Here is a 57,336-nt window from a genome sequence, read left to right as displayed (position 1 = left end):
CGCTGGAAGTTTCTGAAGGCACCGAAGTTAACGTGCAGAAAAATGCCGTTGCTGCCGTACTGCCTAAAGGCACTATTAAGTCCATCTAACGCCTGCATCTCCCCCCTGCCGACCCAGTGCCAGCCACCCCGGCAGGGGTGACATGGTAGCCACGATGGTGAACTTTGCTGTGCGCGGTCTGTCCGTGCACAGCAATTCCGTTTGTAATTGAAGGCAGGGCTTGCATGCTCAACCGTTACCCCCTGTGGAAGTATCTGCTGATACTGGTCGTCCTGGTGGTTGGCCTTATCTATTCGCTTCCCAATTTATTCCCCGCAGATCCCGCCATCCAGGTTAGCGATGCCCAGGGCGATTCGCTGGATGAACGGCAAATATCCCGCGTTGAAGAAGCGCTCATTGATAGCGATATCAGCATTAAGGCCATTGAAGAAACGAATGGCCAATGGTTGATTCGCCTTCAGAGTGATGATGATCAGCTAGACGCCCGCGATATTGCCGCAGATGTATTGGGTAGTGACGCGACTGTCGCACTCAACCTCGCTGACGCCACCCCTGGTTGGCTGCAAGCCTTTTCCGCATCTCCCATGACACTGGGCCTCGATTTACGTGGAGGCGTGCACTTCTTACTCGAAGTAGACATGGATGCCGCCCTTACCCAGCGCTTGGAAGTGAATGCCAGCGCCATGCGTGAACTGCTACGCGGAGAGCGCATTCGCTATCGCAACACCACCATCGACGAGCGTTCGCTGTCAATCAGCTTTGGTAGCGCTGAAGACCGCGATACTGCTCGGCGCTTGATTAGCCGCGACTTCCCTAATTTTGAGTACAGCAATGAAGGCGATGGTCGTGCTTCCAACCTAGTCATGACGCTCAGCGACCAAACGGTTAACGAGATTCAGGACTATGCGATCAATCAAAACTTAACCACGCTGCGTAACCGCGTTAACGAGCTGGGCGTCGCTGAGCCGATGGTTCAACGCCAAGGTCCTAGTCAAATCGTGGTTGAACTGCCCGGCGTTCAAGATACCGTGGCTGCAAAGCGTATTGTGGGTGCAACGGCAAACCTAGAGTTTCGCCTGGAAGCTCGCAACGATACGCCTGACACGGAAACCGAACGTCTAGAGTTCCGTAACGACCCAACACGCTCGGCAGAGCTGATGCGCGATGTCATCATTACCGGTGATAGCGTATCCAGTGCCAGCAATAGCTTTGATGAAAATGGTCGCCCCCAGGTCAACATTAACTTGGACGGCACCGGCGGCACGTTAATGAACCGCGCCACGCGAACCAACATCGGTCGCAATATGGCGGTATTGTTCATTGAACATAAAAGCGAAGATCGCGTAGAAATCGACCCTGAAACGGGCGAAGAAACGATTATTCGAGAGCCCTACGTCGAACGCGGCTTAATCAGCCTTGCCACCATCCAAAGTGCTCTGGGCAATAGCTTCCGCATTACCGGTTTAGACTCACCAACGGAAGCTGCTGAGCTTGCCCTTCTGCTCCGCTCTGGTTCACTGGCCGCTCCTATCTACTTTGTCCAAGAACGCACTATTGGGCCAAGCTTAGGTGCCGAAAACATTGAGCGTGGCCTGCTGTCGGTACAAATCGGCCTATTACTGGTCGTGCTGTTTATGCTGGTGCGCTACAAAGTGTTCGGGGTATTTGCCAACATTGCCCTAGCGCTAAACCTAACGCTGCTCGTCGCGGTTATGTCGATGCTAGGCGCTACGTTAACACTACCAGGCATCGCCGGGATTGTGCTGACGCTAGGCATGGCAGTTGATGCCAACGTGCTGATATTCGAGCGCATACGCGAAGAATTGCGCAACGGCATGTCAATTCAGCAAGCAATCTATGCGGGCTACGAGCGCGCTTTCACCTCTATCGTGGATGCCAACATCACCACGCTGCTGGTAGCGGTGATTCTGTTCTCGATCGGCACCGGCCCAGTGAAAGGGTTTGCCGTTACGCTCTCCATTGGCATTTTGACATCCATGTTCACGGCACTACTGGTAACGCGCGCCATGGTCAACCTGACCTACGGCGGCAAACCCGTCAAAAAGCTGTGGATTTAAACACATGGATCTCAATGGCATAGATTTGAAAAGCATGGATCTGAACCACGTGCTTAGCCCAGAATTTAAGAGGTGGTAATGAAACCCCTATCACAACTGCGAATCGACTTTATGGGGCGGCGCAACCTTGCGTTTATCGTCTCTGCCTTGATGCTAATCATCTCGATTGGCGCGATTATTTTTCAGCAGCTAAATCTCGGACTGGACTTCACCGGCGGCACCCTGGTGGAAGTGCGCTACGGCGCAGTCCCTTCCTTAGACGCGATTCGCCAATTGCTCGAAGACAGTGGTTTCCAAGACGTGTCGGTGCAAACATTTGGCGCATCAACAGAAATACTTATCCGCATTCAGCAAGCGTTCGATGCGGATGTCGGTAACGATGTTGTCAGTCTGCTACGTGCCAATGGCGATAGCGTTAATCTTGTGCGGGCCGAGTTTGTCGGTGCGCAGGTAGGCGACCAACTTCGCGACCAAAGCGGCTTAGGCCTTCTAGTGGCATTAGGCGTGGTGATGCTTTACGTTGCCTTTCGCTTTCAATACAAGTTCGCTATTGGTGCCCTGCTAGCCTTGCTGCACGATGTCATCATTGTTGTAGGCGTCTTCGCGCTGTTCAAGCTTGAGTTCGATCTAACGGTTCTGGCAGCGATTTTGGCCGTTATCGGCTACTCGCTAAACGATACGATCGTTGTTTATGACCGTATTCGCGAGACTATTCGAACATCGCGTATTGATGATATGCCGCAAATCTTCAACGAAGCGATCAATGCCACCCTGTCCCGCACGCTCGCCACTTCTGGTACTACGGTACTGGTGTTGCTGGCGCTGCTGCTATTAGGCGGCGACATGATCGAGAACTTCGCTATTGCGCTGTTAATTGGCATCGTGGTGGGTACGTTCTCATCAATTTATATCTCAGGTGCGTTACTGATTCCGCTCAAGCTTTCACGGGAAGACCTTATTCCCACCAAGAAAGAGACGGATGAAGAGGAAGAAGAGCTGCCCTAATCGCGGGGTTGCCGCCAACGAAAAGGCCCTGCCGGTCACCCGGCAGGGCCTTTTCTTTCATCATTTTACGCGCCTAGCTAATAGGTACGATTTTGCCCGCCAAGCCACTAGGTTGCATGGTCTCCTTGGGCTGGAAGTGAATCACCGAACGGATCGACTCACCCGCATGGAGCAGGTCGAAGGCCGTGTTGATCTGATCGTGGGTCATGTTGTGCGTGATGTAAGGATCGACATCGAAATCTCCCCGCAACCACTCATCGACCATGCCCGGCAACTGGCTACGTCCCAACACGCCACCGAACGCTGACCCCCGCCACACGCGCCCGGTGACCAGCTGGAAGGGACGCGTTGCAATCTCCTCCCCGGCACCGGCTACACCGATCACCGTACACTCCCCCCACCCTTTGTGACAGCACTCGAGCGCAGCACGCATGACGTTGACGTTGCCGATGCACTCGAAGGAGAAATCCACTCCGCCGTTGGTCATCTCGACGATCACTTCCTGGATGGGCTGATTGAAATCCGCGGGGTTAACACACTCCGTCACCCCCATGTCCCGCGCCAGGGCAAACTTGTTGGGATTGGTGTCGATGCCGATGATACGTCCGGCGCCCACCATCTTGGCACCCTGGATCACCGCCATGCCCACCGCTCCCAAACCGAACACCGCCACCGTCGCCCCCGGCGTCACCTTGGCGGTATTGCGCACGGCGCCCATACCGGTCGGCACAGCGCACCCCATGACGCTCGCCTTGGCCAGAGGCGCCTCTTTGGCAATTTTGGCCACGGCAATCTCGGGCAGTACCGTATACTCGCTAAAGGTGCTGGTTCCCATGTAGTGATGGATCATCTTCCCTTTATAGGAGAAGCGCGAGGTGCCGTCCGGCATGACGCCACGGCCTTGGGTTTCGCGAATGGTCTGGCACAGGTTGGTCTTGCCCGACTGGATATAGGGGCAGTTGGGGTCCTCCGGGGTGTACAGCGGAATCACATGATCCCCGGGCTTCACCGAGGTGACACCGCGGCCGACTTCTTCAACGATGCCTACCCCTTCGTGGCCCAGTACGGCAGGAAACAGCCCTTCCGGATCGCGGCCCGACAGCGTGAACATATCGGTGTGGCAGAGGCTAGTGGTGACAATGCGCACCAGCACTTCGCCCTGCTTGGGCCCCTCCAAATCGATCTCTTCGATCTCCAGTGGGCGGTTGGGCTCCCAGGCAATCGCTGCACGTGTTTTCATCTCGTCTCTCCTCGGGTGAACGTGATAGATATGATATAACATCACTAAAAAAGTCGTTGACTGAGTATCGGCCGAATCAGGACAACGTACCCCTGGATCGAGCCATCGAACGTCCAGCTGGGAAGGCATGAGGTGGTATTGGGAGGAGGTATTGGGAGGAGGTATTGGGAGGAGATATTGGGAGGAGATATTGGGAGGCCGTATGAAAAACAGCGAGACAAACGAGTGTTTAGACGTGGCGAGCGACAACGTCCACCGCGTACACCTGATCGTTTATCCGGGGTTCAAATTCATGGAGGCGGCCGGCGCGCTGAGCGTCTTCAGCTACGCCAACGAGCGCCTCGCTGCCCGCGGTGAGACGTTTCATTACCACGTATCGCTGGTCGCGCCACGGCCAGGTCCAGTGGCCTCGGACATCCATATCTGCCTGGAGGCCGAAGGCACGCTGCCCGAAACGGAAGCGCTAGAGACGGTGGTGGTGGTCGGTGCAGTCAATATCGAACGCGCGCTGGAGCATGAGCGCTCCCTGGTCGCCTGGTGTCGGCAGCGCAGCGGCGATGCCCAGCGTTTTGCCGCGCTGTGCACAGGCTCGTTCTTCCTCGCCGAGGCGGGGTTGCTCGACCAACGTCAGACGGCCACCCACTGGCGCTTTGCACCGCTGCTTCAAGCGCGCTACCCCACCCTAAAGGTGGATGCCGATGCCATTTTCGTGCAGGACGGCCACTTCTGGACCTCGGCGGGAGTCACCGCCGCCATCGATCTAGCGCTTGCCTTTGTCGAGCAGGATCTCGGCCGTGACCTCGCGCTGGACGTGGCCAGGGACCTCGTGGTGTATCTCAAGCGTCCCGGCGGTCAATCGCAGTTCAGCGCGGCCCTGACCAGCCAAATGACCGGCTCTCCCAGCATGCGCGCGCTGCAGCACTGGATCGGTGAGCGGCTCGACCAGCCGCTCACGCTGGCCGACATGGCCAACAAAGCGGGGATGAGCCCACGCCATTTCAGTCGCACCTTCATGGCGGAACTCGGCATGACCCCTACCACCTGGCTGGAGAACGCTCGCTGCGAAAGGGCCAAGGCGCTGCTACTCGACACCGAGCTGCCGATGAAAAGCATCGCCTGGCGCACGGGGTTCAGCTCCAGCGAGCGCATGCGCAAGGTGTTTTCCCGGCGCTACACGCTAACTCCCACCGCCTACCGAGCCCGCTTCAAAACCACCCGTGACGAACCGCAGGCTGACGCCTAACCAGTTTTCTACGACAACGCCCTACCCGGGTCTCGGCAGAGCGTTGTTCGTATCAAACGCAGCAAGGCTCGATCAGAAGTGTGGCGCCAACTGCTTGATGAGCGCCTTGTACAGACGCGGCCCAGCAGCCATCAGTTGACCTTCAGCGGCCACCGTCGGCTTGCCGTCAGGCGTACCCATCAATGCACCGGCTTCTTTCAGCAATAGCGTTCCCACCTGCATATCTTGCTCTTCAAGTCCCAGAACAAAGACGCTGTCCACACGCCCACAGGCAAGCTCACAAATATCCAGCAGGCCGCTACCAGATGCCAACATGGCGTCTACTTGGGGGGCTAACTGCTGAGTAATAGTCAGGTAAGCTGGCAAATGGCTGGGGCGCAGCCAGGTTTCGGGCAGGCTCATCGCTATCCGCGTACCGCTAATGGCAGTAGGCTTACTAACACGCATGCGTTTATCGTTGTGCTGGGCACCGCGACCACGGCTGGCGATATACTCATCGTCAGAAAACGGACAGATAATTACCGCGTGTTCGGGGCGATCTTTAACGAGACACACCACTGAGAGAGCAAAGCCCTTACCTGCCACTGCTAAATTGGAATAGCCGTGCATTGGTTCAATTTTCCAGACGATATCAGCGCCTTCGCCTTCACCCGCTTTATGGGGCGTATAGCGACCACTGAAGCCGTGCAGGGGATACCCACGCTGCAGCTGTTGAACAATGGTGGCCTCTGCTTTGCGAGCGGTGTCTTCTAGCAAGCGGTCGAGGTTAAATTCATCGTGAGCATTTTCAATACGTTCACGAACACGTAAAAAGTGTTCAACAGCGCCACGCGCAGCGCGCAGCGTAAATTGGACCATAGGATTCATGATCGGGCCTTGTCACAGTGATGTTAAAGAACGGAGGCAGTGGCAGGACTGCTTTGGCGGGCAATTCTAACAGAGCCCTCTCGGGCATGCTATCGACTCATGCTAAACTGCGCGTTTTCCGCACTTGATTACCGAGCCCATTATGCTTGAGCGCATCCGTATTGTTCTTATTGGCACTAGCCATCCTGGTAATATTGGCGGCGTCGCCCGCGCCATGCACAACATGGGCTTAGCCGATTTAGCCCTAGTGGCGCCGCGCTGTGAGGTGATTACCCAAGACAGCATTTCACGCGCGTCGGGAGCCGACCATCTGCTTCATCAGGCAAACGTTCATACCTCTCTTGAAGACGCCGTTGCTGACTGCACGCTCGCCGTGGGCGCTAGCGCCCGTTCGCGCACGCTACCCTGGCCAATGATTTCCCCACGCGCGCTGGCCGAGCGCCTGCCCAGCGAGTGCCAGCCCGACAATGCACGTGTCGCTCTGGTATTTGGCCGCGAGGACAGTGGCTTAACCAATGCCGAGCTGCAGCGTTGCCATGCCCATGTGCATATTCCCACCAATGCGGATTTCAGTTCACTAAACCTGGCCGCCGCCGTTCAGGTGATTGCCTATGAGTGCCGCATGGCATGGCTAAGCCAACAGGATAGCGTTAGCGCCGCTGAAGAACCGGATGATGCGCTAGCCACCCATGCCGAACTAGAGCGCTACTTTGAGCATTTGGAGCGCACGCTGATAGCCATTGAATTTCATGACCCTGCACAGCCGCGCCAACTGATGGCAAGATTGCGTCGTCTATACCTACGCGCTCGCCCTGAAAAAATGGAGATGAATATTCTGCGTGGCATTCTTTCGGCAACCGAAAAAGCGACCGACAAACATCGTCCATAGCGCTGACCACCGCTGCGGCTTGGGCAACCGAAGCTTGAAGTCGCATCGACGCGCCCCAACATCATTTTTTTGGCGCCGCGCTGCATTGAACTAACTATATTTTAAGTACCATATTCCCAGCCCCATATTCCAAGAGCTTATAACTGCCGCCCTTTAACGCCCAAGGATCACCCATGTTTCAACGCCTGCGTGAAGACATTAACAGCGTATTCGACCGCGACCCAGCGGCACGTAACTTTCTTGAGGTGCTGACCAACTATCCCGGCCTGCACGCCCTTCTGCTTCACCGCTGTGGCCACTGGCTGTGGAAGAAAAATTTTAAATGGTTGGCGCGAACGCTATCGACGTTTTCCCGCTGGCTGACCGGCATTGAGATCCACCCTGGCGCCACTATTGGCCGCCGCTTCTTTATTGATCACGGCATGGGCGTAGTGATTGGCGAAACAGCGTTAGTCGGCGATAACGTGACCCTTTATCAAGGCGTTACCTTAGGCGGCACCAGTTGGAATAAGGGTAAACGTCATCCTACGCTCGAAGATGGTGTGATTGTTGGTGCTGGCGCTAAGATCCTTGGCCCGTTCACCGTAGGCGCGGGAGCTAAAATTGGCTCTAATGCGGTGGTCACCAAAGAAGTACCTTCCGGCGCAACGGTGGTGGGTATTCCCGGTAAGATCGTTAAGCGCGCCGACCCCGATGTGGAGGAAGCGTTAGATGTTGACCCGGCTCGCCGCGAAGCGATTTGCCAAAAATTTGGCTTCGATGCTTACGGTGTTAGTCAGGACATGCCCGACCCTGTGGCACGCTCGATGCAGGCGATGCTTGATCACATGCACGCCGTGGATGAGCGCATTGAACGTATGTGCTCGACACTGCGTAAATTAGATGCCAGCTATCGCGACGGCCAACTCCCGGCCCTGCGTGATGAAGATTTCGCCGACATTCTTGATGAAAACGACACAGGCTGCCCAGGGGTTGGCAAACACAGTTCCGAGCCAAAAGCCAACGCCGAGGCGACCGAGACAGCCGCCGCCAGTACGCAGCAAACCGCTCCTGATTCAACGGCTAAATCACCATCTGACGCAGCAGCTGACTCAACCTCTGATTCAACGACATCGCGCAATAGTTGACCAAAGCACTCAGGATTTCCATAATGGCGCTACATTTGCCGTAAGTGCGCTGAGGTTCAGCGTCGAGGTGCCTGTCATGCGCTTGACCACTAAAGGCCGTTACGCCGTTACCGCCATGCTTGATTTGGCGATAAATACCCCTCAAGGCCCGACCAGCTTGGGGGATATTTCTCAGCGTCAGGAAATTTCGCTCTCATATCTTGAGCAACTATTTGCGCGCCTGCGCCGAGCGGGCCTCGTTAGCAGCGTACGCGGTCCTGGTGGTGGCTATCTACTGGCTAAACCAGCCGAAGACATCAGCGTTTCTCAAGTGATTGATGCCGTTAATGAGACCGTGGATGCAACACGTTGCCAGGGGCTTTCAGACTGCCAACAAGGCGACACCTGCCTAACCCATCACCTGTGGTGTGACCTATCAGGGCAGATTCGTAACTTCCTTGATGACACCAGCCTTGCACAACTGATGCAGCGCCCCGATGTTATACGCATTGCCTCCCGGCAAAAGCAACGCGTTGAAGCAGGCATTCTCGCCTCATCCCCTTAACGGCTTTCACCGCACGTTGGACTCTATGACGATGACTTCCTCCCCTTCGCTGCCGATTTATTTGGATTATGCCGCAACCACACCGGTAGATCCCTGTGTGGCCGACGTCATGCAGCGCTATTTAACCGCTGATCAGCTGTTTGCCAACCCTGCCTCGCGCAGCCACATGTTAGGCTGGCAGGCGGAACAAGTGGTAGAGCAAGCTCGCCGTCAAGTCGCCGACACCATTGGCGCGGACCCACGTGAAGTGGTTTGGACCAGCGGTGCCACTGAGGCCAACAATCTAGCGCTAATTGGCTATATGCGCGCCAATCGTGAGCGCGGCATGCATCTGGTGACGTCTACCATTGAGCATAAAGCAATCGTGGATACCGCCAACGCCCTGGAAAGCGAAGGTTTTGAAGTGACCTGGCTGACGCCTGGGCAGGACGGGCGTACCTCGCCAGAACAGTTGCGTGCCGCTATGCGAGACGACACGGCACTCGTGTCATTAATGGCGGTCAATAACGAACTGGGTAGCATTAATGATATAGCGGCGCTGGCAGAGGTTGCCCATGAATTTGGGGCTGTTTTTCATACTGATGCAGCCCAAGCAGTGGGACGCATTCCATTAGATGTGGTGGCGCAACAAATTGATTTAATGTCGCTATCTGGACATAAAGCTTATGGCCCCAAGGGCATTGGCGCGCTTTACGTTAAACGCCATCCAGATATACGCATAGAAGCACTAATCCATGGCGGCGGCCACGAACGAGGCATGCGCTCTGGCACGCTTCCGACTCATCAAATTGCCGGTATGGGTGAAGCGTTTGCGCTAATGCAAAGCCATCACCAGGAAGATCGAGCTCACATTGCCCAGCTACACGCGCGCTTCCTAAAAGGGCTAGAAGATATTGAGGGTGTGGTTGCCAACTCGCCGCTGGAAAATGCCGTTCCCAATATTATCAACCTGGCATTTAAAGGGGTAGACGGTGAATCTCTATTGATGGCGCTGCGCGACGTTGCTGTGTCAACCGGATCTGCCTGCAACTCTGCTAGCGTCGACCCTTCTTACGTTTTATTGGCAATCGGCACATCGCGCGCCCTGGCACTCTCATCGCTACGCTTTAGCTTTGGGCGTTTCACCACTGACGACGACATTGATCATGCGCTGACACTACTGCGCCACGCGTTAAGCGGACTCCGCTCAACGCGTTAAACGGCTGATGCCACACTTGGCAATCAACCTACCGACTTTTTGAAGGAGGACGCCCGATGGCAACTCTCAACATCACCCCCGCTGCTGCTCAGCAAATCCGTCACGTTCTCGATGAGCGTGGCCAAGGGCTTGGGCTGCGCGTTTCTGTAAAGCCTAGTGGCTGCTCAGGCTATAGCTACGTACTCGACTTTGCCGATGAGGTAAGCGATGACGAAATTCACGTTGAGGAGCACGGCGCTAGCGTGTATATCGCTCCAGACGCGCTAGAAATACTCAACGGTAGTGAAGTTGACTACGTAAGCGAAGGGCTGAATCGCTTTTTCCGTTTCAACAATCCTAACGTTAAAGATGAGTGCGGCTGTGGCGAAAGCTTCACGGTCTAAGCGTTTAGCGCTGCATCACCGGTATTCATCACCCCCTTGAGGCGCTATAATCGCGGCCACTCGGCAATCGGTAATGCACCACAGCCCTGCCGACTCTTTTTTCCTGCGCCGCCTCGGCTTTCCGGGGCGGCACTTCTGCTTTATGCCTCTTAAGGAGATTCCACCATGGCAATTGAACGTACTCTTTCTATCATCAAGCCTGATGCCGTTGCTAAAAATGCGATTGGCGACATCATTTCTCGCTTTGAAAAAGCAGGCTTGAAAGTTGTTGCTGCGAAGATGGTTCATCTTTCTGAAGAAAAAGCAGGCGGTTTCTACGCCGAGCATAAAGAGCGTCCTTTCTTTAAAGACCTGGTTGGCTTCATGACCTCTGGCCCGGTTGTTGTTCAGGTACTGGAAGGCGAAGGCGCTATTGCTAAAAACCGCGATCTGATGGGAGCTACTAACCCGAAAGAAGCGGCACCTGGCACTATCCGCGCTGACTTTGCGGAAACAATCGACGCCAACGCTGTCCATGGTTCTGATTCTCCGGAAAGCGCTGAGCGCGAAATTAGCTACTTCTTCGGTAACGACGAAATTTGCCCGCGCTAAACCAAGCGTGCCGCCGATTCAACATCCGTTGCCGGCCATTTTCGCGGGGGCTATGCCCCCGCCTTTTCTCTGAACGCTGACCGCCATGACCACTACCGTAGCTCAACATACGCCTGCCTCTTTTTCCTCGACCGAAAGCGAACCTGCCGCCACTAATGCGCCAGAGCGCCAGAACCTGCTGGGCATGTCTCGCGAGCAGATGGAAGACTTCTTTTTGTCGATTGGCGAAAAGAAGTTTCGCGCTGCTCAGCTAATGAAGTGGATTCACCAGGAAGGTAGCGATGATTTTGCTGCCATGACGAATCTATCCAAACCGCTGCGTGAAAAACTGGCTCGGCTAGCGGAGATTCGTGGTCCTAGCGTTGTCTATGAAGGCACGTCCAACGACGGCACACGCAAGTGGGTTCTGGAAGTAGAAGATGGCAGCTACGTGGAAACGGTGCTGATTCCGGCGGAAAACGGTAAACGCCGGACGCTATGCGTCTCTTCCCAGGTAGGCTGTTCATTAGACTGCAGCTTTTGCTCAACGGGCAAACAAGGCTTTCAGCGCAACCTAACCGCTGCCGAAATTATCGGCCAAGTTTGGGTCGCCCAGCGTAGCGTAGGCCCGCGTCGCGATACTGCTAATCGCCCGGTGACTAACGTAGTCATGATGGGGATGGGTGAGCCACTGCTTAACTTTGATAACGTCGTGCCAGCGATGAAGCTGATGCTCGACGACAACGGCTACGGACTTTCCAAACGCCGCGTCACGCTTTCCACGTCTGGCGTTGTGCCGATGATAGATAAGCTTGGCGATGAGATCGACGTAAGCTTAGCCATTTCGTTGCACGCTTCTACTGATGAACTACGCAACGAGCTGGTACCGATCAACCGTAAATATAATATTCGCGCGCTGCTGGATGCCTGTCACCGTTACCTATCCAAATGCCCGGATAACCGTCAGGTTACCATCGAATATACGCTCATTAGAGATGTCAATGATCAGCAGGAGCATGCCGAGCAACTGGCGGCGCTGTTAAAAGAACTGCCCTGCAAAATCAACCTAATACCGTTCAACCCGTTTCCTAACTCAGGCTACGAAAAGCCCTCACGCAACCAAGTGATGCGCTTTCAGCAGTGGTTATACGACCTGGGCTATAACGCCACTGTACGCATTACCCGGGGCGACGATATCGACGCTGCTTGCGGCCAGCTGGTAGGAAAGGTGAAAGACCGCACTAAGCGAAGTGCGCGCTATATTCAGTCTGTACAGCTTGATGCGGACTAAACCACCGCTATCTTGACTTCCGTCGAGTGCGGCGCTTTGATGGACACGTTTTCAAACGGCCACAAGCGCCCAAGTTTGTCGGCTAACGACGCGTCTAATGGTCACTGCAAGATGGCTCTTGGAAGATAGTACTTTGAAGACGGTTCGTGGAAGATGGCTCTTTGAAGACGGTTCTTTGAAGACGATTACTACAAGAGGGTGTACATGATCGGTCACCGCTGGCGGCTTTACCCATCCCGGGGTCACATGCTGTGTGTGCTAGTAAGCAGCATGTTGTTAGCTGGCTGTGCCACTTCAGATAGCACGTCTTCGCAGGCAGGCGATGGCGCTGCAGACGCTTACACCCAGCTAGGCGTTGCTTACTTAGAACGCGACAACTTAACCCGCGCGCTCAGCGCGCTTGATCGTGCGCTTGAAATTAATCCACGCAACGCCGAGGCACTTCAGGCGCTTGCGCTGGTCTATCAACAGCAGAGTGAAAATGAGCTTGCAAATCGCTATTTTCAGCAAGCGATTAACATAGCTCCCTCTTTAACACGTGCGCGTAATAATTACGCAGCGTTTTTATATCAGCAGGGGCAGTTCAACGCCGCTTGCGAACAGTTAGAAATAGCATCTCATGATGCCCAATATGCCAATCGTGCCCAGCTATTTACTAATTTAGGGCAGTGTTATTTGGCAGCCGACAATATTGATGAAGCACGCAAACGCCTATTGCGTGCCGTGAGCATTGATCCACGTAGCCCGCGTGGATATTTATTATTAGCCGAACTTGAAGTTTCACAGGGCAATGATGGTCAAGCCTGGGAGCCGCTGCAGCGTTACTTGCAGCTGGCCGGGCAAGATCCAGTCGCGTTGGAAATGGCGATCGACATCGCCCACGCCCGTGGTGATCACGCTGCGGCTGCGAACTACCAACGCTTATTGAATATTGACTAACGGTGCCCTGGCCACCTAATTATTGAAGGATGCTCAGCTATGAGCGATACACAATCATACGATAATGTTACGACCTCTAGCCCAACTGCCTCACCCGGCGAGCTTCTCTCACGTCAACGCGAAGCACTCGGCGTACCGCTTACCGATGCCGCACGGGCGCTTAATTTACGCCCGGCGGTTGTCGACGGTTTAGAACAAGATAACTACGAAGAAATCCCTGTTGCCGCTTATCGCCGGGGCTATTTACGTGCTTACGCCAAGTACCTAGGCATGGATGATCGTTTAGTGCTTGAGGCCTACCAAGCTAGCCATGGGAATACAGAGACAGATCGCCGAGTGACCCCTGTTTCAGTCACTCGGCCACCATCGCGTATTGGCGCATGGTTATTTAAGCTAGTCACCCTACTCGTCATTGTTGCCTTAATTGCCGTCACGGTAATGTGGTGGCAAAGCCGTGGCGGCAGTGAGCCCCCCAGCATGGGGAGCAACCCTTCTCTAGAAGAAGGTGGTTCCAGCGACATGCCAGCCGACAATGCAACACCAGCGACGGAACAAGCGCTGGTTGCCACACCTCAGCTATCTAACAGTGCCCCCGCACAACAAACCGGCACAGCCGAGGGAGTCGATGAGGGAGCGGCTAACGCCGCAACGGCTGCCATTGAGTCAGCCTCTGAGTCGCCTACATCTGCCGAAGAGACACAAGCTGCTGAGCTAACCTCTACCGATACCGCTGAACAAACAGATACCGCCGCTGATAGTGAAGACACCACGACCGAAACAGCGCCAGCCACAAACCCGAACCTGCTTGAACTTACGTTTAACGAGCAGTCGTGGACTGAAATCTTTGATGCCAATAACCAACGGGTGTTCGTTGGTCTGCAAACGCCTGGCACCACAGCAAGTGTTGAGGGCGAACCGCCTTTTCGTTTAACTATCGGCAATGCCACCGGCGTAGAGCTGCGCTATGAAGGCGAGGACGTTAACCTTGTCCAGCGCGCCGGTGCCAATAACGTTGCCCGCTTTACATTGGGAGAGTGACCCGTCTTATGCACGCCCCTTCTCCGATTAAACGCCGCTTCTCGCGTCAAATTCACGTTGGCAATGTGGCCGTAGGTGGTAATGCACCTATTGCTGTTCAGAGTATGACCAACACCAATACGCTGGACGTTGATGCCACCGTGGCACAAATTCAGCAGTTAGAAACCGCGGGAGCCGATATCGTCCGCGTTTCAGTACCCGATATGGACGCCGCTGAAAGTTTTGGCAAAATTAAGCAGCGGGTCGATGTCCCACTGGTGGCAGACATTCATTTTGACTACAAAATTGCCCTGCGCGTCGCCGAATTAGGTGTCGACTGCTTGCGTATTAACCCAGGTAACATTGGCCGCGAAGATCGCGTACGTGCGGTTGTTAATGCTGCCCGCGATAACGGCATACCGATTCGTATTGGTGTCAATGCCGGGTCGCTAGAGAAAGATCTTCAGAAAAAGTATGGCGAGCCCACTCCCGCAGCGTTAGTGGAGTCGGCCATGCGCCATATTGATTACCTGGACCGGCTTGATTTTCAAGAATTTAAAGTCAGCGTCAAAGCCTCAGATGTGTTTATGGCGGTAGCAGCGTACCGCGATCTGGCTACCCGTATCGAGCAGCCACTCCATCTAGGCATTACCGAAGCTGGCGGCCTGCGTTCGGGTACGGTGAAGTCGTCGATTGGCCTTGGCATGCTGCTAATGGATGGCATTGGTGACACGATTCGCGTATCGCTCGCCGCCGACCCGGTAGAAGAAATCAAAGTCGGCTTTGACATGCTTAAAAGCCTAAGACTGCGAGCCAAAGGCATTAATTTTATTGCCTGCCCCAGTTGCTCACGGCAAAATTTTGATGTTATCAGCACCATGAACCAGCTAGAAGAGCGGCTTGAAGACGTCATGACCCCACTGGACGTGTCGGTGATTGGATGCGTCGTTAATGGCCCGGGTGAAGCAAAAGAAACCGATATTGGCCTAACCGGTGGCTCTCCTGCCAATTTGGTTTACATCGATGGCAAGCCCGCTAGCAAGCTGCGTAACGACCACCTGGTGGATGACCTGGAAAAGCTAATCCGCGAGAAAGTTCGCCAAAAACAGCAGCAAGAAGACGACATGATTGCTCGTAGCATTTAAAAAGCCGAGCAAGTGATACCCAATCTGGGCGGGCATAAGCTTTCTTCTCCCGCCTCAGCGTTGTCTCCCATACAAGGAGTTTTCATTGAGCAAGTCCGCCGCAAAAAAAATTCAAGCTATCCGTGGTATGAATGACTTATTGCCCAGCGAAAGCCCCCGCTGGCAATTTTTTGAAGCCAAAGTGCGTCAGCTGATGCATCGCTATGGCTTTGATGAAATCCGTACGCCCATTGTTGAACAGACGGCGCTATTTGCTCGCTCTATTGGTGAAGTCACCGACATTGTCGAAAAAGAGATGTACACCTTCGATGACCGCAACGGTGACAGCCTCACGCTGAGGCCCGAAGGTACGGCTAGCTGTGTACGGGCAGCGATGGAACATGGCCTGCTGCATAACCAAACGCAACGGTTATGGTATCAAGGCCCGATGTTCCGCCACGAACGTCCGCAAAAAGGCCGCTATCGCCAATTTCATCAGGTAGGCGTAGAAACGTACGGCTTTGATGGACCGGATATCGACGCGGAAGTCATTCTGCTTTCAGCGCGCCTATGGCAAGAGCTAGGCTTACTGGAACATGTAACGCTAGAGCTTAACTCCCTAGGCTCCGCAGAGGCGCGCGCGGCCTATCGCGATAAACTCGTCGCTTATTTTGACCAGCATCACGACGTCCTTGATGATGACTCCAAGCGTCGCCTCACCAGCAACCCACTGCGCATATTGGACTCCAAGAATCCAGCGATGGCGGAAATGCTCAACGGTGCGCCGCAGTTGATGGATCATTTGGACGATGAGTCGCGGACACATTTTGAACAACTCAAAGCAATGCTGGATGCAGCAGGCATTAATTACGTTGTTAACCCACGTTTGGTACGCGGTCTTGATTACTACTGCCGTACGGTATTTGAGTGGACAACCACGGCCCTAGGCAGCCAAGGCACGGTATGTGCAGGCGGTCGCTACGATGGCCTAGTTGAACAGCTAGGCGGAAAGCCCACGCCAGCGGTCGGTTTTGCCATGGGTATCGAGCGCTTAATATTGCTGCTGGAAACATTAGAGCTGATTCCAGAAGAAGCGCTAGGTGGCTGCGATGTTTATCTGCTACCCATGGATGACAACGCTACTATTGTCGCCCTCACCCTGGCTGAAAAACTACGTAGTGAGCTGCCAACCCTTAGGTTGCAGTTACACTGTGGTGGCGGCAGTTTTAAAAGCCGTATGAAAAAAGCGGACAAAAGCAACGCACCGATTGCCGTCTTATTGGGCGAAGATGAGCTAGCAGAGCAAGCCGTAACGCTTAAGTTCCTGCGTGATGATCGCGAACAGTTGCGCGTGTCTCAGGCTGAGCTCAGCGCGACACTGCAAAACCTAGTGCCCCACTAACTTAACTGCCTACTCTCTGGCAGACGAACACTCGCCAGCCGCCCCTGCGGCTGGGCTAAAGAACAGGAGGCCGCCCGTGGCGGAGCTGAGAAGCGAAGAAGAACAGCTAGAGGTAATTAAACGCTGGTGGAAAGAGAACGGAACCTCTCTCATAGCAGGGGCTGTTCTTGCTGCGGCGGGTGTGTTTGGCTGGAATGCATGGCAAAACTATCAAGAAGGCCAGGCAGAAGCCGCCTCCGTGCGTTATCAGCAACTCGTCAATATGACCGCGGGTAACACGTTGGCGGATGATCAGTTAGCCAATGCCCGTGAGCTCATTGTTGACATCACCAGTGACCATGGCGATACCCTCTACGCTGAGCTAGCACAGCTGCTAGGAGCACGTTTAGCCGTTCAACAAGGTGATCTTGAAGCCGCGAAAAGTGCCCTTGAGAACGTGGCTGGCGACTCCTCTCGGCGCTATGTGAAAAGTCTCGCATGGTTGAGATTAGCGCGTATTGAAATTGCCAACGGTGATCCACAAGCCGCCTTGAGCTTGTTAGATGAGTCGATTAGCGATGCCCTGGCAGCTCAGCGGGCCAATGTTCGCGGCGATGCTTACGCGGCGCTAGACCAAACAAAACAAGCGCGAGATGCTTGGCAAACTGCGCTTGAACTGGCCCAAACCCAGAATCAGGCGCTTTACGGCGTACAGCTCAAGCTTGACGATCTCGGCGTCGAAGAGGTGACACAATGATCATGACCAGTCTTCCCAAATCGCTACTTTCAAAGCCGTCTGTGCGCATTACCGTTGGCGCTGTTGCACTCGCCTTGCTAGCAGGCTGTGCCAGTAAAGGCGAACCGGCTGACTCGCCTAAAGAGCTGCGTAGTTTTACAGCAACCTCAACGCTTGATGAGGTATGGGACAGAGACGTAGGCGATGGTCTTGGTCGTGCCCGCTACCCCATTGCTCCGGCTCGCGAAGGCGACAGCGTATTTGCTGCGGATGCCAATGGATTGGTCGCCGCCTTTAACGCCAATAACGGCAACCGTGAGTGGGAAATCGAGCTGGATACGCCTATCTCAAGCGCGCTTAACGCTATTGCAGGTCAGGTTTATTTAGGCACTCGTAACGGCGAGGTTATTTCCCTGGATCAGCGCGACGGCAGTGTCAATTGGCGCTCACGGGTTTCCAGTGAAGTGCTGGCAGCACCTCAAGCGAATCAGCAGCTACTACTGGTGCAGAGCGTTGACGGCCAAATTACCGCGCTCGATCGCGTCACTGGCGAAGAGCGTTGGGTATACGCTAGCCCCCAACCGGCGCTCACCCTTCGGGGTACCGGCACGCCAATGGTCATTGATCCTGTAAGCTTTGTTGGCTTTGCTAACGGACGACTAGCAACATTAGATAACCGCAATGGTCAGCCACTGTGGGAATTACAAATTGCGACTCCCCGCGGACGTAGCGACGTCGACAGGTTGGTTGATCTTGCCGGCCAGCCGGTAGTAACTCCCGACGGTCGACTCTTCGTTACTAGCTATAACGGTAGCGTTGTCGCTTTGGAAGCAACCCGCGGTGGCGTTCTATGGGAAAGCAACATATCTAGCCGCCATACGCCTATTTTGGTAGGTAATATTCTGCTAGTCGTCACTGATGATAGCCACGTCGTAGGCCTGAATGCCGACAATGGACAGGAAGTGTGGCGTAACGATGATCTGGAAGACCGTCGTTTAACCGCCCCTGCGTTTGCAAATGGCCGCGTGGTGGTCGGTGACTTCGAAGGCTACGTTCATCTACTTGATGCCCGCGAAGGCACCATAGTAGGCCGTACGCGCGTGCATAAATCTGGCATTAGCGTGCGTCCTGCCACTGAAGGCAGCACCATTCATGTCCAGGCCAATAATGGTCGCCTGGAAACCCTGGAAGTAACTCCATGACACCCGTCATTGCTTTAGTCGGTCGGCCCAATGTGGGCAAATCGACGTTGTTTAACCGCCTAACCCGCTCACGCGATGCGCTCGTAGCGGACTTTCCTGGCCTTACCCGCGACCGTAAATACGGAAACGGAATGCTCGGCGGCAAAGCGTATACGGTGATTGATACCGGCGGTATCAGCGGTGATGAAGAAGGGATTGATGCGGCAATGGCCGAGCAGTCCCTGGCCGCCATTGATGAAGCCGATATTGTACTGTTCTTAGTAGATGCTCGCGCGGGGCTTAACGTGGCAGATGAAGCCATTGCGAATCACCTGCGCGTTAATCAGAAAAAAACCTGGCTGGTGGTCAACAAGACCGATGGGCTGGAAGAGCATTCGGCCATGGCCGACTTCTGGACCTTAGGGCTTGGCGACCCATGGCCTATTGCTGCCGCCCATGGCCGCAATGTCTCACTGCTTATTGACACAGTGCTGGAGCCGTTTCCCGAACGCGATCCTAGCATTCCTGGGGATACGGGCACCAAAGGCATTCGCATTGGCGTTATTGGCCGTCCCAATGTGGGCAAATCCACACTGGTTAATCGGCTGTTGGGTGAAGAGCGCGTTGTGGTATTTGATGAGGCAGGCACGACCCGCGATGCGATTGAAATCCCGTTCGAGCGTCGTGGCAAGCCTTACGTATTGGTTGATACTGCAGGCATTCGGCGACGCAAAAACGTGCGCGAGATTGCTGAAAAGTTTTCCATTATCAAAACCCTTGATGCAATCAAAGAGTGTCACGTCGCGGTCATGGTACTGGATGCGCGCAGCGGTTTAGTTGAGCAAGATCTCCACCTGCTAGATTACGTGCTAACCACTGGCCGCGCGTTAGTACTGGCCGTCAATAAGTGGGACGGACTGGAAAGCGAAGCGAAAGAGAAAATGCGCGCAGAAATTAAGCGCCGCTTGGGCTTTGCCGAGTATGCCGAGATGCATTTTATCTCCGCCCTACACGGCACCGCTGTGGGTGATCTTTATCCTTCGATCGAACGAGCCTTCAATGCTGCGAACGCTCACTGGTCGACTAACCGATTGACCACGCTGCTCCAAGATGCGGTCAGCCAGCACCCGCCGCCCATGGTTAACGGCCGGCGCATCAAACTGCGCATGGCACACCAAGGTGGTAGCAATCCGCCTATCATCGTCGTGCATGGCAACCAGACTGAATCATTGCCGGAAGCCTATCGCCGCTATCTAACCAACACCTTCCGTAAAGTGTTGAAGGTTCGCGGCACACCAATGCGCTTTGAGTTCCGCTCGGGTAGCAACCCGTTTGACCACATGGCCGGGGCAAGCGATAAAGAGAAAGCCAAAAAACGCGAGCTCAACCGTACTAAAGAAGCACGTAAAAGCCGCCGCTGAAGCTAACTCATTGATCTATCAAACGCCTGCTGACTCTGATCAGCAGGCGTTTTGGTTGATAGCCCCCATTATCGAGTAAATTTGCTTGACGGCTATCCGCACTAGCCCTCAAATAGCCGCGTTTTTCGGCAATCGCCACTCATACCTATTGCCCTTCTTAGGAGGGATATTAATGCACTACGCAATTAAACGCGGGCGCGGCTTGCTCTTGCTGCTAATGGCAAGCTTGCTAGCAGGTTGCCTTGCCCTGCCCCAAACAGGCTTATTTGCCTTTCGCTTGGCAGTAACATCGCTGGGCATTGAAGAGGTGCGTATTGGCCCTTATAACGTGCAAGCAGGGCTTGATACTAGCGATCTGACAAGTTTGCTTGCGTCTAGCCTTGGCGCTGGCAGCTTGCCTGTTCAGGCCACCTTAGCGATGGGCCTTGGCTTACCTACCGGTATGCCCGCTGTTGAGATGTCAGGTTTCCGTTGGATGCTCGATATGCCGGGGGTCGACCCAGTGCAAGGCCAATATCAAGAGAATGTAACACTAACCTCAGGGGAAGACTCAACGTTACGTCTACCGGTATCGTTTGACATCCTGGCTACCGACACCCAGCGTATGATGCCAATGCTAGAACTCGCCAGTCAGTTAGCCACCCAGGGCTCACTACCGCCTGGCAGTGAGCTTGCTATCACGCCAGGAGACCTGCGTGGACTGGGTATGACATTACCTGCAGGGCTTTTAACGCCGACCATTCGCCTGAACGTAGGCGCCGACGGCCAGTTAACACCTGTGCGTTAAGCCTGACGACTTCCTCCATGAAGCCGTTTGCGACCCACCCACTGGGCTGCAAACTGCCAAGCCGTTCGGCCACTACGCCCTCCTCTTAGCGTGGCAAAACGAACCGCTTCTGCGCGTGCAGCATCACTCCAATCCTGCTTATCACCAATACGAGTTACCCAGTGCTCACAGACCTCTAAGTAAGTCGCCTGGCTGAAAGGATGAAAACCTAACCATAAGCCGAAGCGATCCGACAACGAGATTTTTTCCTCAACAGCGTCACCGTGATGCAGCTCTTCACCGACAAGACGCGTACCGCTATTGTCATCCATGGATTCCGGCAATAAATGGCGGCGGTTAGAAGTGGCATACAACAAAACGTTTTCCGGCGGCCCCGTTAAAGCGCCGTCTAAGACGCTTTTTAGCGCCTTGTAAGCATCATCATTACCTTCAAACGAAAGATCGTCGCAATACACCACGAAACGATGTGGCGTATCGCGCAGCTGCTCTACCAATATCGGCAGACTACCCAAATCGTGGCGGTCCACTTGAATCAAGCGCAGCCCGTCATCCGCCAGTGAGTTAAGCAGCGCGCGGACTACCGATGACTTCCCGCTGCCACGTGATCCCCACAGTAAGCCATGGTTAGCAGGTAGCCCCTGCAAAAACGCACGAGTGTTATCGACTAAAGCTAATTTTTGACGCTCGATGCCGAGCAGGTCATCCAGTGTCATCGTGTCGCGCGGTGGCACGGGTACCAAGCGACCACCTAACGGATGGCGCTGCCAAATAGCCGCCACATGCTTATCCCAATCCACTTGGGTCGGCGCAGGCGGCAACCAATGTTCTACGTGGTCCAGCAACCGCGTTAAGCGGTGGCTCAATTCAGCATCCATGATTGTCCTCAGAGTGCGTTATGATATGAGTTGATTTACCACTGACAGTGGTTATCTTGTGTGCAAAGATCCCTACTCGTCTATAAGGAAACTGCCTATGCGCTGGCTTCGTCCCTTGGCTGTTACTGCGCTGTGTGCTGCTGTCGCAGCATGCTCCACCTCACCTACCGGTCGTTCTCAGTTACTGCTGCTTTCAGATGATCAGCTCAATCAAATGGGTCGGCAAGCCTTTGCACAATATCAACGAGATATTCCCACCGCAGGTCAGGCAAGCCATCGCTATGTTCAGTGCATTACCGATGCCATTGTAGAAGTATTGCCAGCCGAACAGCGTAATCTTGATTGGCAAATTCGTGTCTTTGAATCTGAACAGCCCAACGCCTTTGCGCTGCCCGGTGGCTACATGGGCGTGAATACGGGCATGCTCAATATCGCTACCAATCAAAACCAGCTAGCCTCGGTCGTCGGCCACGAAATTGGCCACGTCATTGCGAATCATGCCAACGAGCGTGCCTCAACGAAAAGCGCAACGTCACTTGGTTTATCGGTACTTGCTAGCACCTCCGGCATGCAAACCCCGGGTGGCCAACAGCTAATGGGGGTACTGGGGATGGGAGCGGAATACGGTATTGCGTTGCCGTTCTCCCGTAGTCATGAAAGTGAAGCCGATGTTATCGGCCTTCAGTTAATGGCCCAAGCCGGTTTTGATCCACGGGAAAGCGTTACCGTTTGGGAAAACATGCAGGCAGCCTCTGGCGGTGGTGCTCCACCCGCCTGGATGTCGACGCACCCAAGTGAAGGCCAGCGTATTGAAGGGCTTCAAGCCAACATGAATAACGCGTTGGCAAGCTACGAGCAGGCGCGCAATAGCGGCCGCACCCCCAACTGCCCTCGCCCCTAGGCACCTTAATATTGAGGTTTGAATGATTCGACTTGGTTTATTGCTGCTTGTCTTGCCGATTTTAGTGTTGCTCGGCGTCTATTTCTGGGAGCTTGGTGACGTACGCGCTTGTCAGCTCGACGGTGGGCATTGGGACTACCTGGCAAATGTGTGCCGTGACACGCCGCAGCCCTTTGTATCGTGGCTTGAGCGCTCACCGCTGCTGGTTAACGGCGGTATGCTGGTCTCTGTGGCTGGTCTCGTTATGTGCATGATTGGCTTTTACACCAAATCTCGCTAAACATGCGAGAACAACCAGCATTAACCAATAAAGGCAGCCGCAATGGCTGCCTTTTGTTTGTTGAACACTCGCAAGCTAGCTAGTCACTGGCGACGTTCAACGATTGCCTTAACAGCGTGCGCACCGGGGCTGTTGCGGGTCGCAGGTTACGCCATAAAAAGAAAGATTCAGCAGCTTGCTCAACCAGCATACCCAAGCCATCAAGCAACTTGGCGCCGCGAGGCCCTGCCCACTGCAAAAACACCGTGGGTTCTGAGCCATACATCATGTCGTAGGCCCAAGCCCCCTGGTTAAATAGGCTATCCGGTAACGGCGGCAAATCACCCGTAAGGCTAGCGCTGGTGCCATTGATCACCAGATCAAACTGGCCTTCTAACGTCTCGAACCCACCGCCATGAAGGGTGCCTAAGTCAGCAAAGGCATCGGCTAATTGGGCGGCTTTTGCCGCCGTTCGATTGACGATAACAACGTCACTGGGTTGTTCGGCAAGTAGCGGTTCAAGTATGCCACGCACTGCACCACCGGCACCGATCACCAGCACGCGTTTATCCTTGATGGGTACGTGGTGGTATCCAAGGTCACGCACCAGCCCAACGCCATCAGTGGTGTCGCCATAAGTGCGGCCATTGCCGCCGACAATCAACGTATTCACCGCCTGAGCGCGCTTGGCGCGGTGGCTCAGGGTGTCGCACAGCGCAAAAGCATCGCCTTTGAACGGGACAGTCACATTCGCCCCTCGACCACCCGCTGCCACAAATTCTCGCCAGGCAGTGGCAAAACCTTCTACCGGCGCAAGTTCGGCGGTATAGGTCATCGGTTGCTGAGTCTGGTTAGCAAACTCTCCGTGAATTAATGGCGACTTAGAGTGCTTAATCGGGTTTCCAAACACACAGTAACGGTCGGTCATACAGGCTCCTTACACTTTACCCAGCTGGGTGGCTTCGGCTAGCCAATCGCGTGGCACCAAGTACTCATGCAATTTAGCCTCTCGACTGCCCACGGGTGGTGTAAATGCGTACTCCCAACGGGCTAGCGGCGGCATCGACATCAAGATGGATTCGGTGCGCCCACCACTTTGCAAGCCAAACAGAGTGCCCCTATCCCACACTAAGTTAAATTCTACATAGCGGCCGCGGCGATAAAGCTGAAAATCACGCTCTTTTTCACCCCATGCATCCCCCTTACGGCGCTCTACAATCGGTACGTAGGCATCCAGAAAGCTATCGCCCACTGCACGCTGAAAAGCAAAACAGTCGTCGAAACTGCCTTCATTTAAATCATCGAAAAACAGCCCGCCAACACCGCGTGTCTCATCGCGATGCTTAAGATAGAAGTATTCATCGCACCACGCTTTGTAGCGCGGGTACACCTCTTCGCCAAATGGCACGCAGGCAGCCTGGGCAACCCGGTGCCAGTGCACAACATCTTCAAACACCGGGTAGTAAGGCGTTAGATCAAAGCCACCGCCAAACCACCATACCGGCGCTTCCCCCTGTTTTTCAGCGATAAAGAAGCGCACGTTTCCATGACTTGTTGGCACATTAGGATTTTCAGGATGGAGCACCCAGGAAACACCCACCGCATGAAAGCTGCGCCCGGCTAGTTCCGGTCGTGCCGCCGTCGCTGAGGGGGGCAACTGAGCACCGTAAACATGCGAAAAATTAACCCCCCCCTTCTCGAAAACAGCGCCTTCTTCGATGACCCTTGAACGTCCGCCGCCGCCTTCTTCACGCTGCCAGCTATCTTCTTTAAATGTTGCTTTTCCATCAGCAGCGGCAAGCCCTGCGCACAACCGCTCCTGCAGATCCAGAAGGTAATGTTTAACGTCGTCTAGGTGCTCGTGAGCCACAGTAACTCCAAAGAGGTTGAGGATAAGTGTGATTGGTAAGTAGTCAACGACAGAGACAGCTCAAGGCGCTTCGCTATGAACGCATGACTTTGCCCGACACCAGGTCTCTGATGGTGCTGGGCTTTGCGTTACCCCCAAGCTCACCCGCAACAATCGCGGCGACCTCCTCACCGAAAATGGTCGCGACTTCATCAGCGCTCATGGCGGGGGGATCGCCCGCGCGATTAGCGGAGGTCGAGACGAGTGGGCCACCAAAGGCCTCACAGAGCGCTTTCATTAGCGGATGGTCGGTCACCCGCAGAGCCACACTCTGATGGGCACCGCGTACCAAACCATGACTACGGCCATTGTCAGGCACTAGCCAAGTATTGGGGCCAGGCCAACTGGCTGCTAAGGGCGCATGCAGTGCAACTGGCAGTTGGTTTAGCCAAGGCTGAAATTGCTGAATATTCGCAGCAACTAGAATCACCCCTTTGGCAGGGTCACGCTCTTTCATACGCATCAAATGCGCTAACGCTTCATCGTTATCTGGGTCACAGCTCAGCCCCCAGACTGCTTCGGTAGGGCAAGCGATAACGCCCCCCTCTTTCAATGCTCGTACCGCTTCTTTAACCTCAACAGCCGATTTCATAGATGCTCCTCGTTACAAACGCGGCCCCTCATCACCTGAGATTATTACATCTTCAGTAGATGAAAAACGGTTACTTACATCCTACCATGGCCGCGTTAAACGCACCCAGCCACCCGCTTGTTGCGCCACTTTGCCATCAAGCTCCAGCATCAATAAACGTTGTTGGCATTCACTAACCGTAAGGCCCGCGCTCTGAACCAGTACATCAATTGGCGTTGGCGTTGCGCCCAGTGCGCTTAGCAGATTGTCCTTGGACTCATCGCTTTCAATAGGCAAATCAAGGCTTGCGTTGTCAGCGATAGTACGTGAACCGGTTGGCATATAGCGTTCAGCCCAGTGCTGCAACTCTTCTAAAATATCGTCCACATGACGCACCAGCGTGGCCCCACTACGTAATAACTGCAGGCAACCGCGAGCCTGCACGTTATGTAGCGACCCGGGCAGTGCAAACAACTCACGGTCTTGCTCAAGGGCTAATCGTGCGCTGACCAAGGAACCGCTTTTCTCAGTCGCTTCGACCACTAACGTACCTAATGAAAGGCCGGTCACAATTCGGTTACGTCGAGGAAAGAAGGCTGGCCGAGCAACGGTTCCCGGCGGATGCTCAGATAATAACAAGCCTCCTGGCACGCTACTTAGCTGCTCATGTAAATCACGGTGACGGGGCGGATAAATGACATCAACGCCACAGCCAAGCACCGCAATCGACTGCCCACCTGCTGCTAACGCGGCGCGCTGTGCCACCCCATCAACACCGAGTGCCATGCCGCTGACGATACACCAGCCACGATTAACAAGCTCTCTGGCAAACGCCTGGGCATTACCACTTCCTTCAGAGGTGGGACGCCGAGTGCCCACCATAGCCAGTTTTGGGCCATCTAGTGCGCTAAGATCGCCTTGTGCCCACAGCACCACGGGGGGATCTGGCAATTGGTCGAGCAACTCAGGCCACGCGGGATGATTGCGATGGAGCAAATGGCGATTAGGCGCGGCCTCTAGCCATGCGAAGGTATGATCGATTGCCTGCTGCAACGGGCTTCGCTCTGGCTGCGCTAGCCAAAGCCGCAGTGCGCTCGCAGCGTTGCTGGGCAACCCAGCAAGCCAGCCATGGGGCCATTGCAGCTGCTTCTCAGCCAGCGCTGCGGTGCGAAGCGCTCCCATACCCGGTAGCTCATTCACCACAAGCCACTCCTTGGCATCCATACCTATCCCCTGTTAGTTGTATGGTGTTTAGCGTATCGGCGTGTGTACCCGGTCTCCAACCGCTAAAACGTTCGATGCCTGCATCACCAACGCATAGCTCATCAGACTATATGGCTTTACCACCATGACCCTTCCCGCTTCAGTGGCGGGCAGTTGCAGAAGCTCTTGGCTACGCGGGTCATTAACAAGTTCCCCCTGCTGGCCAACATGTAATACATGGCCAGGCTGCAAGCCATCCTGAGTTCCAATATCCAGTGCCACTATTTGTAAGCGTCCAATAAAGCGCACTCCGCCAGGTACCGCAATAATCTGGCCTGCAACATCGTTCAACGGTAAACGAGGCTGAAAACTATTTTCTGACGACTGAGATGCAAACAGCGGGGCGTCAAGCGGCAGCAAAATATCGTTATTACGCACCTCCTGGTAGGCGCTAAGTACTTCTAGGCGGGCAATCTCTCCCTCTCTGCTGAGCTGGCGCGCTTCGCCAATATTGATTAACTCCGTCCCTAACGGAGTACCCTCAGCGGAAACATAACGCTCGCCCGGGCGATAAATACCTAAACGCGCTCTGGGCGGTAGCACGCCGCGGGCGTACAGCGTATCGCCCGCGCCACTCATCAAGCGTTGATTCTCGCCGCCCACGACGTAGGCCAGCTCCCGTATAAGCTCGCCTGGTTCTACGACGCGATGCTCTCGCAAAAACGCCTGAATCGTTTCCATCGGCAGCGGCGCCATTGCCTGTTGCTGAGGAATGGCACGCATCTGGGGAGAAAGCCTTACCACCTGCTGCGGAGATTCCCATGCCAATGCGGCGGTCGTCATAAGCGTCAAACATGCCAACGACACGCTATAATAAAGAAACCTTTTCGCCACTGCCCTTTTCACCGCTACCCTTTTCACCACCATCCTGTGCTCTCTTGTCAGTTATTGGTGACGCCGTTGTGGGAAGCTGCATGGCGTTGTACGTGCCCAGGAACGCTTACAGCATGATATAGTGGCCGATAGTAAAGCACTTAGGCCTGCCAACACAGATGGCAAAGCCTGCTCATATTAAAGACTCAGCATAACGGTGATTGTAACGCCATGGCCAAACTTCCTATTCTCGAATTCCCCGACGAGCGCCTGCGCACCAAGGCTGCACCGGTGGAAACCGTTGACGATGAGGTCCGCCAGCTCGTCGACGATATGTTGGAGACTATGTACGACGCGCGCGGCATCGGCCTTGCAGCGACACAAATCGATGTTCATCGACGTGTCGTAGTAATGGATGTCAGCGACGATAACTCGCAGCCGCTCGTACTTATTAATCCGCGCTACGAGCCGATTGGTGACGAAAAAGAGCCGCTTTCTGAAGGCTGTCTATCGATTCCCGAATACTACGCTGAAGTCCCGCGCTATTTAAAAGTAAAGCTGAACGCGCTAGACCGCAGTGGTGAGCCCTACGAGCTAGAAGCCGATGGCCTATTAGCCCACTGCATTCAGCATGAGTATGACCATTTAGAAGGCGTGCTTTTTGTTGACTATTTATCACCCCTAAAGCGTGACCGAGTGATGAAAAAGATGCAGAAACGCCACAAGCTATTAAACGACGCATAAACCAACCTACGCCGTGTTACTGCTGGCCGAGCTGACACGCTGCAAGCGCACAGAATGTTATTGCTGGTGCGTTGTAGCGTTGCTTCTCGGCCTTTATTTGTTTCCCCCACGGCACACGATTACTTTCCCCCTTTAATGCTAGGTAGTCATCATCATGTCACAGTTGCGCGTTGTTTTTGCTGGCACACCTGATTTCGCCGCTTCAAGCCTTGCTGCCGTGCTCGAAAGTCAGCATCAAGTGGTAGCGGTCTATACTCAACCTGACCGCCCAGCAGGCCGCGGGCGCAAGCTCACTCCCAGCCCCGTCAAGCAGCTCGCTGTTGAGCATGGGCTACCTGTCTACCAGCCTGCCAGTTTAAAAGGCACTGATGCCCAAGCAGAGCTGGCGGCATTGAACGCCGACGTAATGGTTGTCGTTGCTTACGGGCTACTTCTGCCACAGGCCGTGCTCGACATTCCCCGCTTAGGCTGTATCAACGTGCACGCTTCTCTGCTACCCCGCTGGCGAGGTGCCGCCCCTATTCAACGCGCGATTGAAGCGGGTGATAGCGCATCAGGCGTCACCATTATGCAGATGGATGCGGGCCTGGATACTGGTGAGATGCTGTATGAAGTTCGTACACCAATCACCTCGCGCACCACGGGTGGTGACTTACATGATCGGCTGGCCATTCAAGGAGCGAATGCGCTGATTAACGTTCTGGATGCGCTGGACAGCAACGGCTTAGAGCCAACACCGCAGCCTGACGAGGGCGTCACCTATGCCGCCAAGCTCAGCAAAGCGGAAGCCGAGCTGGACTTTCATCAACCCGCTGAACAGCTGGCACGCAAAATACGTGCGTTTAATCCGTGGCCAGTGGCTTGGTGCACGTTAGGCAATGATCGCTTACGTTTGTTGATGGCCAGTGTTGAGCCTGGCGAACAGCCTCCCAGTGCGCCCGGCACACTACTCGAACATGGCGAGGATCACCTGCGCATTGCTTGTGGCGAGCAAGGTCAAGAAGTACTGTGCGTTAGCCACGCCCAGTTACCTGGCGGTAAAGCGATGGCCGTGCGCGACCTGCTTAACGCCCGCCAAACCCCGCTTACTGTCGGCGCACGCCTTGGGCACGCCGCCGCTCATCAAGGAGTTAGTGAATGAGCCAGAATCGCCCACCCAAAGGCGGCAGCGGCCAGGAAGTTCGCGCCGCGGCTGCCCGCGCGCTAGTCCCTGTTTTGACTGACCAAGGCTCACTGGCCGGGCTAGATGAGCACAGTGTGATTGCCCGCGATCGCAGCCTATTAAAAGAGCTATGTTACGGTACCTGCCGACGCTTGCCGCGCCTGGAAGCGTTGGCCAGAACACTGCTCAAGCAGCCTTTTAAAAAGCGCGATAGCGATGTTCACGCCTTGTTACTGGTGGGAATCTACCAGCTGCTTTATATGCGTATTCCGGCCCACGCAGCGGTTGGCGAAACCGCTGGCGCCGCTCGCCTGCTAGGTAAAGAGTGGGCCACCCGAGTGCTAAACGGTTGCCTGCGTCGTCTCCAGCGTGAATCTGACGAGCTGCAAGCCGCTGTTGACCTAGATGAGAACGTTGCCCTAGAGCACCCGCCCTGGCTACTTAATGCGTTGCGCAGCGCTTGGCCTGACCAGTGGCGCGCCATTGCCGCAGCGAACAATGAACCGGGCCCCATGACGCTGAGAGTTAACCAACGTCACAACGATCGTGAGGCCTATTTACAACTGCTGACTGAGCAGGGGTTAAGTGGTCACCTATGCCTACACGCGCCGGATGGCATTACCTTGGATGCACCCAGCGATGTCACCATACTCCCCGGCTTTGAAGAAGGTCATGTCAGCGTCCAAGACGAAGCGGCTCAGCTCTCCGCGGCACTGTTAGGACCTGTATTGGCCCCACGCCCAGGCGCCCACGTCCTCGATGCTTGCTGTGCGCCTGGCGGTAAAACTGCCCACCTATTAGAGCAGTTTGATATTGCTCTGACGGCCATTGATAGCGACAACCAGCGCCTAAGCCGTGTAGACGATACACTGAACCGCTTAGGCTTAACGGCAGAACTGCAGCACGCTGATGCTACCCAGCAAGACTGGTGGAATGGCGTGCCTTTCGACGCGATTTTGCTTGATGCGCCCTGTTCTGGCACGGGCGTTATTCGTCGTCATCCCGACATTAAAAAACTGCGCCGTAAAGAAGATATTCGCCAGCTCGCGAAGCTACAGGGCCAACTGTTGGATAACCTCTGGCCACTACTTCGCCCAGGCGGCACCTTGCTATACGCCACTTGTTCAGTGCTGCCCGAGGAAAACGCTGAACAAATCACTGCATTTCTTGACCGCACGCCCGATGCAAAAGTCACCACGCCAAATGACGTCGCCTGGGGCGAACCAAGTGGCCAAGGGCGTCAACTGTTTCCCGCGCAAAGCAGCCATGATGGCTTTTTTTATGCCAGACTAGAGAAGCGTACTGCTTAACATACCGCCCCCTGGCAGGGCGGTGAACCGATGACAAGGATGGAGACACTATGAGTACTCACACTTATAAGCATATCGAGCTAACCGGTTCTTCTGAAAAGGGAATTGAAGAAGCTGTGCAAAATGCTCTCGCCAAAGCATCAGAAACCATTGATAACTTGCGCTGGTTCGAAGTCACCGACACCCGTGGCCATATCGAGGACGGCCGTATCGCTCACTGGCAGGTTACGATAAAAGTCGGCTTCACACTCGAGTAATCACGACCTGCTTTTCAGCGGCGGCTGGTTTACACTGGCCGCCGTCTTTATTGCAGCGCATATATCTCTTGCCGAGAACGCGCTGGCGCTTACAACGGAACCGATGCTTAGCAATGAAAATCATCATTCTCGGCGCCGGCCAGGTCGGCGGCACCTTAGCGGAGCACCTCGCCCGCGAGGAAAACGATATTACCGTCGTCGATACCGACGGCGCGAAACTACGCGAACTGCACACCAAGCTGGATATTCGCACCGTGACGGGGGCGGCTTCGTATCCGATTGTGCTGCGTCAGGCAGGCTGTGAAGATGCCGATATGTTGATTGCGGTGACCAACACCGATGAAATCAACATGATCGCCTGCCAAGTCGCCCATACCCTGTTCCGCACGCCTACCAAAATTGCCCGCGTACGCTCAACCGCCTACCTCACCCGTAAGGGGCTGTTTGCCCACGAAGCGATTCCTATTGATGTACTGATCAGCCCTGAACAAGTGGTGACGGATCATGTGCGCCGCCTGATTGAGCACCCCGGTGCGTTACAGGTGTTGGAGTTTGCCGGTGGTTTGGTGCAGTTGGTGGCGGTCAAAGCGTTCTACGGTGGCCCACTGGTGGGGCAGGATTTAGCCTTTCTCGCCAAACACATGCCTAATGTGGAAACACGCGTGGCAGCCATTTACCGCCGCAACCGACCAATTATTCCCCGTGGCGATACGGTGATTGAAGCCGACGACGAGGTGTTTTTCCTGGCCGCACGGCGTGATATTCGCGCGGTAATGAGCGAACTACGCCGCGTTGAACGGGATTTCCGGCGGGTGGTGATTGCCGGTGGCGGCAATATCGGTGAACGCTTGGCCGAGCATCTGGAGCACAGCCACCAAGTTAAGATTATCGAGCACAGCATAGAGCGCTGTACTGCGCTTTCCGAGCGGCTTGACCGAACGGTGGTACTTCACGGCAGCGCCACCAGCAAGCGGCTGCTGGAAGAGGAGAACATCGAAGACTGCGATATCTTTTGTGCCCTGACCAACGACGACGAGGTCAATATTATGTCGTCGCTGCTGGCCAAACGCTTGGGCGCCAAGAAAGTCCTGACGCTGATTAACAACGCGGCCTACGTGGACTTGGTTCAGGGGGGCGAAATCGATATCGCCATTTCCCCCCAGCAAGCGACCATCGGCAGCCTGCTTACCCACGTCCGCCGGGGCGATATTGTCAACGTGCACTCACTGCGCCGTGGCGCTGCGGAAGCCATCGAGGCAATCGCCCACGGTGATAAGCAGTCGTCTAAGGTGGTGGGCCGTACCATTGCTGAGATCAGCCTGCCTGAAGGCACCACCATAGGTGCCATTGTGCGAGGCAAAGAGGTCATCATTGGCCATGGCGATGTGATGGTAGAGAGCGGCGACCACGTCATTCTGTTCGTGATTGATAAGCGGCGCATTCGTGACGTGGAGCGGCTGTTCCAAGTGGGATTAACGTTCTTCTAGGCAATGGCCTTCTAGGCAACGCTCTTCAAGAAAACAGGCCACCGCTATGAGGCAACCACTGCTATGAGTTTGCGGGTCATACTACGCATTTTAGGGCTACTGTTGATGCTATTCAGCCTCACCATGTTGCCACCCATGCTGATATCGCTTTGGTTTCGCGACGGTGTTTGGCACGCTTTTATGAGCGGTATCGCCATTTCAGTGATTACGGGCTTACTGCTTTTCCTACCCAATCGCCGCGCCCATAAAGAGCTACGGATTCGCGACGGTTTTATTATTGCGGCCATGTTTTGGACCGTACTGGCACTCTTCGGCTCGCTACCACTGATGCTGTTTGGTGAAGGCTCGCTCGGTGTCACCGATGCGGTGTTTGAATCGTTTTCTGGGCTAACCACGACCGGTGCAACCGTCATTACTGGCATCGATTTTCTGCCAGAATCCATCCTTTACTATCGCCAGCAGTTGCAGTGGTTAGGCGGCATGGGAATTGTGGTGTTAGCGGTGGCCATTTTGCCCACCTTGGGTGTTGGTGGAATGGCCCTGTACCGTACTGAAATTCCTGGGCCGTTAAAGGATTCAAAGCTAACACCGCGAATTACCGAAACCGCCAAAGCACTGTGGTACATCTACGCAACGCTAACACTGGCCTGTATGGTCGCTTACATGTTAGCGGGAATGAGCTGGTTCGATGCCTTGGGACACAGCTTCTCGACCGTCGCGATTGGCGGATTTTCGACCTATGATGCCAGCATCGGCTATTTTGACAGTGCCGCCATTGAGCTGATTTGCGTTGGCTTTATGCTGATCTCAGCGTTCAGCTTTAGCCTGCACTTTATTGCTTGGCGTGAAAAGCGTCTGCTGCACTACTTTCAGGATCCTGAAGCACGCTTTTTAATGATCTTTCTTGCTGGGTTAACCACGATCACCGTGATTACTTTGTGGCTCACGGACACCTACGACGATGTTGAAGGTCTGAGACATGCGCTCTTTGAAGTCGTCTCTGTCGCCACCACTGCGGGCTTTGCAGTTGCCGACTTTTCAGGTTGGCCGGGTGCGTTACCGTTTTTGTTGTTTGTCGCCGCCTTTGTAGGTGGTTGTTCCGGATCGACGGCGGGCGGCATGAAAGTAATCCGCATTATTCTGATCTTGAAGCAGGGTATGCGTGAAGTCATGCGCCTTATTCACCCCAACGCAGTGATTGCCGTTAAAGTGGGTAAAGTTAGTGTTCCCGACAGCATTGCCCAAGCGGTATGGGGCTTTTTCTCAGCCTACGTCATGTTATTTTTCTTGATGCTGGTGGGCGTTATGGCAACAGGTGTTGATCAAGTTACCGCTTGGTCAACCGTTGGCTCTGCATTAAATAATTTAGGCCCGGCACTAGGCGAAGCTAGCAGCCATTACGGCGACTTGCCCAGCCTAGCCAAGTGGATTTTGGTGCTCGCGATGCTGCTGGGCCGCTTGGAAATTTTCACGGTACTTGTGCTATTTACACCCGCCTTCTGGCGTCGTTAAACACGTATCAATGCTTTCTATTCAAATTGAGACACATTAATGATCCATGACGATGCAACACCGCTGGCGCAAGAACCCAACGCGCAGCCTAAGACCAGCGGCCCGTTAAAAACCGTCACCGTTGGCGGCACCCGTTATACCCTGCTTGGCACCGCTCACGTCTCTGCCGAAAGTGCCGATGACGTTCGCCAGTTAATCGACAGTGGCACTTACGATGCTGTTGCCATTGAGCTATGTGACGCACGTCATCACAGCATGGACAACCCCGATGCCATGGGGGAACAAGATCTTTTTCAAGTATTTAAACAAGGCAAAGCAGGCATGGTCGCGGCCAGCCTGGCGCTGGGTGCGTTTCAGCAGCGGATCGCCGAACAGTCAGGTATTCAGCCTGGCGCTGAAATGCGTGCGGCAGTAGAAGAGTGCCGTACCCGCAAGCTGCCTTTAATGTTGGTCGATCGTGACGTTGGCATTACATTAAAACGCATTTACCGTAATGTCCCCTGGTGGCAACGCTTCTCGCTATTTTCGGGACTCATTGGCAGCGTTATGTCGCGCCAGGATGTTTCCAAAGAGGACATCGAAAAGCTCAAAGAAGGCGATATGCTGGAAGCCACTTTCAGCGAATTTGCTGCCGAATCAGAGGCACTCTATACCCCGCTTATTCGCGAACGCGACCGCTATATGGCACTGCGTTTAGCTGAAGAAGCGCCGCCTGGGCGCTACCAAAACGTGTTAGTGGTGCTGGGAGCCGGGCATTTAAAAGGCACCGGTGAACACCTGGAAGCACCGCTTCCTGAAAATCCTACCACTGAGCGTGAGTCACTGGAGGCAACGCCACCACCGTCTAAACTCTGGAAAGCAGCCCCTTGGTTGATTACCGCACTGATTATCACTGGCTTTGTGATCGGCTTTTCGCGTAACACTGAGCTTGGCTGGCAGTTGGTCATTGAGTGGTTTTTAATCAATGGTATTTTATCCGGCGGCGCGACGATAGCAGCTCTTGCGCACCCTGTGACGGTGATTGCCACCTTCTTTGCCGCCCCACTGACTTCGCTTAACCCCACCATTGGTGCAGGCTTTGTCGCTGCAGGGGTCGAGCTCTATATGCGCAAACCGAAGGTGCGCGACTTTTCGACACTACGCCATGATGTCACCGAGCTCAAAGGTTGGTGGAAAAATCGCGTCTCCCGCACGCTGCTGGTGTTTATTTTGGCAACATTAGGCTCTGCGGTGGGTACCTGGGTAGCAGGCTTTAGGATTGCCGGTGCACTGTTCGGTAGCGGCACTGCGTGAGCACGATCAAGCAAGCGCCATGGCAAGCCGATGCGCTGCTATTGCTGGTAACAGTGGTAGCCGCTAGCGGATGGATTTTTTCTAAAGAAGCGTTAGCGGGTATGCCGCCGTTGCTGTTTATTGGCACGCGCTTTTTGCTGGCAGGACTAATACTTCTACTCTTCGCCTGGCCTGCTCTAAGACGCTTACCCGCGCGCAGGATAAGGCGCGGCGTACTGGTAGGCTTTTTGTTCAGCGTCGCGATAGCCTTCTGGATTCTGGGGTTAAGTTACTCTGATCACCTGGGTGAAAGCGCGTTTATCAACAGCTTGGGGATTTTGCTGGTACCCGTCGTAGCACGCTTGCTGTTTGGCGACCGTCCGCCACGCTCTACCTGGATCGCCCTCCCGGTAGCGCTACTGGGCTTTGCCCTTTTGTCGCTAAACGCAGGGTTCAAAGTAGAAGCTAGTCAATTGCTAATGGTCTGCGCGGCGCTCTGCTTCGCGCTACTGATCAACGTCAATACTCGCGTGGTGCGCAACGTGCCAGCGCTACCGCTCACCACACTACAGTTGCTCTCGGTGGGCAGCGTACTGACCGGCCTATCCTTGGTCGTCGAGGATCAGCCGCTCGCGCTTAGCCCCTCAATTCTGGGCTGGTTTATAGCCAGCGTGCTGCTGGCAAGCTCGCTGCGCTTCTTCCTGCAAATCAAAGCCCAGGGCATGACTACACCTAGCCACGCGGCGGTTATCTTAATGCTTGAAGCGGTGTGGACTGCCCTATTCGCCGCTTGGTGGTTTGGCGAAACCATGACCCTGCTACAGCTGCTTGGCTGTAGCCTGATTTTTACCGCCCTATTGATTAACCGCTGGTACTGGGTACGCAAAGTGATGCTTCGCTGGCTACCTGGTGCTCAGCGCTAACCCTTTCGCTCTAATAGCCGCTGCATGGCAGCGGTTGGTTCAGCAATTTTGCGATAAAAGCGGCTTTCGGCGTAGCTATCGTTAAATACATCAAAGTAATCGTCTAGCACATCAGCAGCATTTTCATCACCACTTTGGCGCAGCAGCTCAATGGCAACCTCTGCCGTACACAGGTGCGCTTTTGAGGCAGGTTTGCGTAGCCGATAGCGTGTTTCCCGCTCCGTGCGCAGCGGCAGTACCGGCAGTGCATCCAGATAAGGGCTCTTGCGGAACATTCGTCGCGCTTGGCGCCAAGTGCCATCTAAAATCACAAAGACCGGAATACGCCCCTGCTGCTTCACAGCGTGCACCGCTTTAATGTCCACCACACGGTCCGCGTAGTCGGGCTGGTCATCCGGGAAGATCACAAAAGGCGCGTAGCGTGGATCTTCAAGCAGCGCGGCTAACTCTTCGTCCGGCGCAGTGCGATACCAGGTAAACACTCGGGTTTGTGTCAGCACATCACCAATTAACCGTCCGGTATTGGTCGGCTTAAAGTGTTCTATAGAGTGGGTCAACAGCCACACCTGAGCGGTGCTGTCGGCCTTCACCTGGTAAGGGCACAGGCAGTTGAGTTCAGGAAGATTGCACCCTTCACAGCGTGTGACAAAACTACCCCGTGCTTTAAATTCACGCCGAGGTGGGCGCGGATGCCCCGTAGCGGGGTCGTAGTCAGTCAATGAAGCAGACTCAGGGGGCTGTGACGTAGCGTCAGACATCCGCGCTCCAATTTATAAAGGGCGATTAATAAAGGGCGATTAACAAAAGACGGTTAACAAAGGGCGCCGAGTATAAAGCAGCCCGACCACCATGACGAACCCTCGCTGTCTAAAATCAAGCGTAGTAAACCAACAAAACTCTAATAGTTGACACCAAAAGCGTAACGCCGCTAGAGTCTCGTCAACTTTCAAAAGAAAAAAGGTTTACCCGTGACCGCTACCGCTTTCAATGCCGCCGCCCCGCGCCACGACTGGACGCTGGAAGAGATTAATACGCTGTTCGCGCTGCCCTTTAACGACCTGCTATTCAAAGCTCAGCAAGTTCACCGCGCCCACTTTGATGCTAACGCGGTGCAGGTCTCGACTCTGCTGTCGATTAAAACGGGTGCTTGCCCGGAAGACTGCAAATATTGCCCGCAGTCCGGTCACTACAATACTCAGCTCGAAAAAGAGAAGCTGCTGGAAATCGAAAAAGTCGTTGCCCAGGCCAAGGCGGCCAAAGAAGCCGGCGCTAGCCGTTTCTGTATGGGCGCGGCATGGCGCAGCCCGCGGGACAAAGATTTACTACTGGTCGAAGAGATGGTTCGCCAAGTAAAAGCCCTGGGGCTGGAAACCTGTATGACGTTAGGCATGGTCGACGGTGATCAAGCCAGCCGTTTGGCGGCTGCCGGGTTGGATTACTACAACCATAACCTGGATACCTCCCCCGACTTTTACCCTGAAATCATCACCACCCGCACTTTCAGCGACCGCCTAGACACCCTGGCCACTGTGCGTGAAGCGGGCATGAAAGTATGCTCCGGCGGCATTTTAGGCATGGGCGAAGGCGCGCAAGACCGCAGCGCGCTGTTACAGCAGTTGGCCAAGTTATCACCGCACCCAGAATCCGTGCCCATCAATATGCTGGTTAAAGTACCGGGCACACCGCTCGAGAACGTCGAAGATCTAGACCCGCTTGAGTTTATCCGCGCCGTCGCGGTGGCGCGGATTATGATGCCGCAAAGCCATGTGCGGCTTTCCGCTGGCCGCGAGCAGATGAGCGAGTCGACGCAAGCACTGGCCTTTTTGGCGGGGGCCAACTCGATCTTCTACGGCGACAAACTACTCACCACCGGCAATCCACAGGCAGACCGCGACCGCGCGCTATTTGCAAAATTAGGCCTGCACCCAGAGCGTCGTGATACCTGCGAAGATGAAGTCGCTCATACCGAACGACTCACTCAACAAGCTCAGCAGCGCGCCCAAGCAGAACGGGCAGCCGCACTGGCGGTAGATGCCAGTGTCTGACGCGTGGCGGCAGCGGCTAGCCAGCGCCCGCCAGCAGCGTGTTGATCAACAGCGCTGGCGGCATCGGCGGGTGACCACCCTTGGCACGCTGGACTTTGCTGGCAATGACTATCTCGGGCTGGCGCGTGACCCACGTGTGCAAACTGCCCAGGCAGAGGGGGCGCGCCGCTTTGGCGCAGGCGCGGGCGCGTCGCACTTGGTCAGCGGCCACTTGGCAGTCCACGACGCACTGGAAGACGCCCTGGCTCAGTGGACAGGACGGCAGCGTGCACTGCTTTTTTCCACCGGCTATATGGCTAACCTTGGCGTGTTGCAAGCACTCGCCGACTCAAACACCGCCGTTTTTCAAGACCGTTTAAATCATGCCTCGCTGCTCGATGGTGCAACGCTAAGCGGTGCCCGCTCGCGACGCTTTCATCACCGCGATAGCGCTGATCTTGAACGCCTGTTAGCGCGCAGCTCCGCCGCCCATAAGCTGGTGGTCAGCGACGGCGTGTTCAGCATGGATGGCGACGTTGCCGATATTGCTACCCTTGCCCACGCCAGCCAGCAACACAACGCCTGGCTAATGATTGATGACGCGCACGGACTGGGCGTGTTAGGCGCTGATGGCAGCGGCTGTGTGGCAGGCTTCGACAGCCAAGCGGTGCCTATTTTGGTCGGCACCCTGGGCAAGGCACTGGGCACCGCTGGCGCGTTTGTGGCCGGTGACGCTGCGCTGATCGACCACCTCACTCAGTTTGCTCGCAGCTATATCTATACCACGGCCCAGCCCCCCAGCATTGCCGCAGCGACTCTGGAAGCGCTGACCATCGTGCAACGCGAACCCGAACATCGCCAGCGGCTCCAGTGCCATATTGACTATTTCCGCCAGCAGGCCCAGGCGCTAGGGCTGCCCCTTGCCGACTCCCATACGCCTATTCAACCGCTGCTACTTGGCAACGAGCCACGCACTATGGCTTGGGCGGCTAAGCTCGCCCAACGGGGTATTCACGTCGGGGCGATTCGTCCACCCACGGTGCCCAATGGTGCCGCACGGCTGCGCATTACGTTGAGTGCCCGCCACTCTCTAAGCGATATTGATCGGCTTATTGAAGGGCTGAGCGCCTGTCAGCGTGAGGAAGCAGTATGTCTCGCCTAGACGCCCCTCAACGTCTTGTGCTGCTATCGGGCTGGGGGATCGATCAGCGCATCTGGCAGCCATTGGAACACCACTGGCCCGCCCATACTGAGGTGTACACGGTGGATTGGCCGGGCTATGGCGATACCCCCGCCCTAGCTGACCCAACCACCCTGGATACCCTTGCCAGCGCTATGGCCGACCAACTACCCAGCGACGCTGTGTGGGTCGGCTGGTCGTTGGGCGGGCTGTTAGCCAGCGCGCTGCTCGATAAGCTGCCTGCGCCACGTGGCCTGGTGCTGATCGGCACAGGCGGGCAATTTTGTAGCGATGACGGAGTTAGCAAAGCCGAGCTTGCCAGCTTTCAGCGCGCTTTCCTCCGTGATCCCGTTGCTACCTGGCGACATTTCTTACGCTGGCAAACCCAGGGCGAACCTAACGCGCGCCACGCCCACCAACAGCTACGGGCCATCTTGGGTGACACCCCCAGCGCTACGACTAGCACGCTGTCCCAAGGGCTCCACTGGCTTGCCACCCTGAATAACACTCAGCGTTTGCAAGAGACGCCCTGTCCGGTCATTCAACTAGTGGGCGAGCACGATCCGCTAGTGGCTTCCAGCACCCGCACTCAGGCAATCAACCTTGCCCATGCGGGGCACTGCCCGATGCTTTCCCAACCAGCCCAGTTGGTCGCGACCATCGCTTCCCAGGCTGCCCTGGTCGCCAAGGAGCACTTATGTACCTAACGGCAACGCCAGCGCCAAATTGGCAGGCAAAAGTCGCCCACGCTTTTTCTCGCGCGGCCCCCCGCTACGATGCGCTGGCCAGCGCTCAGCGCCAGATAGGGGAAACGCTCTGGTCATCGCTTCCGCCTAGTGCCGACAACATACTCGACCTTGGCTGTGGTACCGGCGTCTGGACGCAACGACTAGCCACTCAATTTCCCCATGCCAACGTCACTGGGCTGGATATTGCCCCAGGCATGCTCGCTCACGCCCAAGCGCGCTATGGCCATCATATTCGTTGGCAGCAAGGCGATGCCGCTGCGCTGCCTTTTGAGCGCGCCACCTTTGACCTGATATTTTCCAACCTCGCCATTCAGTGGTGCCGCGATATCGATGCGGTTATGCGCGAGCTTCAACGAGTGCTTACCGCTGGCGGCCAAGTGCATCTTACGACGCTCTTACCCGGCACGCTGGCAGAAGTCGCCTCTGCTTGGCAGCGCCCGGAGGCATTACTGCAAACGCCAAATGCCCAGGCACTTGAACACGCCGTTGCCTCAAGCGGCTTAACGCTGGTTGATCGCATCACCGAATGGCGACGGTTTTACTACCCCGATCTCACTGCCGTCATGGACTCAATCAAGGGGGTAGGCGCCCAGGTGGCGCGTCCCAAGGCACGTCTTACCCGACGAGACCTAGTCGCCGCCCGCCAGCGTTTTGACACGCTACGAGAACCCCAGGGGCTCCCCGTTAGCTACCACTGCATCACCCTGCACTTGGAAAAATCACCATGACCGTCTATTTCGTGACCGGCACCGATACCGATGCGGGTAAAACCCTGGCCACCAGCGCGCTGCTGTGCGCTGCCAAACAGCAGCAGCTCAGCACGCTGGGGCTTAAGCCGATTGCTTCTGGTAGCCACATCTCGGCGGATGGGCTGCGCAATAGCGACGCCTTGGCGCTACAACAACAGAGCGCTCCCCCCGTCGATTACACCACCGTTAACCCGTGGGCATTTGCGCCCGCGATTGCGCCCCATCTGGCCGCCAGCGAGGCGGGGCGCGCGCTTAACGTCGATAGCGTAGTGGCCTCGCTTAGCGCCACGCTAAACGACATGCCGCGCGACTTAACTCTTATCGAAGGCGCTGGCGGCTGGCGTGTGCCTCTTAATGAGCACGACGACTTTTCCGATATACCGCGGATAATGCAGCTGCCCGTCATTCTGGTCGTGGGACTAAAGCTCGGCTGTCTTAATCATGCTCGGCTTACCGCAGAAGCGATCGCTGCCGATGGCCTAACCCTTGCGGGCTGGGTCGGCAGCGTAGTGGACCCTGAATTCGCCGCTGATACAGCACGCTTTGACGCTAACATCGACCTGCTTAAAAACACCCTTAACGCGCCATGTCTGGGCATTATTCCTCATTTAGCCACCGCCGATGCCGTTCATGCATGCCGTGCGCTTTCACTAACCGCGCTGCTCAACACCTCAGTTTTGAATCAGGAAGCCACTTTATGAGTTCTCCCGTTTGGCACCCTTATGCCCATCTCAAAACCCAAGCGCCAGCACCTAAAGTGGTCGGCGGCAGCGGTAGTCACTTTACGCTGGAAAACGGCGAGCGCCTGCTCGACGCGACCTGCTCCTGGTGGTGCATGATTCATGGTTACAGCCACCCGCGTTTAGTCGCCGCCATTCGTGAACAGGCAGGCGAGCTATGCCATGTCATGCTCGGTGGCCTCACCCATGACCCCGCCGACCAGCTTGCTCGAGAGCTAGTGCGCATCACCCCTGACGGCCTTAATCACGTGTTCTACTCCGACAGCGGTTCAGTCGGGATGGAAGTGGCGATGAAAATGGCCCTGCAGTACCAGGTGCTCATCGGCCACCCGGAAAAGTGCAAGATGCTTTCGCTAATGAAGGCCTACCATGGCGATACCACTGGCTGTATGGCGGTATGCGACCCTGAAGAGGGCATGCACAGCCTGTTCGCCAGCCTGCTGCCCCAACACCATTTCGCCCCCGCACCCAGCGCACCGTTTAACGCCACGCCGGAACAGGTCGCCGACGATTTAGCGGCGCTGCGCGACGTGTTGGAGAAGCATCATCATGAGATTGCCGCCCTACTAATGGAGCCGTTACTCCAGGCGGCAGGCGGGCTGAATATGACCTCGCCTGGCTACCTGCGCGGAGCGCGTGCGCTATGCGACGAGTTTGGCGTGTTGCTGATTTTTGATGAAGTGGCTACCGGTTTTGGCCGCACGGGTAAGCTGTTTGCCGCCAATCATGCTGACGTAACACCGGATATTATGGTGCTCTCTAAAGGACTAACCGGCGGCTACCTGGGCCATGCAGCAACCCTGGCCAACGACCGCGTTCACGATGCGTTTGTTGGCGACAGCGCCAACCATGCCTTTATGCATGGCCCTACCTTTATGGGCAACCCACTAGCCTGCCGCGTCGCGCTGGAAAGCCTGCGCGTGTTTGAAGAAGAGTGCTACCTGGATAAGATTGCAGCTCTCAGCCAACAGCTTAGCCGAGCGCTAGTTGACGACTCCGCACTGAACGCCCACCCAGCGGTGGCCGATGTGCGAGTGCTGGGTGCCACTGCGGTGATTGAAGCACACTCCGCCGAAACGCTGAAAGGTGTCGGGCAGTTCGCCCGCGAGCGTGGTGTGTGGCTGCGCCCAATCGGCCGCTGGCTTTACACCATGCCCGCTTATATCGCTACCGACGCCGACATCACTCAGATTACCGATGTAATGAAAGCATGGTTCTTCAAGAGATAGCTCTGGAGCGATAGGTAATTTAAGGCAGCATCAAATTACCCTGTTTGCGCCACTGGTTGACCAAGGCAGTAACGCCTTCACCTGCCGTGGTGTTAATCGCCAGCACGCCCGGCGGTGTTAAGGCATCCGCGTCGGGGTCGACCAGCGCACACGGGGTATCCAGGTCAATATACGATAGCAGCGATGCTGCGGGCATTACCGCCAGAGACGTGCCCACCACCAGCAAAAAATCTGCTTGGCTAACAAGTTCGCAGGCGTCTTCAAACAGCGGTACCGATTCACCGAACCACACCACGTCCGGACGCAGCTGGCTGCCCTTATCGCATACATCGCCTAGCGCAATACCGCCTTTCAGCAGTGGATAATGCAGCCGCGCATCCACTGAAGAGCGCGCCTTCAAAATCTCACCATGCAGATGCAACACATCTCGCGACCCTGCACGCTCATGCAGATCATCAATATTCTGCGTAACTACGCTGACTTTAAAGCCATCTTTTTCAAGCGCCGCCAAGGCTTTATGGGCAGCGTTGGGCTTGGCCTTACGAATTTGCTCCCGACGTAGATTATAAAACTCCAGCACCCGCTGAGGATCTCGCCGCCAGCCTGCAGGCGTAGCGACCTCTTCGATGGGGTGGTCTTCCCACAGGCCATCGCTGGCACGGAACGTTTTAATACCGCTTTCGGCGCTAATCCCTGAACCGGTAAAAACCACTAGGTGCGGTGGTGCTGTCATGTTTTCCTCGACTAAATCACTGCTTACTGTTTCCTAATATACCAGTTGCCCTATGGTCCCCGCGAAGCGCTGCTTATTACGATATGGATAAACATCAATCACCCGACCATCGACAATAGCCTGCTGTAGCTCCAACCAGTAATCGGGATCAAATAGCTCCGGATGCTGTTGCATAAAAATAGCGCGCAGCTCCGGGTTGGCAAACATAAACGGGCCGAACTCTTCGGGGAAGATATCGTTGGGACCAACGTAAAAACTCTCCCCGCCCCCTCCTTGAAAGTCATTGCCATACGCTTTAGGCATGTGCCTAAAGCGACACTCCGTGAGATAGCACACCTCGTCGTAATCGTAAAAAATTACTCGACCATGGCGGGTAACACCAAAGTTTTTTAACAGCATATCGCCAGGGAAGATGTTCGCCGCTGCCATCTGTTTAATGGCGTTACCATAGTCTTTAAGCACCATTACGCGCTCGTCCGTGTTGCACTGCTCCAGATAGATATTCAACGGCGTCATCATGCGTTCGGTATAGCAGTGCTTAATAATCACCTTGTCATCTTTTAATGACACAGTCGACGGTGCCACTTCTAACAAGTGCTCTAGACACTCCGGCGCAAAGTGATCCTGACGCACGATAAAATTCGAGAACTCCTGGGTATCAGCCATACGTCCCACACGGTCGTGGCGTTTCACCAAGCGGTATTTCTCGCGCACTATGGCGTGGGTGACCTCTTTGGCCGGATCGAATTTATCTTTAATGATCTTAAACACGGTACGAAAACTGGGCAGTACAAACACCGCCATCACCATGCCACGCACCCCAGGCGCAATGACGAACTGATCCTCACGCTTGGCCACTTGCAGGTTTAAGGCACGGAAAAATTCGGTTTTGCCATGCTTAAAAAAGCCAATCGCGGCATACAGTTCGCCTTCAGGCTTATGGGGCATGAGCTGTTTTAAGTAGTGAACAAACTCCCCAGGCACCGGCACATCGACTTGGAAGTAGGCACGGGTAAACGAAAAAATAATCGAGACTTCATCGGTCTCGGTTAGCACGGTATCCAGGTGCAGGCAGGGGTCGCCGCCCTGCTGCTCGCCAAACCCTTCACCATGCAGAATCGGCAACACCAGTGGCACCTGCTCACCGCCCCCCAAAATGCGGCCGACTAAGTAGGCTCCTTTATTGCGGTAAAAAACGCTTTTCAATAGCTCTAACTTAGCGTCTTCTGATTGCAAAATAGTGGCGGGAAGCAGGGTTTCTAATAGGCCAACAGCTAGTTCAATATCGCGCTCCAGATCAGCAAAGGCGTTATCAAACGGTGCCTCTTCAAGCGCCCAGGCAAGCGCCTGGGCCCAATCACCATTGACGGAATACTGTCGACAAAGCTCAATTCCAGAATGGTGAGCAGCATCTTCTCGGGAGCTGTACACAAACATCCAGTCATTGCGAATATGGCGGTGGTGGAAAATCGAGCAGAATAGTGAGTTAAAAAACGTCTCGGCCAACTCGTAATCCAGCCGCTGGCTAATCAGCTGCGCATAGTGCTCACGCGCCTCCCGCCATGTCTCGCAGTACGTAAGCACCTCATGATCAAAGGTACGCTGCAAACGTGCCAGCGTATCGCCCACTTTCTCCCCATAAAGGTTAATCCGCGCCGCTGAGGCTTGCTGGGCATCACGCCAGGCCGCATCACGAAAACGCCGACTGGCGTCAAAGGTAATTTGCTTGAAGCGTGCTCGGTAGCCATCAAATCCATGCAAAATAGTGGCCGCTAAACGATACGCGGGAGAGTGCTTCATGGCGGTGCTCCTGAGGATTTCCCCCAGCTTCGCGTAACGGAGCACTACATGCGAGAAGACCTTGGTGGGTAATCCGTATATTTAAAAAAGCAGCTGGCTGTTTTAGTACTTATCATAAAAAGCCTCTGGGCCATTGGGCACAGAGGCTTAAACTGCCTAGTCAGCCTAGGCGATTAAGATCAAACATTACAGCTTGGCAGCAGCTGGCGCCGGCTCATCAATGTCTAACTCTTCCGGGGCAGCAGTCACCAGCGCAAACTCCTCTTCAGCAGTTTTCGCCACCAGCTTATTCTTGCTGTAAAGGAAGTAGTACGCTGCACCAGCAATGAACAGAACGATGGTGTAATTAAACGCGCGGGGGTCGAAAGCATAGACTCCGGTAAGCGCGACGAGGGAAAGCACTAACGCAACGCCAGAGGTCACCACACCACCGGGTGTTTTATAAGGGCGTGGTAAGTCAGGCTGTTTCACTCGCAGTAGAATGTGGCTGAGCGCCATCAATGCATAAGAGAGCGTCGCGCCGACAACGGCCATTCCTAGAATCAGATCACCCTCGCCGCTAAGCGAGACCAAAAAGCCAAATACACCAGGCACAATCAGCGCCAGATAAGGCACTTTACGCTCGCTGGTCAGTGACAGCGGCTTTGGTAAATAGCCCGCACGAGAAAGCGCAAACACCAAACGGCTGTAGCCATAGATAATCGAGAAAAATGACGCCACCAGCCCCGCAAGACCCAACACATTCACCAGTGTGGCAAGTGTTGGGTTGCCCGCAACGTTAAGCGCATCGACCAGCGGCACCCCACTTTGACCAATCATTTCGGCTCCCGCCGCGCCTGCCAGCAACACCACGACCAATAAGGCGGTAAACAGCAGGAATAGCATCGCGGCAATAATCCCTTTAGGCATATCCCGCGCGGGGTCTTTGGCTTCCTCTGCCGCTAGTGGCACGCCCTCAACCGCTAAAAACAGCCACATCCCAAACGGCAGCGCTGCCCATATACCGTACCAACCATAGGGCATAAAGGTGCTCGCACCGGCTGCATCAGTGGGCGCAATATCAAACAGATTCGCTGCATCGAAATTGCCAATCAACGCCACTGCCGTGGCCAAAATCGCAAATACCGCTAGGCCGCTAATCACCATCATTACTTTTAGCGCTTCACCCACGCCTGCTAGGTGAATACCGATAAACACTGCGTAAAACAGCAGGTAAACCAGCGGCCCATTAATGCCCAGCAGCGATTCGACTGCCGAGCCAATGAAAATCACGATCGCAGCAGGCGCAAGAGCGTACTCAATCAACACCGCAAGCCCGGTTAAATAGCCACCCGCTGGCCCCATCGCTTGGCGGGCAAAGCTATAGCCGCCGCCAGCGGCTGGAATCGCTGCGGACATTTCCGCCAATGCTAATACGAGTGCAAGATACATCATCGCCATTAAGCAGGCGGCAATGGCAAAGCCACCCCAACCCGCTTCGGCAATACCGAAGTTCCAACCGGCAAAATCACCGGAAATAACATAAGAAACCCCAAGCCCTGCTAGTAATAGCCAGCCCGCGGTGCCTTTGCGCAGTTGGCGCTTGGCCAAATACGCTTGATCGACAGAAGGTTGTGTCATTGTCATGCCCTTTTCAGTGTGGAACGCAATCGTTGTCAGCGGCGTGCTGAGTCGGGGTGTTGGTTCCATATTGTTGTTAGGAGTGTTGTTAGGAGCGTTTTTATAAGTGTTGTTATTGATATGTCGTTAATGGGTTGCGTTTAGCGCGCAAGCACACACTAATCGGCCACCAGAAAGTTTTGAGTTGTCCCCCCTGTTGCACCGTCTAATACGTTGTCCTCGCTACGATCTTTCAGTTGCACGCCAGACAGTTTCCGCTGACGGGCTTCGGTTAATAGCAACAACAAGCGCCGCGCGGCTTCTTCCGGTTTAAGCCCTGCTGGACGCACGTTTGAAATGCAGTTGCGGCGATCATCTTTTAAGCCCACTTCTGGTTCCCAGGTCATATACAGCCCGAGGCTATCGGGGGAGCTTAAGCCTGGGCGCTCACCAATCATCACCAGCACGGCATCGGCATTAAGCAGCGCGCCAACCTCGTCACCAATCGCCACGCGGCCCTGCTCTACGATGGTTAGTGGCGCGAGCTGCCACTCTCGCTGATCACTCTCAAAGGCGCGATACAGCGCAGTAAGAAACGGCGCACTGTTCTGCTGTACCGCCAGTGCGGAAAGTCCATCGACAATCACCACCGCTAAATCAAAGCGCTGGCCACGTTGCGCCGCTTGTTGCAGTTGCTCTCGCGAAGCGTCGTCAAGACGACGGCCATAATCCGGACGCTGCAGATACATGGCCCGATCCACTGCGTGGCTATGTACATGAATCGGTGTCTGGTTCAGGCTCAGCGCTGTCGTTAACTCATCGGCCAGCGCTTGACACTCAAGGGGGCAGTGAACGGCATCCTGGGCTTGGGCATGAGCCAGTTGAAACGCCAATAGCTGATGGGTGGGCAGACTAATGCCCGCCCGCCCAAGCCCAATGCGAGCATCGGTAAATGCCCTCAGCCGCTCCCATGGGTTAGCGATCACCATCGGTGGGGCTTTTTTCGCTTCATTATCAGACATCGCGAGCAGCCTCCTTTGGTAGGTGGCGCAGGCTATTCGCGAAAGCGGCCGGGAGTTGATCATTTAACCGATAGGAAGAAACGTCTTGGAAGATTTGCATCTTCGCCAGCCACTGCTCAAACTCCGGAGCGGCCTTCAACCCAAGCACGCGCCGTGCGTAAAGGGCATCGTGAAAGGACGTGGTTTGATAGTTGAGCATGATGTCGTCGGAGCCAGGGATACCCATCACAAAGCTACAGCCCGCCACGCCTAACAGCGTCAGTAGGTTGTCCATATCATTTTGATCGGCTTCAGCGTGATTGGTGTAGCAAACATCACAGCCCATGGGCACGCCTAGCAACTTGGCGCAGAAGTGGTCTTCCAGCCCCGCTCGGGTGATCTCTTTGCCATCGTACAAATACTCAGGGCCGATAAATCCCACCACCGTATTCACCAGCAGCGGATTAAACTTGCGTGCCACCGCATAGGCGCGGGCTTCACAGGTTTGCTGGTCCAAACCATGATGAGCATCAGCGGAAAGCGAGCTGCCTTGCCCGGTTTCGAAATACATCACATTGCGACCAACCGTACCGCGGTTCAGCGTCTGAGCGGCCGCCTCGGCTTCTGCCAGCGTGCTCAAATCAAAGCCAAAGCTGCGGTTGGTGGCTTCGGTACCGCCAATGGATTGAAAAACAAGATCTACCGGTGCGCCCTGCTCAATCGCTTCGAGCGTATTGGTCACATGCGTGAGCACGCAGGATTGGGTGGGGATTTCATATTTCTGAATGACATCATCCATCAGGCGCATTAGCTTGATGCTTTGGGCAACATTATCAGTAGCAGGATTGATCCCAATGACCGCGTCGCCACTGCCATACAGCAAGCCATCCAGAATACTGGCGGCAATTCCGGTCACGTCATCGGTAGGATGGTTGGGCTGCAAACGCGTGGATAACCGCCCCGGCAAACCAATCGTATTACGAAATGCGGTCGTCACATGGCACTTCTTGGCGACCAGCATCAAGTCTTGATTGCGCATCAACTTGCTAACAGCGGCGGCCATTTCAGGGGTAATGCCAGGGCGAGCCGCGGCTAACACATCGCTGGTGGCATAGTCAGACAGCAGCCAGTTACGCAAGTCACCCACGGTTAAATGCTTCAGCGGCGCAAACGCAGCAGCATCATGCTCATCGATGATTAAACGGGTAATTTCGTCTTGCTCATAGGGGATCAGCACATCGTTCAAAAACGTGGTAAGTGGTAGCTCTGCCAGCACCATTTGCGCCACTACCCGCTCTTCTGCTGATTCTGCAATGACACCTGCCAAGCGGTCACCGGAGCGTGGCGGCGTGGCCTTGGCCATCAATTCCGCCAAGCCATTAAAGCGATAGCGGCGGCTTCCAACAGTTGTGTGATAGGTCTGCGCCATGGGACCTTCCTTTTTTATATTTAAAAGCGATGATTTAGGAAAACGTATATTTCTAAAACATTTATTTCTAAATCAATATTCGTTTAAACAATGCTCCTCAAAACGAGGCTATTTAAAACAGTTCTATCTAAAACAGCTATCTCCAAAACCATGTTCTCAAAAACTATGTTCTCAAAACCGTGTTTTCTAAAACAGAGCTATCTAAAACAGTGGTGCCGAATGCGCGTCGAGGAACATAATTTGCTTGTTTCCACAGTAGCGCTATCACTTAATGGGGAGTATCGAGTTTTGGCAAACCTGTCATGCTTATAAAAAAACAAATTAAATACAATAATTTAGAGCAAAGCACGCAACGTGATGGCGCTTTAATCATGTTCACAGGAGTTTTTCATGACGCTAACGAGCCAAGACATTGCACCAAAAAAATGCATTCAAGAGGCGTTTGATGCCGACGAACATGCCCAAAATCTGACCCGCTGGCAGCAGCAATATGATCAGTTAAGTCCTGGCCGCTTTTATGGGCGACTAGATGAAATTGAGTTACCCGCCATGCAGGTGTTTAAAGAACATACCGGGCAAGCACTGCGACAAGACTGCCGAGTGTGGCCTAACTCTCTCTGGCTGGGCATCCCCCTTCAAGCACTAGGGTCACGAATTAATGGGCAGGCGCTGGAAGAACATGAGGTAATGTGCCACCCCGGCGGTCGTGATTTTGAGCTGGTAACTCCCGAGGCATTTGATATCTACGGACTAGTGATACGTATGCCGTTATTACAGGCTGCTGCCCAGCGGCAGGGGGTGATACTTGATCATGAGTGGCAAGATTCACCCCGCCGTCGGGTAGCGCCTGAAACGCTGCATGCGGTGTCTTTTCTACTTGAACGCTTACTCTCAAATCAGCAAGGCCCCATCGCTGAAAACGTTCATCAAGATATTTTGCTAACAGGCCTAATGGAGGTATTAAAAGCCAACCAAACAAGCCATGAATTGCCTCCCAGCTATCCTCATCGGAAAGCAGTGGTTGACCGAGTGAAGCGCTATGTTGATGAACACCTGGAAGGTCCCGTCACCATGGAAACGCTATGCGAGCTAACTCATGTCAGCAGGCGCACGCTGCAATACAGTTTTACGTCTATCCTTGGTATTAGTCCGCTGCAGTTTTTACGTTTAACACGGCTGAATAGAGTACGTCGTGCTCTGCGCAGCGCAGAGCCTCACCAAACAGTGACTGAAATTGCCACTTACTGGGGCTTTTGGCATTTGGGACAATTTGCTCATGACTATAAGCAACAGTTTGGCGAAAGCCCTTCGCAAACGTTAAACGCGATTCATTGAACGCGCAGCGCCCTTTTCGAGGCCAAGATCTCATGTCGAGGCAAAGATCTTATGTCGAGACAAAGATCCTATATCGAGGTAGAGACCCTATGGTAAATACCACCGCCTGGAACCGCTTGCGCTATAGCATTTACGCACCAGTCTATGATCTGGTGGCAACTAAAGCGTTTCGTAAACCCCGCAGAAATGCGCTTAGCCAAGTTGACTGGGAACCCGGCATGCGAGTGCTGCTGGTGGGAGCAGGCACCGGGTTAGACCTACCTTATTTACCGCGCGAATTAGAAATCCATTTAACCGACCTGACCCCCGCAATGGTGACGCGAGCCCGTGAACGAGCAGAACATGCGCAACGTGACGTGGTATGTCGTGTGATGGATGCTGAAGCACTGGACTATCCAGATGCGCATTTTGACGTCGTTGTGATGCATCTTATTTTGGCGGTAATGCCCAATCCTGAACAAGGGCTAGTCGAAGCGCACCGGGTACTGAAAAACGACGGGCAGCTATGTGTTATGGATAAATTCCAACCCGACACCCACACTGCCGGTCCAAGTCGGCGAGCACTGAACGCCCTCACTTCATTGATCGCGACCGACATCACCCGTCAGGCAACGCCACTGCTTCAACAAGCAGGCTTTAACATTCTCCGCGACGAGCCCGTATTGATGAATGGCCTTTTTCGCGCGCTTTTAGCAGTAAAGTAAACTGCCCTCACAACTGCACATCTCTTCAATATACCAGTACAAACAAAACAACAGCGTCCAATACTGGTACAATCAATAGCAACCCGTTACTTGCACGCTTCATCAACATGTAAGGTGACCAATGCCTAAAGCAGCTGTGAAACGCTTCCGTCGTTTACCCGCAGAAGAGCAGTCCCGCGTGATTGAAATGGCCTGGGAAGATCGCACCCCGTTTGAAGCGATCGACACTCTGTTTGGCCTAGGCGAGCCGGACGTCATAGAGGTAATGCGCCACCAGCTTAAGCCGGCCTCGTTTCGACTGTGGCGTAAACGCGTTACAGGTCGCGCAACTAAACACACAGCTTTGCGATCGCCGGATATTTTACGCGGCTACTGCCCAACGCAATATAAGCGTTAATCATCATTTGCTACGAAAAATCAGAGGATGCCATCTTCTAAAGGGTCTTTTTAACCGTCTATTTAATGTTATATTATCACATAACATGATGCCGCTTATCAAAACCCGCTTAGAGGTACATTCACAATGACCGTGTTTTCTCCCCTGCCCGTCACCGTGCTGTCGGGCTTTCTAGGTGCCGGTAAAACCACCGTACTTAATCATATTCTTGCCAATCGCGAGGGCCGCCGGGTAGCGGTGATCGTTAACGATATGAGCGAGGTCAATATCGACGGTGCATTAGTGCGTGGCGGCCCTGGCGAGTCCACGTTAGATGGCGAGGTAGCGCTGAACCGTTCTGAAGAGCGGTTAGTAGAAATGAGCAACGGCTGCATTTGCTGCACGCTGCGTGAAGACCTGCTAGAAGAAGTTAGCCAACTGGCCAGAGAAGGTAAATTTGATTACTTGGTGATTGAGTCCACGGGGATTTCCGAACCGCTACCGGTGGCGGAAACTTTCACCTTTGAGGATGAAAGCGGCCAGAGCCTTTCCCACGTTGCACGCCTTGATACGCTGGTCACTGTCGTCGATGGTGCCAACTTTCTTGAGCAGTACCGCGAAGCGCAAAGCCTCGCTGAAGCGGGTGAAAGCTTGGGTGAAGACGACGAGCGTAACGTTGCAGACCTGCTGGTCGACCAGATCGAGTTTTGTGATGTATTACTGATCAGCAAAACGGATCTGATCAATAAAAAAGAGCTTGATGCGCTAACGGCGATTCTACGCTCACTCAACCCTGATGCAGAGCTGGTGCCCATCACTCAAGGTGGCGTGCCGCTAGAGAAGGTGCTTGATACTGGCAAGTTCAATTTTGAGCGCGCTCAGCAAGCGCCTGGTTGGCTAAAAGAAATGCGTGGCGAGCATGTGCCAGAAACCGAAGAGTACGGTATCGGTAGCTTTGCCTATCATGCTCGCCGCCCTTTCAACCCACAGAAATTTCACGATTTACTCAATGAACAGTGGTTTGGTAAAGGGCTGCTACGTTCGAAAGGCTTTTTCTGGCTTGCTACTCGGCCACGCTTCGCAGGCCAATGGAGCCAAGCAGGTGGTATTGCTCATCACGGCCTAGCGGGCGTGTTCTGGAAAGCTATCCCCGAAGCTAACTGGCCGGAAGATCCTGAAACTCGCCAGTTCATTATGGAAAAGTGGCAGGAGCCATTTGGCGATATGCGCCAGGAGCTAGTGTTTATCGGCCAGAACTTGGACCAAGCCAAGATGCGTGACGCACTAGACGCCTGCCTGCTAAGCGAAGCTGAGCTATTACAAGGCATGGAAGCCTGGAAGCAGCTACCCGATCCGTTCCCCGCTTGGGAGTAATGCTTTAACTGCCAGCGCTAGCCAAACAGCGCTCTGCCCACTGTCGTACTTCAGGGTAGGCACGCTGCTCAAAGACCGCGAAGCCGTTAAGGCCGCGGGCTTTGAGTGGGGTAAAAATCGGCATGGTTAAACCACATAAGAAGTGCGCCAACCGCTGAGCGCTGGGCGGCTGGCCGAACTGTTCGGTATGGCGCTCAATCAGCGGTGTGGCATAGCGGATAAAATCATTCTCAGACAGCGTGGGTAATGGCGTCGTATCCGGTAGCCTAACCGGGCTGCCGTAGCATACCGAGCAGTGGCCACAGCGGCGCTGCTCGGTATCAAGTGGTCCATCGAAGGTGGTATCCCCGAAATGCTCAGCTAACCGCCGAGTCAGGCAGCTTTGCGACTCAAACAGTGCCAGCATGGAGTGCAGCCGTTCAATCTCGATTCGCTCCCGATCTAGACACTCATTAAATAACTGGCTTGCCATCGCCGCGACCGAAAATTCCGGCTGACAAATTTCATACACATCGGTCATGCGCTTACCTTCCAAGGTCAACCAACCTTTATCCTGGAAGTATTCAAGCGCGGTAATGACACGGGCACGGGAAGCATCGATTTGCTGTGCCTGCCCAGCCTGATGCAGCCGCTCAAAATCTACCGTTCCCCAGGTGCGAGCAATAGCAATATTGTCGATCAACAAGCGTACAAAGGCCGCGCGCTCTCCTTCAAAGCGCCCCACCAAGGCAGTAGGCTCAATATGGTAGCGCAACCGATACTCGGCTAAGAACGCAAAGCGCGGCGCAATTATGCCGTGCATTTCCAACCGCACCAGTAGCGTTTTAAGTGGCAGCAGGCGGATATTGGTATCTCGGGAAAGCGTGTTGAGCAGCACTTCCCACTGGCGATCTGGCGCTTGACCGGCTGATGAGATTTCCTCTAGTAAACGCAAAATACCCGCGTACTCAGGCGTGTCGCCGTAAACGAAGTTTTCCAGCACCCGCAGACCATCGCGTCCGGCAATGGTTAAACAGGTGGAAGGCAGCCCATCGCGCCCTGCCCGACCAATTTCCTGGCTGTAATTCTCAATCGATTTAGGTAGATCAAAGTGCACAACGTTGCGGATATTGCCTTTATCAATCCCCATACCGAAGGCAATGGTAGCAACTATGCAGGGCGATTCGCCGTTCATAAACTGGCGCTGAATGTCGTCGCGGCGGGCTGAGTCCAGTCCCGCATGGTACGCCTGGGCAGCAATCCCCTGGGCGGCCAGCGCACTTGCCAGCTGCTCGGCAGTTTGCTGCAAGGTGACGTAAATAATCGTAGGCGCTTCGTTGCCAGGCGGCATTTGTGGCATAAGCCAATCAATCAGCTGTTGCTGACGATTTTCCATCGCGGGCACCACCAGAAGCTCTAAGTTAGCGCGATAAAAGCCAGTGGTAATGACATTTTCCGGTACGATTGAGAACTTCTCACGCATATCAGCGATAACCGCTGGCGTGGCCGTGGCTGTCAGTAGCAACACCTGGGGAATAGCAAAATCACGCTGATAATCAGGCAGTTTAAGGTAATCAGGGCGGAAGTTATGTCCCCACTCAGAGAGACAGTGTGCTTCATCAACCACTAGCAGTGATATTTGCACCTGACGTAGAAAGTGCCGAAAGCGCTCGTTCTTAAGCCGCTCCACCGACACCATGAGGATTTTCAGCTCACCGTTTTTAGCGCGCTCCATCACATCACGGGTCGTATCGCGGTCTTGGGTGGAATCAATACTGGCCGCTGCAACACCATGGCGCGCCAAGAAAGCGAGCTGATCCTGCATCAGTGCCAGCAGCGGCGACACCACTAGAGTCAGGTGTGGAAGATGAAGTGCAGGCAACTGATAACAGAGTGACTTCCCCGCCCCGGTAGCAAAAATTGCCGCCGTGGAGTGCCCCTCCAACACTCTGGACACCACCGCCTGCTGGCCGCCGCGAAAATCATCAAATCCGAATACTGCCTTCAGCGTCTGCTGCGGTGATAGCGAGGTCATGGCCGTTCCCTGGAGTGTCGTCAATACGTTAGGGCTAAGCTAACGCGTTCACGCCATTTTCTCCAATCACGGGTGACCATTAAGCGCAGGGTTGCGGCTTTTCATTCTGTGCAGGGAGAGCCAGCGCCTGCCAAGCCTCAAAGGTGGTAAAAAACACCTGCCCTGTTAGCTCGCGGTAAAGCGCTGTATTTATTAATCGATCCATCACAGGGCCTTTCACTTCCGCCAAGTGCAGCGTTGCGCCAGCATCTTTTAGCCGTCCGTTAATCGCTTCTAAGCTTTCAAGCGCAGACGCATCAATCACGTTCACCGCCTGGCAGGTCAATACAATGTGTTTTAACGAAGGGGAACGAGCAGCCAGCGCCATCACGGTATCTTCTAAGTAGCGAGCGTTAGCAAAGTAAAGGCTTTCATCAATGCGCAACATGGCCACATGTTGATCGGTTTCGACCTCATGGCGCTTCACATTGCGAAAATGTTCGGTGCCCGGCACCCGCCCTACTACGGCACTATGGGGCTGGCTGGTGCGATACAGGTGCAGCCCTAGTGACAGCACCACACCGCTGATAATGCCGACCTCGACACTGTGCAACAAGGTCAGAAGCAAGGTCGCCACCATTGCCACGCCGTCGCTGCGGGAGTATTGCCAAGTGCGCTTTACTGCGGGCAGATCAATCAATGTGCCCACGGCGACGATAATAGTAGCGGCCAATGTCGCCGTCGGCAGGAATGCCAGCAGACCAGTGAGCAACAACGTTGCAAGCACGATACCCAAGGCGGTAAATGCCCCGGCCAACGGTGTTGCCGCGCCAGCTTCAAAGTTTACTACCGAGCGTGAAAACCCACCTGAAACCGGCGAACCACCGCTGACGCCAGCACCCAAATTGGCCATCCCAAGAGCGATGAGTTCTTGATTTGGATTGATACGCTGGCGGCGCTTAGCCGCCAGGGTTTGCGCCACGGATACCGATTCTACAAAGCCCACTAAACTGATTAATAAAGCGGCAGGCAACAGGCCAAGCCATAGCGACTGATCTAGGCTAGGCAGCGCAATGGCAGGCAAGCCGCTAGGCACAAAGCCGACCAGGTCCACACCGTACTGCCCCAAGTTAAAGTGCCAGGCCAGCAGTGTAGTCACCATCACCGCTGAAATCGGCGCGGCTTTGACTATCAATCCCGAAGTACTCGCCGAGATACCTATTGCCATCAGCCAGGTATTCAAGCGCTTGCGGCAAACCAGCAAATAGCCCCACACCCCTAAGCCAATCATCAGCGTGATGAGATTGATCTGTTGCCACTGGCTGAACAGTGCGCCCAGCAGCTCGATGACATTATGCCCCGCAGCCTCAACACCTAGAATATGCTTGAGCTGACTAATGGCGATCAAAATTCCCGACGCAGTGATAAACCCAGAAATAACCGGATGGCTTAAGAAGTTGACCAAAAAGCCCAGCCGCAGCACGCCCATGGCAATCAACATCACTCCTGAAAGCGCCGCCAACACCAGTGCAGCACCAATATATTCAGGGCTGCCTGGAGTAGCAAAGCTGCTTAAAGCCGACGCCGTCATTAACGCTGCCACGGCTACCGGCCCTACCGCCAAGCTGACACTGGTACCAAAGATGGCGTAAAGCACCAGCGGTAGCATACTGGCATACAGCCCCATCTCTGGCGGCAACCCAGCCAGTAAGGCATAGGCCAACGCCTGGGGCACCAGCATTAGCGTGACGATAACGGCTGCCAGCGAATCTTTAAATAACAAAGCCCGGTTATAGCGCCGCAGCCAGCCAACCACAGGCACCCAACGCTCTATGTTCATGGGGAGTACTCGCTCTGGTAATAGCACTGACTAAGGCAAATCACACCGCACGCCTACGCCGTCTGATTTTCAAGCCCTTGGCGGTGCGCTTCCAAATCAAAACCGGCTGCTTTAGCAGCGGAAAATAGTTCCGCCAGATCGCATTTTTCGGTATGGCGCTTTGCGTAAGCCCAAAGATGGGTAGCACGCTTACCTGACCGAC

General features: G+C 54.8%; 56 protein-coding genes (2 of these 56 only partly in view). 39 read left to right on the top strand and 17 right to left on the bottom strand.

All coding sequences use genetic code 11. The annotated features are described in order from the left end of the window. From yajC to secF, 3 genes are all read left to right on the top strand, one after another. On the top strand, positions 1–89 hold the 3' end of the coding sequence (gene yajC, locus IR195_RS03360; protein WP_038481485.1) for a preprotein translocase subunit YajC. 238 nt of this gene lie to the left of the window's left edge; the window shows 89 of its 327 coding nt (coding positions 239–327); the start codon falls outside the window, past its left edge; the stop codon is at positions 87–89. A 135-nt stretch (positions 90–224) separates the two neighbouring features. Continuing rightward, on the top strand, positions 225–2,078 hold the full coding sequence (gene secD / locus IR195_RS03355) for a protein translocase subunit SecD (protein ID WP_146944738.1): 1,854 nt from the start codon (positions 225–227) through the stop codon (positions 2,076–2,078). Positions 2,079–2,156: 78 nt separating this feature from the next. After that, on the top strand, positions 2,157–3,083 hold the full coding sequence (gene secF / locus IR195_RS03350; protein WP_125745637.1) for a protein translocase subunit SecF: 927 nt from the start codon (positions 2,157–2,159) through the stop codon (positions 3,081–3,083). Between the two features lie 73 nt (positions 3,084–3,156). On the opposite strand, the gene IR195_RS03345 is transcribed toward secF, so the two are convergent. Further along, positions 3,157–4,323, bottom strand: a complete 1,167-nt coding sequence (locus IR195_RS03345) for an S-(hydroxymethyl)glutathione dehydrogenase/class III alcohol dehydrogenase (protein WP_125745635.1) — start codon at positions 4,321–4,323, stop codon at positions 3,157–3,159. Between the two features lie 202 nt (positions 4,324–4,525). Between IR195_RS03345 and IR195_RS03340 the strand changes: the two genes are divergently transcribed. Then, positions 4,526–5,566, top strand: coding sequence for a GlxA family transcriptional regulator (locus tag IR195_RS03340; protein ID WP_206048741.1), 1,041 nt, complete (start codon positions 4,526–4,528; stop codon positions 5,564–5,566). A gap of 72 nt (positions 5,567–5,638) precedes the next feature. Here the strand turns inward: IR195_RS03340 and IR195_RS03335 are convergent, their stop codons facing one another. Beyond that, the gene (locus IR195_RS03335; RefSeq protein WP_089039136.1) at positions 5,639–6,433 is read right to left on the bottom strand and encodes an inositol monophosphatase family protein; all 795 of its coding nucleotides are present in this window, start codon (positions 6,431–6,433) and stop codon (positions 5,639–5,641) included. A gap of 142 nt (positions 6,434–6,575) precedes the next feature. Between IR195_RS03335 and trmJ the strand changes: the two genes are divergently transcribed. The 15 genes from trmJ (at position 6,576) to IR195_RS03260 (ending at position 21,021) form a co-directional block, all read left to right on the top strand. Continuing rightward, complete coding sequence (trmJ, locus tag IR195_RS03330; RefSeq protein WP_125745631.1) at positions 6,576–7,322, top strand: tRNA (cytosine(32)/uridine(32)-2'-O)-methyltransferase TrmJ; 747 nt, start codon at positions 6,576–6,578, stop codon at positions 7,320–7,322. A 173-nt stretch (positions 7,323–7,495) separates the two neighbouring features. Further along, on the top strand, positions 7,496–8,449 hold the full coding sequence (cysE, locus tag IR195_RS03325; RefSeq protein WP_146944744.1) for a serine O-acetyltransferase: 954 nt from the start codon (positions 7,496–7,498) through the stop codon (positions 8,447–8,449). Positions 8,450–8,525: 76 nt separating this feature from the next. Continuing rightward, positions 8,526–8,993, top strand: a complete 468-nt coding sequence (iscR, locus tag IR195_RS03320) for a Fe-S cluster assembly transcriptional regulator IscR (RefSeq protein WP_038481467.1) — start codon at positions 8,526–8,528, stop codon at positions 8,991–8,993. A 31-nt stretch (positions 8,994–9,024) separates the two neighbouring features. Next, the gene (locus tag IR195_RS03315) at positions 9,025–10,191 is read left to right on the top strand and encodes an aminotransferase class V-fold PLP-dependent enzyme (protein WP_206048740.1); all 1,167 of its coding nucleotides are present in this window, start codon (positions 9,025–9,027) and stop codon (positions 10,189–10,191) included. Positions 10,192–10,247: 56 nt separating this feature from the next. Then, positions 10,248–10,574, top strand: a complete 327-nt coding sequence (locus IR195_RS03310; RefSeq protein WP_125745625.1) for a HesB/IscA family protein — start codon at positions 10,248–10,250, stop codon at positions 10,572–10,574. 165 nt (positions 10,575–10,739) lie between these two features. After that, entirely contained in the window at positions 10,740–11,165 is a 426-nt protein-coding gene (ndk, locus tag IR195_RS03305) for a nucleoside-diphosphate kinase (protein WP_038481458.1), read from the top strand. Positions 11,166–11,250: 85 nt separating this feature from the next. Beyond that, positions 11,251–12,435 (top strand): dual-specificity RNA methyltransferase RlmN, encoded by a 1,185-nt coding sequence (gene rlmN / locus IR195_RS03300; protein WP_125745623.1) that lies wholly within the window; start codon positions 11,251–11,253, stop codon positions 12,433–12,435. 204 nt (positions 12,436–12,639) lie between these two features. Next, positions 12,640–13,374 carry a type IV pilus biogenesis/stability protein PilW gene (gene pilW, locus IR195_RS03295; RefSeq protein WP_125745621.1) on the top strand — a complete coding sequence of 245 codons (735 nt, stop codon included), beginning with the start codon at positions 12,640–12,642 and terminating at the stop codon, positions 13,372–13,374. Positions 13,375–13,413: 39 nt separating this feature from the next. Further along, positions 13,414–14,412, top strand: coding sequence for a RodZ domain-containing protein (locus IR195_RS03290; RefSeq protein WP_206048739.1), 999 nt, complete (start codon positions 13,414–13,416; stop codon positions 14,410–14,412). A gap of 8 nt (positions 14,413–14,420) precedes the next feature. Next, on the top strand, positions 14,421–15,536 hold the full coding sequence (ispG, locus tag IR195_RS03285) for a flavodoxin-dependent (E)-4-hydroxy-3-methylbut-2-enyl-diphosphate synthase (protein ID WP_146944750.1): 1,116 nt from the start codon (positions 14,421–14,423) through the stop codon (positions 15,534–15,536). Positions 15,537–15,621: 85 nt separating this feature from the next. Continuing rightward, entirely contained in the window at positions 15,622–16,917 is a 1,296-nt protein-coding gene (gene hisS / locus IR195_RS03280) for a histidine--tRNA ligase (RefSeq protein ID WP_206048738.1), read from the top strand. 76 nt (positions 16,918–16,993) lie between these two features. After that, entirely contained in the window at positions 16,994–17,653 is a 660-nt protein-coding gene (locus IR195_RS03275) for a YfgM family protein (RefSeq protein WP_206048737.1), read from the top strand. Continuing rightward, positions 17,650–18,834 (top strand): outer membrane protein assembly factor BamB, encoded by a 1,185-nt coding sequence (bamB, locus tag IR195_RS03270; RefSeq protein WP_146944756.1) that lies wholly within the window; start codon positions 17,650–17,652, stop codon positions 18,832–18,834. Before IR195_RS03275 ends, bamB begins: the two co-directional genes overlap by 4 nt. Beyond that, complete coding sequence (gene der / locus IR195_RS03265; RefSeq protein ID WP_206048736.1) at positions 18,831–20,234, top strand: ribosome biogenesis GTPase Der; 1,404 nt, start codon at positions 18,831–18,833, stop codon at positions 20,232–20,234. Before bamB ends, der begins: the two co-directional genes overlap by 4 nt. Positions 20,235–20,406: 172 nt before the next feature. After that, on the top strand, positions 20,407–21,021 hold the full coding sequence (locus tag IR195_RS03260) for a hypothetical protein (RefSeq protein WP_206048735.1): 615 nt from the start codon (positions 20,407–20,409) through the stop codon (positions 21,019–21,021). Here the strand turns inward: IR195_RS03260 and IR195_RS03255 are convergent. Continuing rightward, positions 21,018–21,896: an ATP-binding protein gene (locus IR195_RS03255; RefSeq protein ID WP_206048734.1), complete on the bottom strand. Its 879-nt coding sequence runs from the start codon at positions 21,894–21,896 to the stop codon at positions 21,018–21,020. The genes IR195_RS03260 and IR195_RS03255 overlap by 4 nt on opposite strands. A gap of 97 nt (positions 21,897–21,993) precedes the next feature. Here IR195_RS03255 and IR195_RS03250 point away from each other — a divergent pair, with 97 nt between their 5' ends. Together IR195_RS03250 and IR195_RS03245 are read left to right on the top strand one after the other, a co-directional pair. Further along, on the top strand, positions 21,994–22,797 hold the full coding sequence (locus tag IR195_RS03250) for a M48 family metallopeptidase (protein WP_125745605.1): 804 nt from the start codon (positions 21,994–21,996) through the stop codon (positions 22,795–22,797). Between the two features lie 22 nt (positions 22,798–22,819). Further along, entirely contained in the window at positions 22,820–23,077 is a 258-nt protein-coding gene (locus IR195_RS03245; RefSeq protein WP_125745603.1) for a hypothetical protein, read from the top strand. Between the two features lie 79 nt (positions 23,078–23,156). Here IR195_RS03245 and aroE read toward each other — a convergent pair whose 3' ends face one another. From aroE to IR195_RS03220, 5 genes are all read right to left on the bottom strand, one after another. Beyond that, positions 23,157–23,984, bottom strand: coding sequence for a shikimate dehydrogenase (gene aroE / locus IR195_RS03240; RefSeq protein WP_125745601.1), 828 nt, complete (start codon positions 23,982–23,984; stop codon positions 23,157–23,159). A gap of 9 nt (positions 23,985–23,993) precedes the next feature. Continuing rightward, positions 23,994–24,926 carry an oxygen-dependent coproporphyrinogen oxidase gene (gene hemF / locus IR195_RS03235; RefSeq protein WP_146944760.1) on the bottom strand — a complete coding sequence of 311 codons (933 nt, stop codon included), beginning with the start codon at positions 24,924–24,926 and terminating at the stop codon, positions 23,994–23,996. 73 nt (positions 24,927–24,999) lie between these two features. Beyond that, positions 25,000–25,557 carry an L-threonylcarbamoyladenylate synthase type 1 TsaC gene (gene tsaC, locus IR195_RS03230; protein WP_125745597.1) on the bottom strand — a complete coding sequence of 186 codons (558 nt, stop codon included), beginning with the start codon at positions 25,555–25,557 and terminating at the stop codon, positions 25,000–25,002. Positions 25,558–25,638: 81 nt separating this feature from the next. Then, entirely contained in the window at positions 25,639–26,760 is a 1,122-nt protein-coding gene (gene dprA / locus IR195_RS03225; protein ID WP_206048733.1) for a DNA-processing protein DprA, read from the bottom strand. Positions 26,761–26,787: 27 nt separating this feature from the next. After that, entirely contained in the window at positions 26,788–27,666 is an 879-nt protein-coding gene (locus IR195_RS03220; RefSeq protein ID WP_206048732.1) for a peptidoglycan-binding protein, read from the bottom strand. A gap of 177 nt (positions 27,667–27,843) precedes the next feature. Here IR195_RS03220 and def point away from each other — a divergent pair, with 177 nt between their 5' ends. The 8 genes from def (at position 27,844) to IR195_RS03180 (ending at position 36,279) form a co-directional block, all read left to right on the top strand. Beyond that, on the top strand, positions 27,844–28,356 hold the full coding sequence (def, locus tag IR195_RS03215; protein WP_125745592.1) for a peptide deformylase: 513 nt from the start codon (positions 27,844–27,846) through the stop codon (positions 28,354–28,356). Between the two features lie 154 nt (positions 28,357–28,510). Beyond that, positions 28,511–29,497, top strand: coding sequence for a methionyl-tRNA formyltransferase (fmt, locus tag IR195_RS03210; RefSeq protein WP_125745590.1), 987 nt, complete (start codon positions 28,511–28,513; stop codon positions 29,495–29,497). After that, the gene (gene rsmB / locus IR195_RS03205) at positions 29,494–30,828 is read left to right on the top strand and encodes a 16S rRNA (cytosine(967)-C(5))-methyltransferase RsmB (protein ID WP_206048731.1); all 1,335 of its coding nucleotides are present in this window, start codon (positions 29,494–29,496) and stop codon (positions 30,826–30,828) included. Before fmt ends, rsmB begins: the two co-directional genes overlap by 4 nt. A gap of 50 nt (positions 30,829–30,878) precedes the next feature. Then, a complete protein-coding gene (locus IR195_RS03200) occupies positions 30,879–31,085 on the top strand; it encodes a dodecin (RefSeq protein ID WP_125745586.1) in 207 nt (68 codons plus the stop codon). A gap of 113 nt (positions 31,086–31,198) precedes the next feature. Continuing rightward, the gene (trkA, locus tag IR195_RS03195; RefSeq protein WP_125745584.1) at positions 31,199–32,572 is read left to right on the top strand and encodes a Trk system potassium transporter TrkA; all 1,374 of its coding nucleotides are present in this window, start codon (positions 31,199–31,201) and stop codon (positions 32,570–32,572) included. A 63-nt stretch (positions 32,573–32,635) separates the two neighbouring features. Then, the gene (locus tag IR195_RS03190; RefSeq protein ID WP_089039158.1) at positions 32,636–34,084 is read left to right on the top strand and encodes a TrkH family potassium uptake protein; all 1,449 of its coding nucleotides are present in this window, start codon (positions 32,636–32,638) and stop codon (positions 34,082–34,084) included. A gap of 39 nt (positions 34,085–34,123) precedes the next feature. After that, on the top strand, positions 34,124–35,377 hold the full coding sequence (locus IR195_RS03185; RefSeq protein WP_206048730.1) for a TraB/GumN family protein: 1,254 nt from the start codon (positions 34,124–34,126) through the stop codon (positions 35,375–35,377). After that, positions 35,374–36,279, top strand: a complete 906-nt coding sequence (locus IR195_RS03180; protein WP_206048729.1) for a DMT family transporter — start codon at positions 35,374–35,376, stop codon at positions 36,277–36,279. The genes IR195_RS03185 and IR195_RS03180 overlap by 4 nt, the downstream gene beginning before the upstream one ends. Here the strand turns inward: IR195_RS03180 and IR195_RS03175 are convergent. Continuing rightward, positions 36,276–37,037: a tRNA-uridine aminocarboxypropyltransferase gene (locus IR195_RS03175; RefSeq protein ID WP_206048728.1), complete on the bottom strand. Its 762-nt coding sequence runs from the start codon at positions 37,035–37,037 to the stop codon at positions 36,276–36,278. The two genes, IR195_RS03180 and IR195_RS03175, sit on opposite strands and share 4 nt — an antisense overlap. Positions 37,038–37,247: 210 nt before the next feature. Between IR195_RS03175 and bioB the strand changes: the two genes are divergently transcribed. Genes bioB through bioA form a run of 6 tightly spaced genes read left to right on the top strand, consistent with a single transcriptional unit; the run spans position 37,248 to position 42,950 of the window. Then, positions 37,248–38,324, top strand: coding sequence for a biotin synthase BioB (gene bioB / locus IR195_RS03170; protein ID WP_206048727.1), 1,077 nt, complete (start codon positions 37,248–37,250; stop codon positions 38,322–38,324). Beyond that, a complete protein-coding gene (gene bioF, locus IR195_RS03165; RefSeq protein ID WP_206048726.1) occupies positions 38,311–39,465 on the top strand; it encodes an 8-amino-7-oxononanoate synthase in 1,155 nt (384 codons plus the stop codon). The genes bioB and bioF overlap by 14 nt, the downstream gene beginning before the upstream one ends. After that, on the top strand, positions 39,453–40,190 hold the full coding sequence (locus IR195_RS03160) for an alpha/beta fold hydrolase (RefSeq protein ID WP_206048725.1): 738 nt from the start codon (positions 39,453–39,455) through the stop codon (positions 40,188–40,190). The genes bioF and IR195_RS03160 overlap by 13 nt, the downstream gene beginning before the upstream one ends. Next, positions 40,181–40,960 carry a malonyl-ACP O-methyltransferase BioC gene (gene bioC, locus IR195_RS03155; protein ID WP_206048724.1) on the top strand — a complete coding sequence of 260 codons (780 nt, stop codon included), beginning with the start codon at positions 40,181–40,183 and terminating at the stop codon, positions 40,958–40,960. The genes IR195_RS03160 and bioC overlap by 10 nt, the downstream gene beginning before the upstream one ends. Then, on the top strand, positions 40,957–41,682 hold the full coding sequence (gene bioD, locus IR195_RS03150) for a dethiobiotin synthase (protein WP_206048723.1): 726 nt from the start codon (positions 40,957–40,959) through the stop codon (positions 41,680–41,682). The genes bioC and bioD overlap by 4 nt, the downstream gene beginning before the upstream one ends. Then, positions 41,679–42,950, top strand: coding sequence for an adenosylmethionine--8-amino-7-oxononanoate transaminase (bioA, locus tag IR195_RS03145; RefSeq protein WP_206048722.1), 1,272 nt, complete (start codon positions 41,679–41,681; stop codon positions 42,948–42,950). The genes bioD and bioA overlap by 4 nt, the downstream gene beginning before the upstream one ends. Before the next feature lie 19 nt (positions 42,951–42,969). Here the strand turns inward: bioA and IR195_RS03140 are convergent, their stop codons facing one another. The 5 genes from IR195_RS03140 to IR195_RS03120 form a co-directional block, all read right to left on the bottom strand. Further along, positions 42,970–43,683 carry an SIR2 family NAD-dependent protein deacylase gene (locus tag IR195_RS03140; protein WP_146944236.1) on the bottom strand — a complete coding sequence of 238 codons (714 nt, stop codon included), beginning with the start codon at positions 43,681–43,683 and terminating at the stop codon, positions 42,970–42,972. A gap of 33 nt (positions 43,684–43,716) precedes the next feature. After that, positions 43,717–45,483 carry a bifunctional isocitrate dehydrogenase kinase/phosphatase gene (aceK, locus tag IR195_RS03135; protein ID WP_206048721.1) on the bottom strand — a complete coding sequence of 589 codons (1,767 nt, stop codon included), beginning with the start codon at positions 45,481–45,483 and terminating at the stop codon, positions 43,717–43,719. A 186-nt stretch (positions 45,484–45,669) separates the two neighbouring features. Further along, positions 45,670–47,103: an ethanolamine permease gene (gene eat / locus IR195_RS03130; protein ID WP_146944234.1), complete on the bottom strand. Its 1,434-nt coding sequence runs from the start codon at positions 47,101–47,103 to the stop codon at positions 45,670–45,672. A 158-nt stretch (positions 47,104–47,261) separates the two neighbouring features. Continuing rightward, the gene (eutC, locus tag IR195_RS03125) at positions 47,262–48,104 is read right to left on the bottom strand and encodes an ethanolamine ammonia-lyase subunit EutC (protein WP_206048720.1); all 843 of its coding nucleotides are present in this window, start codon (positions 48,102–48,104) and stop codon (positions 47,262–47,264) included. Continuing rightward, the gene (locus IR195_RS03120; RefSeq protein ID WP_125745557.1) at positions 48,097–49,512 is read right to left on the bottom strand and encodes an ethanolamine ammonia-lyase subunit EutB; all 1,416 of its coding nucleotides are present in this window, start codon (positions 49,510–49,512) and stop codon (positions 48,097–48,099) included. The genes eutC and IR195_RS03120 overlap by 8 nt, the downstream gene beginning before the upstream one ends. A 390-nt stretch (positions 49,513–49,902) precedes the next feature. On the opposite strand from IR195_RS03120, the gene IR195_RS03115 reads away from it, so the two are divergent. The 4 genes from IR195_RS03115 (at position 49,903) to zigA (ending at position 53,301) form a co-directional block, all read left to right on the top strand. Further along, on the top strand, positions 49,903–50,847 hold the full coding sequence (locus IR195_RS03115) for a helix-turn-helix domain-containing protein (RefSeq protein ID WP_206048719.1): 945 nt from the start codon (positions 49,903–49,905) through the stop codon (positions 50,845–50,847). A gap of 89 nt (positions 50,848–50,936) precedes the next feature. Further along, complete coding sequence (locus IR195_RS03110; protein WP_206048718.1) at positions 50,937–51,551, top strand: class I SAM-dependent methyltransferase; 615 nt, start codon at positions 50,937–50,939, stop codon at positions 51,549–51,551. A gap of 121 nt (positions 51,552–51,672) precedes the next feature. After that, complete coding sequence (locus tag IR195_RS03105) at positions 51,673–51,948, top strand: TIGR03643 family protein (RefSeq protein WP_172419921.1); 276 nt, start codon at positions 51,673–51,675, stop codon at positions 51,946–51,948. A gap of 126 nt (positions 51,949–52,074) precedes the next feature. Then, the gene (gene zigA / locus IR195_RS03100) at positions 52,075–53,301 is read left to right on the top strand and encodes a zinc metallochaperone GTPase ZigA (RefSeq protein ID WP_125745549.1); all 1,227 of its coding nucleotides are present in this window, start codon (positions 52,075–52,077) and stop codon (positions 53,299–53,301) included. A 4-nt stretch (positions 53,302–53,305) separates the two neighbouring features. Here the strand turns inward: zigA and IR195_RS03095 are convergent, their stop codons facing one another. The 3 genes from IR195_RS03095 to IR195_RS03085 all read right to left on the bottom strand — a co-directional run. Next, a complete protein-coding gene (locus IR195_RS03095; RefSeq protein WP_206048717.1) occupies positions 53,306–55,315 on the bottom strand; it encodes a RecQ family ATP-dependent DNA helicase in 2,010 nt (669 codons plus the stop codon). A 79-nt stretch (positions 55,316–55,394) separates the two neighbouring features. Beyond that, positions 55,395–57,134 (bottom strand): SulP family inorganic anion transporter, encoded by a 1,740-nt coding sequence (locus IR195_RS03090; RefSeq protein WP_206048716.1) that lies wholly within the window; start codon positions 57,132–57,134, stop codon positions 55,395–55,397. Positions 57,135–57,187: 53 nt separating this feature from the next. Next, positions 57,188–57,336: the end of a protein tyrosine phosphatase family protein gene (locus IR195_RS03085; protein WP_146944218.1), read on the bottom strand. The gene runs 280 nt beyond the window's last position; only the last 149 of its 429 coding nucleotides appear in the window; its start codon lies beyond the right edge, outside the window — the gene reads right to left on this strand; it ends in the stop codon at positions 57,188–57,190.

Origin of the sequence: Vreelandella venusta (assembly GCF_015689495.1) — a bacterium.
GTDB classification, from domain to species: domain Bacteria; phylum Pseudomonadota; class Gammaproteobacteria; order Pseudomonadales; family Halomonadaceae; genus Vreelandella; species Vreelandella venusta.
The sequence above is the reverse complement of the archived record's forward strand: the minus strand, read 5'-3'. Positions and strand labels throughout refer to the sequence as shown.

What these genes read in the sequence shown, in the direction of transcription:
- secD (WP_146944738.1), top strand. Translation starts at nt 225, where the DNA reads ATGCTCAACCGTTACCCCCTGTGGAAGTATCTGCTGATACTGGTCGTC.
- secF (WP_125745637.1), top strand. Translation starts at nt 2,157, where the DNA reads ATGAAACCCCTATCACAACTGCGAATCGACTTTATGGGGCGGCGCAAC.
- IR195_RS03345 (WP_125745635.1), bottom strand. Translation starts at nt 4,323, where the DNA reads ATGAAAACACGTGCAGCGATTGCCTGGGAGCCCAACCGCCCACTGGAG.
- IR195_RS03340 (WP_206048741.1), top strand. Translation starts at nt 4,526, where the DNA reads ATGAAAAACAGCGAGACAAACGAGTGTTTAGACGTGGCGAGCGACAAC.
- IR195_RS03335 (WP_089039136.1), bottom strand. Translation starts at nt 6,433, where the DNA reads ATGAATCCTATGGTCCAATTTACGCTGCGCGCTGCGCGTGGCGCTGTT.
- trmJ (WP_125745631.1), top strand. Translation starts at nt 6,576, where the DNA reads ATGCTTGAGCGCATCCGTATTGTTCTTATTGGCACTAGCCATCCTGGT.
- cysE (WP_146944744.1), top strand. Translation starts at nt 7,496, where the DNA reads ATGTTTCAACGCCTGCGTGAAGACATTAACAGCGTATTCGACCGCGAC.
- iscR (WP_038481467.1), top strand. Translation starts at nt 8,526, where the DNA reads ATGCGCTTGACCACTAAAGGCCGTTACGCCGTTACCGCCATGCTTGAT.
- IR195_RS03315 (WP_206048740.1), top strand. Translation starts at nt 9,025, where the DNA reads ATGACTTCCTCCCCTTCGCTGCCGATTTATTTGGATTATGCCGCAACC.
- IR195_RS03310 (WP_125745625.1), top strand. Translation starts at nt 10,248, where the DNA reads ATGGCAACTCTCAACATCACCCCCGCTGCTGCTCAGCAAATCCGTCAC.
- ndk (WP_038481458.1), top strand. Translation starts at nt 10,740, where the DNA reads ATGGCAATTGAACGTACTCTTTCTATCATCAAGCCTGATGCCGTTGCT.
- rlmN (WP_125745623.1), top strand. Translation starts at nt 11,251, where the DNA reads ATGACCACTACCGTAGCTCAACATACGCCTGCCTCTTTTTCCTCGACC.
- pilW (WP_125745621.1), top strand. Translation starts at nt 12,640, where the DNA reads ATGATCGGTCACCGCTGGCGGCTTTACCCATCCCGGGGTCACATGCTG.
- IR195_RS03290 (WP_206048739.1), top strand. Translation starts at nt 13,414, where the DNA reads ATGAGCGATACACAATCATACGATAATGTTACGACCTCTAGCCCAACT.
- ispG (WP_146944750.1), top strand. Translation starts at nt 14,421, where the DNA reads ATGCACGCCCCTTCTCCGATTAAACGCCGCTTCTCGCGTCAAATTCAC.
- bamB (WP_146944756.1), top strand. Translation starts at nt 17,650, where the DNA reads ATGATCATGACCAGTCTTCCCAAATCGCTACTTTCAAAGCCGTCTGTG.
- der (WP_206048736.1), top strand. Translation starts at nt 18,831, where the DNA reads ATGACACCCGTCATTGCTTTAGTCGGTCGGCCCAATGTGGGCAAATCG.
- IR195_RS03260 (WP_206048735.1), top strand. Translation starts at nt 20,407, where the DNA reads ATGCACTACGCAATTAAACGCGGGCGCGGCTTGCTCTTGCTGCTAATG.
- IR195_RS03255 (WP_206048734.1), bottom strand. Translation starts at nt 21,896, where the DNA reads ATGGATGCTGAATTGAGCCACCGCTTAACGCGGTTGCTGGACCACGTA.
- IR195_RS03250 (WP_125745605.1), top strand. Translation starts at nt 21,994, where the DNA reads ATGCGCTGGCTTCGTCCCTTGGCTGTTACTGCGCTGTGTGCTGCTGTC.
- IR195_RS03245 (WP_125745603.1), top strand. Translation starts at nt 22,820, where the DNA reads ATGATTCGACTTGGTTTATTGCTGCTTGTCTTGCCGATTTTAGTGTTG.
- aroE (WP_125745601.1), bottom strand. Translation starts at nt 23,984, where the DNA reads ATGACCGACCGTTACTGTGTGTTTGGAAACCCGATTAAGCACTCTAAG.
- tsaC (WP_125745597.1), bottom strand. Translation starts at nt 25,557, where the DNA reads ATGAAATCGGCTGTTGAGGTTAAAGAAGCGGTACGAGCATTGAAAGAG.
- dprA (WP_206048733.1), bottom strand. Translation starts at nt 26,760, where the DNA reads ATGGATGCCAAGGAGTGGCTTGTGGTGAATGAGCTACCGGGTATGGGA.
- IR195_RS03220 (WP_206048732.1), bottom strand. Translation starts at nt 27,666, where the DNA reads ATGGTGGTGAAAAGGGTAGCGGTGAAAAGGGCAGTGGCGAAAAGGTTT.
- def (WP_125745592.1), top strand. Translation starts at nt 27,844, where the DNA reads ATGGCCAAACTTCCTATTCTCGAATTCCCCGACGAGCGCCTGCGCACC.
- fmt (WP_125745590.1), top strand. Translation starts at nt 28,511, where the DNA reads ATGTCACAGTTGCGCGTTGTTTTTGCTGGCACACCTGATTTCGCCGCT.
- rsmB (WP_206048731.1), top strand. Translation starts at nt 29,494, where the DNA reads ATGAGCCAGAATCGCCCACCCAAAGGCGGCAGCGGCCAGGAAGTTCGC.
- IR195_RS03200 (WP_125745586.1), top strand. Translation starts at nt 30,879, where the DNA reads ATGAGTACTCACACTTATAAGCATATCGAGCTAACCGGTTCTTCTGAA.
- trkA (WP_125745584.1), top strand. Translation starts at nt 31,199, where the DNA reads ATGAAAATCATCATTCTCGGCGCCGGCCAGGTCGGCGGCACCTTAGCG.
- IR195_RS03190 (WP_089039158.1), top strand. Translation starts at nt 32,636, where the DNA reads ATGAGTTTGCGGGTCATACTACGCATTTTAGGGCTACTGTTGATGCTA.
- IR195_RS03185 (WP_206048730.1), top strand. Translation starts at nt 34,124, where the DNA reads ATGATCCATGACGATGCAACACCGCTGGCGCAAGAACCCAACGCGCAG.
- IR195_RS03175 (WP_206048728.1), bottom strand. Translation starts at nt 37,037, where the DNA reads ATGTCTGACGCTACGTCACAGCCCCCTGAGTCTGCTTCATTGACTGAC.
- bioF (WP_206048726.1), top strand. Translation starts at nt 38,311, where the DNA reads ATGCCAGTGTCTGACGCGTGGCGGCAGCGGCTAGCCAGCGCCCGCCAG.
- IR195_RS03160 (WP_206048725.1), top strand. Translation starts at nt 39,453, where the DNA reads ATGTCTCGCCTAGACGCCCCTCAACGTCTTGTGCTGCTATCGGGCTGG.
- bioC (WP_206048724.1), top strand. Translation starts at nt 40,181, where the DNA reads ATGTACCTAACGGCAACGCCAGCGCCAAATTGGCAGGCAAAAGTCGCC.
- bioD (WP_206048723.1), top strand. Translation starts at nt 40,957, where the DNA reads ATGACCGTCTATTTCGTGACCGGCACCGATACCGATGCGGGTAAAACC.
- bioA (WP_206048722.1), top strand. Translation starts at nt 41,679, where the DNA reads ATGAGTTCTCCCGTTTGGCACCCTTATGCCCATCTCAAAACCCAAGCG.
- IR195_RS03140 (WP_146944236.1), bottom strand. Translation starts at nt 43,683, where the DNA reads ATGACAGCACCACCGCACCTAGTGGTTTTTACCGGTTCAGGGATTAGC.
- aceK (WP_206048721.1), bottom strand. Translation starts at nt 45,483, where the DNA reads ATGAAGCACTCTCCCGCGTATCGTTTAGCGGCCACTATTTTGCATGGA.
- eat (WP_146944234.1), bottom strand. Translation starts at nt 47,103, where the DNA reads ATGACACAACCTTCTGTCGATCAAGCGTATTTGGCCAAGCGCCAACTG.
- eutC (WP_206048720.1), bottom strand. Translation starts at nt 48,104, where the DNA reads ATGTCTGATAATGAAGCGAAAAAAGCCCCACCGATGGTGATCGCTAAC.
- IR195_RS03120 (WP_125745557.1), bottom strand. Translation starts at nt 49,512, where the DNA reads ATGGCGCAGACCTATCACACAACTGTTGGAAGCCGCCGCTATCGCTTT.
- IR195_RS03115 (WP_206048719.1), top strand. Translation starts at nt 49,903, where the DNA reads ATGACGCTAACGAGCCAAGACATTGCACCAAAAAAATGCATTCAAGAG.
- IR195_RS03110 (WP_206048718.1), top strand. Translation starts at nt 50,937, where the DNA reads ATGGTAAATACCACCGCCTGGAACCGCTTGCGCTATAGCATTTACGCA.
- IR195_RS03105 (WP_172419921.1), top strand. Translation starts at nt 51,673, where the DNA reads ATGCCTAAAGCAGCTGTGAAACGCTTCCGTCGTTTACCCGCAGAAGAG.
- zigA (WP_125745549.1), top strand. Translation starts at nt 52,075, where the DNA reads ATGACCGTGTTTTCTCCCCTGCCCGTCACCGTGCTGTCGGGCTTTCTA.
- IR195_RS03095 (WP_206048717.1), bottom strand. Translation starts at nt 55,315, where the DNA reads ATGACCTCGCTATCACCGCAGCAGACGCTGAAGGCAGTATTCGGATTT.
- IR195_RS03090 (WP_206048716.1), bottom strand. Translation starts at nt 57,134, where the DNA reads ATGAACATAGAGCGTTGGGTGCCTGTGGTTGGCTGGCTGCGGCGCTAT.